Below are 57671 nucleotides of genomic sequence, written 5' to 3' on the forward strand. Positions count from 1 at the left end.
TTTTTAGCTCATTTTTGCACCCCATTTTTACGTTAGCAACAGGATTTAATAAGCTCTGGAAGATTAGATAATTTTATTTGTTTTTCTAATCTGGATGTGCTTATGTGGGGAATGCCCTATAACGGGAGTCTGTGTAAAAACTATATTTAACCTTTTGAGATTTCATTTCTTCCATTTTTTCATGTGTACCTACCCAAATACTCTATTAGTTTTTGCACAGTTCGACGGTTGGTACACGTTGCCGGATTTCGGAGAGCGTTCCTGTCCGAAGGACACGGAACTGCGAAACGAGAATCCGCAGTTGGCGAACCACCGAATCCCGCCCTGCAATATGTACTGTGTTATAAAAAGTTGTTTTCATTTATGTTAATCGAAGTATTTAGAAAGACTAACTTCCCAGTCCGACACATTAAATTTATCCTCAATCCGTCCTTCTTTATTTATCATATAACAAATTCTTGAACAATATGCATCTCTGTATTTCTGGTAAATATCTTCGTTATATTTTTCTTCTGTATCTATTTGAAACCCTTCAAGGTTTTTATCAATTCCAAAGTCCAATCGAATGACGTAAGTATCATTTGAGTATTTTTCTCTAATATCATAATAGGCTTGAGTTGAGAATCGGTCACCTCCACAACCACAAGAATTAAGTATGATTATTGATTTATCTTGCAGATTTGAACTTTCTATCGTGTCACCTGAAACTGTTTGACAAGTAAATTCTGGTGCTATCATACCAACTTGTGTTCCAGTCAGTTTTTCAAAGTTCTTTTCTTCAGTGAGAACTATTGTTCCACTTCCATTATAAAGCTTTTGAAACTTGTAATAAAATTGTCCTAATTTGATGTATTCACCTTGCGCTACTATATCTCGGAAAATTAAGGTATCTCGCGCAATTCCATTGTCTGAGACGAGGTACATTATAGGGTCGAGAAAACAAAAGGTTGAAGAATTGTCATCTGCAACATTAATTAGATAACTTTTATTGTCAATTTCAAAATGAGATTGAAGATGTTGAGATGTTGATTCGAGAAGGCTATTTCTAAATATTCCTATTTTTAACCATCCTGTATCTTTTACAATTGTATTTCCATAATCAATTTGATATTTAATATCAATTAGATTTTCGTCTGATTTCCAGTCCCATTCTTTTATTTGCCTAATAGAGTCATCTCGTAAATCTTTATTGTTGTTATCGTCAACAATAAGAATTTCTTTATTGTGTATATTTCCCTTAATCATTAATATTTGTCTATCTGCTAAAGAATAGTTTTGTTGATAAAACACTTCTTGTTTTGACTCATCGAAATATTTCAATGAATCAAACATTAAAAAGTAGAATCCTAATTTCAAATCAGTAACACTGTCAGGTAACACAAAATGGTAGTTGGGATAGTACTCAAACCAGTCCAAATTTTTCCATTCACTTGTATCTCGGAAAGATGCTCCAGATGCGCCAATTTTGAAGATTCCATCACCTTTTAGTTTTACCGATTCAAGATACAAAGTGTCAGAATCTGAGGAAAAGTTATTTCTTTCGTGCATACTTTGACTGCATCCAAAAAAGAATATTATACAGCTAATTATGACTATATTTTTCATAAAGAAATTTCGATTAGCAGTGTCTTTTACAATTTCTTATAACGGGAGTCTGTGTAAAAACTATATTTAACCTTTTGAGATTTCATTTCTTCCATTTTTTTATGTGTACGTATCCGAATACTCTATTAGTTTTTGCACAGTCTGACGGTTGGTACATGTTGCCGGATTTCGGAGAGCGTTCCTGTCCGGAGGACGACGAGATTCTACTTGTCGAATCCGCACAAACCCAGCCATGCCTTATACCACGTGTTGTAGTGCGTTTTTTATTCATTTTTCAATATTACTAATCTTTGACACAACGTATTGAAAATCCATATCCCTTTGGATGTGGATCCCATTTGCCAACCTGTGAATTATTATACATGAGATACCTCCTATGTATCCAAAAATCATTGTATTCCGTGGAAGAATGCCAATGTCCTTCTTCACCCTCCCCCTTAAAATTTCCTCCACTTGTTGGATTAATAGTACCCCCTCCAGTTCTAAGTCCACCGGGTAATCCGTGAAATCCAATGCTGTCAGTTGCCGCAGTATTTGGATTTAACCAGTATGCGTTACCAGCTGCTTTTAATTTTCCTCCTGCAACAAGTTCGCCACCCAAACTGCTTGTCAGTATTGTCCATTCTTCATCACTTGGTACATGCCATCCTTCCGGAGCGACTTTCCGGCTATCATCTACGGTATACCAGTTATACAATCTTCCGTAAGTATCTGCAAAATCCTCATCGTTATTGTAACTACAGTAAGCGCCTGTTTTTAAGATACTCCACGCTTCGCCATCCGTCACGTTTGGAATGGAGTCACCGTTTTTATATCTGATTGTTTTTAAGTTTTCTGCCATCCACCACTGTGAACCAATCTTTACAACCGGATATAAGTTTCCATCTGCATCTTTACATTCGTAAAATTCAACTTCATATGTTTTCGATTCAGTTGGTGAATCAGCAATTTTAGTAATATTGTCACCTGAGTAAACATAAAAGAAAATCAAATCGTTATTGTCGATTTTAGCTGATTTTTCTCTTTTTGCAATCGAAGAATATCCATTGTATTCAATTTTACTTAACGTTGAATTATTTTTTACAGAAATTATTTTTTGAGAGAATTTATTTTTATTGCCAGTAACATTTAAAATATATAGTCCTTCGTTTTTTACCGAAATCGTAAACCTGTGAAGACCTCTGGTTATATTTTGCCTTTTTTCGGAAATAGTTCGACCATCAATATCTGTTAATGATATTTTTATCTGAGTTGTTTGCCCGGAATAAAATCGAAGTTCGGTTTTGTTAACAAAAGGATTTGGATAAACATCTATTTGTTCAAGATATGTTGGCAATAAGTTAGTGCCTGTAGTAAACGAACTCATATTAATTGTATTTGAACCTTTAACAAATACAGTTTTTCTTGTTTCTGCATTTATTGCTCTAATACTATCAATATTATTTTCAGGAGTAACGGAACTAAATGTTAAGATAAAATCTTGAGCAGTAAGATTAAAAACTGCGAGACTTAAGCTTATCTGTAAAAAGACTATTTTTCTCATAAGATATGATCTATTATTTGTTGATTTTTTTAGTTTCTTCAAAATGCACTACAACTAGTGTACATATTCACCTGTATTATTACCTTCTCTCAAAAAAAATTCAGTATCAACATCCGTACTACATATGGTCATATCTGTAAACATTAACCAACGGATCAACATCTGTTTTAACTTTTCCGGGGGGCTCCCTCACATGTTAATTAGAAAATTCTCTGCGGCCCGGGTTGTTTTTTTTGATTTCCGATGTTAAATATATACAAGCCACTGAAGTTCAACAACAAATGAATAGTGTTATTGAGCAGGTTGTTTGGGAGAAATGAGAAGAGAGACAGTGGGCACTGAGAGGGTGAGCAACTGGAAAGAGGAGAAGAGAGGGTGAGTGGTGAATGGTAAGTGGTGAGAAATGAGTGAGATTGCTGCTGAGATTGCGGGCACTCGCTGGAAGTTTTGAAATTGACAAAACAGGGGCTTATTTCCCGCACATTATGTGGTTATGGAAGATCGGCGGATAAGCGAGTGTTTTTACTTTCAGGTTTCTGTTTAGCCCAACAAACAAATTATTTTATTTCCCAGCGGGTAAGCATTTCTTTGTTTTTAACATAAATTTCAGCGCCTGTCACCAGCGGAGTTGCATACACCTCGGTATCGGAAACGTTGTAAGCCGCCACTTCATTGTATTTTTCAGAATTGGCTTCAAAAATTAAAATTTTGCCGTTTGCCGACATTGAAAGGATATGGTCGCCCAGGTCGAGGGTTGCCATAAAACGATGGTTTGAATTGTCGTCGCTCCAGGCCGACTCACCGTTTTTTGTTTCGATACAGTATGCTTTTCCCATTCGCGCTTCATGTCCGAACAAAAACCCGTCGTTTAAAACCGGAGTATTGTAATTGCCGCCAAACTCGCTGTTGTGCCAGTTTTCTGAAGTTGACCACGTGTTCCCCGTCTTTTCAATTTTAAAGGATTTTGTTCCTATACCTTGTCCGCAAACGATTACATTCCGGCCATCGATTACCGGAGTTGCAGAATTATAAAAACGCTGTTCTCCGGGCGTTGAGATTTTCCACAGTAAGTCGCCTTTTTTTGACAGTCCGATTACATGGGTTTCGGTTTGAAAAACCATTATTGCCTCGTCGTCAACGGTCATCAAAACCGGAGAAGCATAGGTTGCCGGTTCTCCTTTTAATTCCCAGATGATAGTGCCATTATCGGCATTAAAAGCTACAATGGTACCGTTATCGTGTCCGTTTAAATGGGCAACACACATTCCGTCAACAATCAGCGGCGACATGGAAGGGTAAAATTTTGGAACCTCTTTATAAGCGAGATTTTTCCAAATAATTTTTCCGGTAGCTGCATCCAGGCAAAACAACTCTCCTCCTGTTCCCAGGGTATAAACTTTGTCATTTTGCACTTCGGGTGTTGTTCGCGGTCCCGGGTGAGAAGCTCCGCCGCCCTCAAGCGTAACGGAGGGATGCAGCATCGTTTTCCAGATTTCGTTCCCTGTATCCTGATTGATACACAACGCCACGTGCTGTCCATCCTGTTCGGTGAGTAAATATAACTTTCCGTCGCCGCTTGAAACAGAAGCATCGCCGAGGCCTACGTTTACTTCCCAAATTTTATTTAATCCGTCAGGCCATTTCCCGGGAGCTATAAAATTTCCCACTTTTGCATCTCTGTTTTTTCCGCGCCATCCCGGCCAATCCTGCGCCTGGCCCGCTAAAACAACAAAGAATAAAACACAAATGCCTGTAACGTTTTTTAATAGCGTTTTCATCGATTTTAAGGTTATGGTTTTCCGATAGTAATTTTGAAATAAAAATAAAGGTTTATCGGGCAGAAACCAATACGCATTGACAAATAACAATTTCACAACTTAGCGGGAGAAATATCAGCATTTTATGAAAAAAACGGTCAATTTGCTAACAACCCGGTGAAAATCTATTGACGTTTTTCTATCTTGCACCCGATAATAAATTGAAATTTAAAACAGAACAAATATGAATCCACAGGCCGAGGAACTTAATGTTATCATCAGAGAAAAAAGTACAACGGTTTATGAACTTCTCTCCGAAAGGGGAAAAAACATTTTCTTTCCGAAAAAGGGCATCCTTGGACAGACCGCCGAAGCCAAGGGCACCAAAATAAATGCGACGATTGGTGCTGCCATTGAAGACGACGGAACCCCGATGCGTCTGGATACCATCGCCTCAAAAATTAACATGGATCCTTCGCTGGTTTTTCCATATGCACCAAGTTTTGGGCGCCCCGATATCAGGGCAAAATGGAAAACTATGATTTATGAAAAAAACCCGTCGTTAAAAGATGTGGAATTAAGTTTGCCGGTGGTTGCCAATGCATTGACCCATGGTGTTAGTATGGCGGGATATATGTTTTTGGATGAAGGAGATGAAGTGATTGTTCCCGACCTTTTCTGGGGAAATTATAACCTGATGCTTAATCATGCCTATGGGGCCAATCTTATAAAATTTAACCTGTTTAAAGCGGGTGCATTTGACCTGGAAGCTTTTGAGGCCAAATTAAATGAAGGCGGAATTGGGAAAAAAGCTGTTATCCTGAATTTTCCAAACAATCCGTCGGGATATACGCCAACGGTTGACGAGTATAACTCCATTGTTGACATTATTAAGAAGGCAGCTGAAAAAGGAAACAAAATTGTAGTTTTCTCCGACGATGCCTATTTTGGTTTGGTTTATGAAGAAGGGATTGCAGAAGAAAGTATTTTTAGTTCACTTTGCCGGCTTCACGAAAATGTGCTTGCTGTAAAAATTGACGGAGCAACCAAAGAAGATTACGTTTGGGGTTTCCGTGTTGGTTTTGTTACCTACGGAATTAAAGGTGGTGATGCAGCGTTGTACGGAGCACTGGAATCAAAAACGGCCGGAGCAATTCGCGGAAGCATTTCCAATTCGGCAAATATTTCTCAGTCGTTGCTGCTGGCTGCTTTTAACAGCCCGGAGTATGGTGACCAAAAAGTGGCGAAATTCAACATCATGAAAAAAAGATATGATGCTGTTAAAGAAACGCTAAAAGACGAAAAATACAAAGAGTATTTTGAAGCCATTCCTTATAACTCCGGATATTTTATGTGTATCCAACTAACAGAAGGTCTGGTTGGTGAAACCATCCGGAAAATACTCATCGACAAATACAGCATTGGAACCATAAGCTTAGGTAACGTTCTTCGTATTGCCTACTCTGCTGTGGCTGCTAAAGATGTAAAAGAAATGTTTGAAGGAATTTACAGTGCCTGTAAAGACAGTATTGCCGTCGGGAGCTAAGTTGCTACAACCGATTGCTCCGGGCACAAAAAAGCCGTTCCATTAAATAAATGAAAAGGCTTTTTTTTATTTGTTCAATTTGTAAGCATTTGTTTTTGGCTGTAATAAACAGACCCAAAGCTATTCCTTATTCTTTTCCTGATGAAGATTCAGGTAATATACCAGGCTTATTTCACCTATTTGATTGAGGGAACCGCTAAAAGGTTCCGAATCACTTCTAAAGATATTTATCATACTTTGACTGACTCTTCCTTCAATCTGAAATATTCCAACCGATGAGCGTCTTGCAAGTCCAAAAGCCCCGCTGACACCATACTCCAGATGGTTATCTATATCTGTACCATAATATTCTTTTACTTCCTCTTCACTTATCAAATCCATTTTTTCACTTTCCGAAAGAAGATAAGATACATAGGGCCCGATATTAAAAAAAACTCTTGTTTTACCCCGCCCAATATTAAAATGAGAAAGAAACGGGAGTTGAACATAGTTTAACTGCCTGGAATAGTCATTGGGATTTGCCAGGGTTTCATTCCAGCCGCCCTGCATATAGTTTAACTCAATCTGAATTCCGAGATTTTTCTGCGATATGTGTCGAAATACCAGGCCGCCATGAAACCCGATATTGTAGGTTTGCTCCTGCACCGGGTCAAAAGACACGCGTGATACATTTCCTCCCAGTCGGATTCCCCAGTCGGTTTCTGTTACAAAATCATTTTGTGCCTGTAGCAACGATGCTAAAAACAGCAGAAGCGTAAAAACCAATATTTTTTTCATTCTATTATTTCAGGTTTTTCTGATTCCTTTTTTTAATCCAAAGCGGCTTTTTACAACAATACGTACAGTATTGCCCCATATACAAAACTACTCAAATAAGTTCTCATCTCTTATTATCATCAAAATAGCAGAGTGAGGCAAAATAATGTATTTTTCATTGTTAAACTCTATTTCATATCCGCTTTTGTTCAGGTAAATGGCCAGGTCACCAATATGGGTTTGTAAGGGAACATATTTTATGTCTTCCTTTTTCTCCTTCCAAGTCTCATCGTCTTCAGCAACTGCAGGAATGGGATATCCGGGGCCGACCTTTACAATGTATCCACTGTGAATTTTCTCATTTTCCTGAACCGTTGGAGGCAAATATAAACCCGTTTTTGTTTTACTGGTAGGATTTTTGGGTTTTACCAAAACCCGATCGCCTACCATGATAAATTTTTCCAGATCTTTTTCTTCAATTACCAATGACATCGTTTTGATTTTTTGTTCCGTGCGCAAAGATATAATTTTCTGCATTTTTGAAATAAGTAATTTATTTTGGTTCATCCGGTGCCTCCTCCCAAATATTGTATATTTTTATGCTGATCTAAATTACTAAACCATGACGGAAAAACTTATTTTACTATTCTCCATTTTCTACACATTTACACTTTCAGGCGTTTTTACCCTTACCGAAAAAAAAATACCCGGGCTGGAAAAATCGGAAATTTATGTTCCTGCACGTGCGATAACCAATGGTCCCAAACATCACTGGTTTGGCTATTACGACAAACTACAGTTTGACCCGGGCAACAGGTTTGTATTGTGTATGGAGGTTGATTTTGAAGGACGTTCTCCGGAAGCAGATGATAAAATCTCGATAGGAATGGTTGACCTGGAGAATAATGACGAGTGGATAAAACTGGGTACATCAAAAGCCTGGGGCTGGCAACAGGGTTGTATGTTACAGTTTGTTCCGGGAAGCGATTCACTGGTTATCTGGAATGACAGAGACGGAGACAAATTTATTTCGCACCTGTTTAATATTTATACCCGCAAGGAAAAAATACTTCCGTTTGCCATTTATGCATTAAGCCCTGACGGCGTGCACGCTGTCACCACCGATTTTGAACGAATCCAGGACACCCGTAAGGGGTATGGCTATGCCGGAATTGCTGATCCCAACCGGGATGATATTGCACCGGACAATGCGGGGATTTATGTATGCAATTTAAAAACAGGCAAAAAGAAACTGATTATTTCCTATGCGCAGATGGTAAAAATGCCCATGCTGGCCGATGACAATGCCAATAAAGACAGGGCTGAACAAAAAAACTGGTTTAATCACCTGCTTTTTAATACCGACGGAAGCCGTTTTATTTTTTTACACCGCTGGAAAGCTGTAAACAAAAAAGATGTAGGTGGTTTTGCGACGCTGATGTACACCTCTGATTTAAAAGGGAAAGACATTCGTCTGGTTGATCCATCAAACTATACTTCGCATTTTATCTGGCGCGACAAAAATCATATTGCAGCGTGGACACGTCAGCCGTCTCATGGCCCGGGTTTTTATGTTTTTACAGATGGGAAACCGGAAGAAACCTATGTTCTCAACCAGGAAAAAATGCCGGTAAACGGCCATAATACCTATCTACCCAACAAAAAAGACTGGATACTAAATGATTCCTATCCTGATGCAAACAGAAAACAACACGTCTATCTTTATAATGTAGTTACGGATCAAAAAATCCCGCTCGGCGATTTTTACCTCGCACCGGAATACAAAGGAGAATGGCGCTGCGATACACATCCCCGGTCAAGCAATAACGGCAAACTGGTTTGTATAGACTGCCCGACAGAAAATGGCGGCCGGCAACTGGTTTTAATGGACATTTCAGAAACAGTAAAGTGAAGTAAATATCTACGCCCAAAGAACGTGGCTTTGGGATAAGCCAAAGGGATAAAATACGAATTGTTATCGTTTCTGCTTCGTGGTATGTTATGCTTTTGAGTTTTAGTCATAATGTTTTTAGCCACGAAATCACCAAAACCCGAAATTAAACAAAAGAAAAGGGCAACCCCGTTCCGAAAAGGTGGGATTTTAAACCCAATGCATCTGCGACAAAACGCTAGTTTTTTTAAGCTCTCGCCAGACAATAAAATACTTTTCTGTCTGTTAACTTGGTTTTCAATTAATGATTTCATAACTTGTACCATATCAATTCATTACAAATCATTAAATCGTAAAATTATGCTATCGAATGAACAAGTAGTTTACATTGCTAACAAAATCAATGAAAAAGTCAATCTGCCTGTACTTGGCGAAAAAGCTGAATTTTTTATCATTAAAAAAGCAGTTACCAAAGTCCTCGACATTCTTGAAGATGAAATCCCGGAGGAATATCTCGATTTTCTGGAAGATACCGCCAAGGGATTTGACCCGGAGCAAGGTGCAAACATTCAACTGATAAAAGACAATGTTGTTGAATTTGTAAATCAAAAAGTAAATATCCCGTTGCTTAATGAAGAAACCGAAAAAGAAGTTTTTGGCGTTGCCATCGATGTACTGATTGATGCAATGACAAAAGATAAAAAGTTAGAGCAATAAATACGAATCAACTACAGATCAGAAAAACACATCACAGACTTTTACTGGTTGTATAATCCGGTATTCCCCTTCTCCCAGAGAGGGGTTAATTTTTTCACTATCTCCGGCTTTTCTGCAGCAATATTTTTTGTTTCATTTGGATCTGCAATATGGTCATACAATTCCACTGTTGGTTCAGCATTTCTGAAATATTTTGTAAGGCGGTATCTTTCTGTTCGTAAAGAAATCCCGTTGCGGAAATAGCCATATGAAGCTTCAGTCCAACTGGCTACACGATTATCAAGCAAAGGCACTATACTTTTGCCATCCGTTTCATGAGGCATTTCCACATCACACAAATCCAGCATTGTTGGATAAATATCAACTGTACTAACCACTTTGCTAATGGTTCTGCCTTCTGTCTTTCCCGGGGCCCGGATGATAAAAGCACTTCTCAGCGCCCGTTCAAAAATGGTATGTTTTCCCCACACCAACTGGTCGCCCAGATGCCAGCCATGATCGCCCCACAATACAACCACAGTATTTCCTGACAGACCCAATTTATCCAGTTCGTCGAGCAGTTTGCCAATTTGCGCATCGGTATAACTTACACAGGCAAAATAAGCATGTCTTAATTTTCGGGCATATTCGTCGGATACCGGACCTTCAAGAGTGGCTTCCTCATCTCCCAGTTTATACCCATTAAACTCACCACTGCTATGCAAACCGGCTTTGTTTGCATTTTCAGGAATAAAAGGATTGGGAGACAAAGGCAGTTTACTTTCGTCATACATATCCCAGTACTTTTTTGGGGCGTTAAAAGGAAGATGCGGTTTAAAAAAGCCCACTGCCAAAAAGAATGGTTCTTCTTTTTTCGCCAGTTCATCCAACTTACCCACTGCCAGTTCAGCGGTTAATCCATCGGGGTAGCCTGAATCACCTACATTGCCCATTTCATAAGGTTTTACCTGGCGGTTGAGGCTCTGCCGGTTACTGCCATCGGCATATCCGAAAAATGCGTTCCAGCCGGTAACCCATTTCCCAGGATTAAGCAACATTTCATCCCAACTGTGTGGCAATTCGTATTCTGTGCCTACCGGCTCGGTGTATCCATACAACAAACCATCCACATAATGACTGATTTTTCCTATTCCCACAGTATAATATCCGTTTCGTTTTAATTGATGGATAAATGTTTCAGGTTCTTCTGTTTCAGGTTTTCCTGAAATAAAATTGTGGCAGGCTTCATTGCTTAAATGGCCCCCTGTTTTTGGAAGCATCCCCGTTAACAAGCTGTAACGCGAAGCTCCACATGTAGGAACCTGCACATACTGGTGGGTAAAAACAGCCCCTGAAGCAGCCAGCTTATCAATATTTGGGGAATGAATGTATGTTTTGCCGTAGCATCCCAACTCGGGACGAAGATCATCTACACAAATAAAAAGGACGTTGGGCTTTTGCTGTTCCGGCTTTTTCGCGTCAGCAATGTCTTGTTTTGCACAACTAAAAAAAGAAGAGAGTATCGATAAGAATGCAATAAAAATCATAATCTTCATAATTTATAAAACCTCAGGATATGGGAAAAAGCCGCTTCTGTGAAGCGGCCTTTTATTTAACTAAATAACCAAACTAACTTAATCTTCCTCTGTAATTTCTGTTTTCGGAGGAATATTATTTTCAACACCAGGATAACCTGTATTCTGATTAATTGTCCCGCCCTGATTATCATCAATTACATCTTGAGGAACAGGCCAAAGAACGTGAAAGGCTCCAATTTTAAATTCGTTAGAACCCCATGTATAACCCACATTATAAAAATTATTTTTATCCTGAACTCGATCAAACCAATAATTATCCTGGTCAAAGCTGTCAATTGAATATCCATTCATATTGTTATCGGCCATGATAAAGGCAATACGAGTCAGTTCGCATTTCCTTGGTTCCTCTGTATACAATTCGCGAGCTCTTTCATCTAAAATGTACTCAATACTTACATCACTGGATTCCACTGGGGGAGCTAAAGCACGTTCCCGAATTTTATTTATGTCGGAGGCAGCACTGGCCATATCACCTTTCCACACATATGCTTCCGCGCGAAGGAGATAGGTTTCTGCCAATCGAAAAACATACCAGTCGCTATGGCCACCATAGGGTTGATCCGGACGTTCTTCATCTTCAATGTAAATTTTGTAGTAGGGCCATGGGAACCATGACTGAAATGTATCAATCGGATTTGTATAATCTTTTGTAACTGGCTGTCCATAATATGCCGACTCGGGATTATTATGAAGTAATTTTTCCATTGGCATCCAATTAACCACCGTGTCATGCCTTAAATCCGTCTGACAATTTTCCCACACCTCATAGTTTACATAATTACTAGGTCTGGCATAGCCAACTCCCCTGCCCCACTTTATAACCTGCTGATCTCCACGGGCATCAGTACAGGCAGCCTTACCATCTGCATCTTTTAAATAAATACGATGCCACCATAAGGGCGCATAGTTTCTCATAGAAGTTGTCCCCCCTCCTGCTTCTGCATCAGGATATCCATACTTATCCTGACAAACCAAAAGAGCTTCTTTGTTTTCTGCTAAACTTTTATTCTCTTTTTGATGCAAATCCCATATTATATTATACTTATCATCACCAGCATATTTTCCAAACCTGTTTGTCATAAGCGAATGAATTCCATCATCAATGGCGGCACTTGCTGCTGAAATTGCTCCATCAAAATCACTGTTTGCTAAATAAACTTTTGCCAGCAGGTGATTTCCAGCTGCCCTGTTTACCTTTCCTGGATCTACTGCTTCAGGTAACCATTGAACCGCGAACTCCATATCACTTTGAATCTTATTCAAGATTGTTTTTCTGGAATGTGTATAAAAATCAATCTTGGGTTCGGTATATTCCTTATTCAGAAAAGGCACGTCACCAAACTGATGAACCAAGCGGTAATACCAATAAGCCCTGTGAAAATAGGCTTCTGCCAAAATTTCATTTTTATCTTGTTCACTACTCCATTCAGGCGCATCGATTCGTGAAATTACTACGTTGGCATTTCTGATTTGATTGTAACCGACATCCCAATGGGTAAAAAAATTGTACTGCCCTGTTCCTGTTGGCATTACCTGAGTGAAAAAATTATGTGTCGCAGAAGTTTGTTTATTGCCAGCCACACACAGGTCAGAGGTTATCAATTCATTCGTTAGTTCGTTAGCGGCTCCATAAAAATCGTGACGAAGATTTTTACGCATTGTTAGTAAAACTGCATCCATCCCGGCTTTATCGATATATATACTTTCAGGCACAAAAATTGAAAGTGGTTTTGGTGTTAGCCACTCATCGTTACACGAAATAGCCAATAAAGCTAAAAAGGTGATCAAAGTATATTTAAATATTTTTTTCATTATTCTTCGTTTTTAAGTTTCAACTATAAACTTATATCAATACCTATACTGGTGTACATGGGCATCATATTAGTACCTGATTCAGGATCATAATGCTCCCACCCGGTTATTGTCAGCAAATTTCTAAAACTTGCAAAAATCTTTAGGTTCTGAATTTTATATTTTGAAATTTTTGATTTTGGTATGTTGTAAGAGACTAATAAATCCTGTAACCGAACAAAAGAACGATTTCCCCAGTAATTAAAACCTGGAGAATCGGTATCAGAATTCAATCGAGCATAATCGTTGATTGGATTATCATATGTCCAGTATGGTCTGTACATACGATTTCTGCGTTCAAAATCAGTATTCGCCCCTGAATTTAAGTGCAAATTATTGACACCGTAATATCCAAGATCTGCTCTAATAAAAGCCGAAATTTCAAAATTCTTAAAAATGGTAAAATCATTTCTAAAACCAATACGGTATTGAGGGGTTTTATATCCCTGAAAAACTTTATCATCAGTCGGATTTAAGATTCCGTCTTCATTCACATCTCTAAGTTTCATATCCCCCGGCTGTTTACCATAAACCGCAGCCTCTTCTTCTTCTCCAAGTTGCCAAACACCCAGAATTTCGTAGTCCCATATCCGATCGAGCGACTCACCGATAAACCATCCGTTACCAATATCATCTGCTTCTTGTTGTCCGATTACGTTTCCGTTCTCATCTAAAACGTCTATCATTTCACCATATAGATGTTTAATCTTGTTTCTATTAAAAGAGAAAACAAGATTTGAATTCCACCTTAGATTTGACTTGTTAATATTTGTGGAATTCAGAGTAAGCTCAAACCCTCTGTTACCTAACTCCCCTAGATTGGCTGCAACACTGCTGTACCCTATTATCCTTGGTAAAGATCTGTTGAGCAACAAATCTTTGGTTGTCATATCATAATACTCCATGGAGCCAAAAAGCACGTTGTTAAATATTCCAAAGTCAATACCAAAATTAAATGCCTCTGTTCTCTCCCAGCGAAGATCACTGTTTGCCATTGTACTACTATAAACACCGGTTGCTAGAGTGGTCCCATAAATGTACTTTGTGGTACCTAATCTGGCTAAAGCATCATACCTGCCAACTGCCCTATTTCCGTTTGCTCCCCACGATATTCTCATTTTTAAGTTATCAATCCAATTTACGTTAAAAAAATTCTCTTCAGAGATTCTCCAACCAACTGCAGCAGAAGGAAATTCAGCATATGGATGCTTCTGTCCAAAAGCAGAATATCCGTCACGACGCCAGGTACCTGTTAGGATGTATTTATCCATCAAGGAATAATTTAAACGAGCCATTAAAGCATTTCCTGTGCTGTACTGATCGTTATCATTTAAATTTGGACTTATCCCCGCTTGTAATGCGTGATATGAAAGAGCACCACTGGGAGCAAATTGAGAATTCTCCTGCGAACTCTGCCAATATTGGTATTTTTCTGCGTTGATAAGAAAAGTGGCATCAAATTCATGAATGCCTGCAAATGACTTTTTCCATTTAAATACATTGTCTACTTGCCATTCGTATGAAGAACTTTCAACGCGGCTTCCGTATCCCTGATTGGAAAAACCGTTTGGAGTAGTTATTGGGTCAAAATAATAATTTTTTCGCCATGTATATCGATTTACATAAGATACCTTGTATGAAATACCAAACGGAAATTTAATTTCACCGAAGATTGTTGCAAATAGTGTCTGTGTTTTATCGAGTTTATCCCGATATTCATAGTACAATAGTGGATTTAGAGAGGTATTATCACCGTGAGGATAGAAAGTAAGTGTCTTGCCATCCTCTTCATAAATATTCCCATAAGGACTTGCGGATATAGCATTTCCAAGACTGGTACTTTGAGAGCTTTGATCACGGTCGGCATATTGTACGTTCGCCCCGACCTTTAAAAAATCTGTCACATCTGCATCAATATTTACACGAGAACGTACATTCTTGTAATCATCTCCAAGAGTTACGCCCTCATTATCTGTATATCCAAACGACCAATAATATTTTAACAATGCAGTTCCGCCAGAAAGACTGAGATCATAATCCTGTCGCAAACCATTTCGATAAACTTGATCATACCAATCTACTGTTTTTCCTGCCTTATAATTATCTAGCTCTATTTGAGTCATGCCCATCCTGTCAAACCACATTTGAATAACATCGTCGCTCGGTGTAGCATCATAATTCTTCCATTCTTCGATAGCTAAACCATCAGGCAGATTATTGGGGTTGGTATAATAATAGTCTGGCTTATCCTGATTCACATCAGCCCAATAGTCACCGCGCGACTGCAAGTATTCTTCCGGTGACTGAGAGCGCATATGATGAGTTAAGCCTGTCACTCCAATTTTTGTACTAAAATTGACTGTTGGCTTTGAAGTCTGTCCACGTTTAGTTGTCACAATTAAAATACCTGAAGCTGAACGTGCACCAAAGATAGCGGCAGAACTTGCATCCTTAAGAATGTCAATACTTTCAATGTCATTAGGGTTTATATCGCCAATATTACCGTTGTATATAACTCCATCCAAAACGACCAAAGGATTTGTATCAGCGGCTAAAGAAGTTGGCCCCCTCACTTCCATAGAGCCTCCTCCTGCCGCAGAAGTTCCTTGCGTTGAGTTAAATCCAGCGACAGTACCATTCAGCATTTCAATCATACTTGTATTTTGTTGAGCAGCATATTGTTCTGCGTTAACTCTTTGCACAGAGCCAGTCAAATCACTTTTTTTCATTACGCCGTATCCTACTGCTATCACCTCATCCAAGCCAATAACATCCTCTTCCATCTGAACATCTATATTTGTCCTGTTATTTAATTCTACTTCTTGTGTCTTTAATCCGATAAACGAAAAAGTTAAGGACTCTGCTTTAGAAGGTATTTCAAGTTCAAATGTACCATCTGGATTTGTGACTGCACCAATAGTTGTACCCGGAACCAAAACGGTTACTCCCGGAAGCGGTACTCCGTTTGAATCGGTAACTTTTCCTGTTACTTTAATCTGCTGCTCCAGTTGATTTGTTAATACAATCATCCGGTCTTTGAGTACAAAATCAACGTCAGTACCGTCAAAAATCTGCTCCAGGACATTCTCTACTTTCCTGTCTTTACAATTCACAGTTACTAACCTGTTAACATCAACCAATTTATTGTTGTACAGAAAAAAATAATCTGTTTGTTCCTCAATGTCTCTCAATACTTCTCCCACAGAGCTGTTTTTTATATTGAGCGAGACCCGTGCATCCTGACTATATCCTGTTGTAGCAAACGTTTGGAATAATGACAAGAAAAACAGAAACAATGTAAATCTCATAATTAGTAGAGTTTTACGACTTGGAATGCAGGCGCACCGAAGCCGCTTGAATAAATTTTTTTTCATAAATTTGAATTGTTTTAAGTTAGACTTATGCTCTTCTGAGCGTATTTCTTAATAATTAACCGGGATGTGCTGGAACCACTTCCCGGTTTTATTTTTTATTTTCTTTTACTTTGTATGCTTACATTTAATGTTTCATATTCATTATTTTCGTTTATTTCTCTTTTTTCCATGTTATAATTAATTGGAGATGTTATAGTTATCAACTCCAGTATTTCATTCAATCCCTGATCTCCGAAAGTTCCGGTGATTGAAAAATCTTTTAATTCCTCATCTTCAATTTTAATATCGGCATTAAACCATCTCCCTAATTTTTGGCAAACGTCTTCCAGGGGATCATTACGAAAAACAAATTTTCCGGAACGCCAGGAGACATGTTTATCTATGTCGTCGTCTTTAAGGACAAAACGATTTGATGAAATTTCATATTTAAGTGTTTCCCCGGGTTTTAACATATATTTTCCCTGGGGAAAACCATCCTGGATCCGGCTTATTTTAACAGAACCTTCTGTTAAAGTGGTTTCTATCAGATTGTCATTTTTATATGCCAGGCAATTAAATTCGGTTCCAACAGCCTGAACATGTAATTCTCCTAAATCCACAATAAAAGGTTTTCGTTTATCGTGCGCTACTTTAAAATAGGCTTCACCTTCCAAAGTGATTTTGCGTTCATTTCCTCCGAAGGCCAGGGGATACCTTATTTTTGTATTCCCGTTTAACCAAACTTTCGTACCGTCGGGCAGTTCAAAAACAGAACGAAGCCCTGACGGTGTTTCTATGTCATTATAAACCAATTGAGCAGAGGTTTTAAACAGTTGTTGAGGGCTTTTTACAAAAAACTGGAGGACACTTAACAACAACAGCGGGAGCAAAAGTATTGTAGCCGTCTTTTGCCAGTAATAAAACCATCCTTTTTTCTGCTGAGCTCTTTTCAACCGATCCTTTACTTTTGCAAAAGCAGAATGGGTATTCACCAGTTTCATCATTTCCAGGTCTGCGATTTGCCGAAGCAACTTTTCTGAATTGTCAAAATCTTTTTTTAAAGGCTCTGAAGATTCTGTCAAAACCTTTAACTGTCGTAATTCATCATCCGAAGCCGTACCTGCCAAATACTTATTTAACAGGGTTTCTTCTTTTTTCTTATCCTTTTTTGAATCCTTCATTTTTTTGTTCGTTATTAGCTATGACGATGTTCGAACACTTTATACGCGCTCTATCCATAAAAAAAATTAAATATCCGGGAAAGATGGAGAGAGTCCTTTCTAAAAGTATATGATTTATTAAAGTCCTTTTGTCAGAATCAGCAGAAGAATTGAAGGGAGGTAAGCCTCTAATTCCGTTCGAAGGATACGTATGGCTTTGCCAATATGTCCTTCAACTGTTCGCACTGATATATTCTCATTTTTTGCTATCTCTGCGGGTTTCATTCCCTCAAACCGGTTCATTAAAAAAACCTTTTTACACTTTTCAGGCAATTTTTCTATTGCCATTTTGATTTGCTCTTCAAGTTCGGCTTGTACCAAAAAATTTTGCTCTTCGTTACCCGTTCCTGCCTGAACGTAAGTCAATTCTTTTTCAATCCTGATTCCGATCTTTTTTCTTTTCAAAAAATCCAGACTTCTGTTTTTTACCGCCGAAAAAAAATAGCTCTTGAGCGACTGCCGTATAACAAGCTCTTCACGGTAAAACCATAAACGGAAAAAGAAATCCTGAACGATATCTTCGGCCGTATCCATATCTTCGACCAAACGATAAGAAAAAATGACCAGGCCTGAATAATAATAATGAAAAAGGTAGTCATAGATTTTCGAATTACCTTCTTTCAATCCTTCAATCAAAATCTTCTCGTGCAAAAAACTTTCAGGCATTTATCTCAATTATAGTTTAAGTTTTTAAGTCTGCAAGAATAATTAAATAAAGCCCGGCAAATTATTCATAGATTTTTAAATCTAAAAATCATAAAGTAAATTTCTGCAAAATAAAATCAACAAAAGTTATGTTGGCTAAAAAAAGAGCAAGCTTAACATCCACCTAAACAACGGAATACAACAACAAAATCGACTCAAACAATACTCACAATAAATACATCAAAACACATTTTGCTTAATACGTGCATTACATACTACAATGCATAACAAGATACATTTTAAAAAAAAGTTCTATTAAAATGTAACGAAATAAAATTTCAGGCGTCTTAAGAGTGAAAACAAAAACAGAAAACATTTTATAGTAGGAGAATTTAGCCATGAAAACAAAAAACAATGTTCAGAAAGCAATTTTAAAATCACTGGCAGTAGCAATAAGTTTCTTTTTATTAAGCATAACAGTTAATGCACAGGTATTCTGGAAAGCTGTTTTGCACAATAACAGTCTGAATCAGATAGCAATGGCCATGATTGAAACAGAAACAGGAAAAGCTAACATTAAAGCAGAAAACTCATCACTGACACCGATGTTCGCAGAATTTGCCGCTAAAGAAACCGAAAATTCTTTGGAACTGGAAGACTGGATGACTAACGAAAATGCATTCAACTTAAAATTATGGAGTATGAACGCTGAAGCTGAAGCGGTACTGGAATTGGAAGATTGGATGCTGGAAGACAGATTCGTCGGAAATTCAAAAATAACGTCAGACAATTTTAAAGAAGATCATAAAACGGAAAAGGATTTCGAACTCAAACCGGAACTCTGGATGTTGGATGCAAGCTATTGGAATTAAAATTCAATATTCAAATAAAAAGCCGGAATTGACCGGCTTTCTTTATGTTATATTGAATTCGTTATGAACATCTGTTAAAACTTCAAAACCTGTGTCAGTTACCAGAATGGTATGCTCAAATTGTGCCGAGAGTTTATTGTCAACAGTTCGGGCTGTCCAACCATCGTTTTTATCGATATTTGTTGATGCCCTCCCCTGATTAATCATGGGTTCAATTGTAAAAATCATTCCCGGTTTCATTTTAGGCCCCGAGTTTCTGCGCGACGTATGGTCTACCTGGGGATCTTCGTGGAATTTCACTCCCACTCCGTGACCGCAAAATTCGTAAACCACACTAAACCCCTGTGCACGGGCATACCTGCTGATTACAAATCCTATATTTCCAAAATGATTTCCCGGTTTAACCTGCTGAATTCCCAAATCAAGGCAATGTTTTGTTACCTTAATTAATTTTTCAGCTGACGGAGAAATTTCTCCCACCGTAAACATTCGTGAAGTATCACCATAGAATCCATTCAAAATAGTTGTAATATCAATATTTAAGATATCACCACGCTTTAAAACGGTTTTTTCCGAAGGAATTCCGTGACAAACTACCTCATTTAATGAAATACAGGATGATTTTGGGTAACCGTTGTATCCTTTTGTCGCCGGAATTGCACCATGGCTTATTATAAACTCTTCAATCTTATTATCAATTTCTTCTGTGGAAACTCCTTCTTTTACAAATTTACCGGCATAATCAAGCGTTTCTGCTGCCAGCTTGCTGCTGTTCCTAATGCCTTCTATTTGTTCTTTGGTTTTAATAATTATTCCACTCATTTTGTATTAAATTTTGTGCAAAATTGGCTATTTCGAATTGTATTTCAAAACCGAACAATAAATTTGCATAAATGTTTAATAAAGTTCGGAACCCGAAATTGAACTTCTGTGTTATAAAACAGACGTTTTCAAATAAAAAAAACCGGTCTTCCAGCTTCTGACACTTTAAAGATGAGATACAAAATAGAACTAAATACGAAATCGTATTTTATTAATCGGTTTGGAAAGCTTTCAATTTCATATTTATTTTATCAAATGCAGGATATTGCCTGGGAGCATGCCAGTATTTTGGGATTTGGATACGATAATCTAAAAAAAGAACATCAGTTCTGGGTACTTTCAAAGTTATTGGTAAAAATTGACCGCCGTCCGGCCTGGGGAGAGGATTTTACTTTGGAAACATGGTCGCGTGGGACAGATGGATTTTTTGGATACCGCGATTATAATTTTACAGACAAATCGGGAAAGAATATTATTTGCGCAACCAGTGCGTGGTTGGTACTTGATTTACAAACAAAACGAATTGTCAGACTTTCGGAATTTAAGGATTTTCCAAAATACGAAGAAAGTGTTTTTGGTGAAAATCCGGCAAAAGTAAAACCACCAAAATCAGAAGAAGAACTTCAATTCACTCCTGTACTTTTTAATGAAATAGATATTAACCAACATTTTAACAGTGGCCGCTATCTGGAAAGGATAATCGACAGTTACGATTTTGATTTTCACGAACAAAATGAACTGGCCGAATTTGAAATTAATTTTTTGAAAGAAGGGATGCCCGCAGACAAACTGGCAATAAAGAAGCAGATTCAGGACAACCAAAATCATTTATGCAGCGTTGTTCGGGAAAGTGATGGAATAGATTTAATTCGTGCCCGACTGGTTTGGAGGAACAGAAACTGATACCAACCTTTTGTATTGTTTCAATTTTCTATGCTACTATAAGTCTTACAACAATTACCTGGCAATTTATTTTTTTATCAGGCCGTCAATTTTAAGTGGTACTTTAATTTGTTTTGCCGATTCACGCCGGGTTAAAAGCATCGGAGCTGAGACCCCTAAAGCAAGAGCCATCAAAACAAAAAAAGCTTTTAGTCCATTTGTAACTGTATCGTCGAGTAATTGGGTAAATGTTGCATGATCTACATCTCCTGTCAGCTTAATTATTCCCAGCATCGTTCGATAGGCAAAAGCGCCGGGCACCATTGGAATTACCGATGGAATAGCAAAAACAAACGGAGGGGCATGACGAAAATGCGCAGCAGAAATACTTAAAAACCCAACCAGCATGGCACCAAAAAAAGAGCCTAAAATAATTCCGCCTCCCATTTTCATGGTCACAAGTTTTAATGTTCCGCCCAGTGCACCAAGTAAAAATATTACCCAAAGGGTACGAAGGGGAACATTAAAAAGAATGGCAAACCCTAAAGAGGCAAAACCCAGCCAAATCCAACTTTCAAAAAACACAGACCATTCCATACTACATACTATATATTGTAGATTAGTATTGAGCACAACATTCCAAACGCAATCGCAAAAGCTATAATCAAACCATTTGTTCCCCGAACAATACCGTTCATAATGTTCCCGTCGAGTAAATCGGACAACGAATTAATTAACGGGATTCCGGGAATAAGGTATAAGACCGATGTAGCAAAAGCATACTCCGGTTCTGTGCCTACGTTCAACTTCACAGAAGCTCCGGAGATAAGACAGGAAGCCAAAGAGGCAAAAAATATACATAAATAGCCGTTAAAATTTCTTCTGGTCACTTCCTGCCGGACAAAAAGTCCTATAAAAGTTGCCACAAAAGCCACCAACATTTCAACAGGCCCGCCGCCAAACAGCCGGCAAAAAGAAGCTCCCGCCAAAGCAACTGTAGAAAGCACAATTAAACGCGGATAATGAGGTAACGACTTCAAACGATTAATTTCTCCCCAAATCTGTTCAAAGTTCCAGTCTTCATCAACAATACGCCAACTCATGCGACTTATCCCGCTCACCATCCTGAAATTGGCTCCATGAGGAGAAGTTCTTTTTAAACTACTTTGAAAAAGATCATGCTCATCATCGGAAACCGACACCATTAAAGCACGATGGGTAATTAATAATTCAGCATTAAAACCGTATGCTTTGGCAATACGCATAATCGTTATTCGTATGCGGGAAGAATTGGCCCCAGAGGCCATTAACAATGCCCCCACTTCCAATAAAATCTCACTTAACTCTTTACTCAGGTTTAAGCCTAACTTTTCCATAAACCATCCATTTTAGCCGCGCGAAATAAATACATTTTACCGGTTAAAAAATAATCCGTAAAAGATTTTCTTCTGAATTTAATTTTAACTTATTGATGAATAAAAAATGCTTCTTCTAATTTATTACAATAAATAAAAGCAGCCAAATCTCATCCGAATTTCAACGAAAAGAAGCCGGTGTTTAAATTGTATTGGGAATTTATTTTGAAAATAGCTGCTGAATTTTCTCCAGTTTCTCTTCCAGCGGCATGTAACCGTCGAGCCAGCAAATTTTTGTACCGCGTTTTTCCATGCCGCGAAACCATGTCATTTGACGTTTGGCAAACTGGTGGATGGCAATTTCCAACTGGCGGAACATTTCATCATACGACAAGGTACCGATAATGTGAAGTGTTAAATATTTATATTCCAGACCATAATAAATTAGTTGCTCAGGGGTTACACCTGAATCCAACAATTTTTTTACTTCATCGAGCATTCCATCTTCCAAACGCTGTTTTAAACGCTCGGTAATTCGTCTGCGACGCGAGTCACGATCGAACTTAATCCCAATATTCAAACTGTTAATCTCCGGCATCGAAGTATCAATCTCCGGATGCTCCTTATAATACATTTCTATTTCGATGGCGCGCACTGCCCGGCGGTCGGTTTCCACATCGGTTATGTTATGCAAACCGGGCTTTAAAGATTTCAAAACTTCTGTCAGTTCCTCCAATGATTTCCCCTCCAGTTTTTCCCTGAGTTTTTTGTTTGGCGGCACCTGTATCAATTTATAATCTTTGAGAACAGCTTCAAGATAAAGTCCGCTTCCACCACACAAAACCGGAAACTTATTGCGTGACTGAATGGCCTCAAATACCTCAATGAAATCGGTTTGAAAACGGTAGACGTTATAATGGGCACCGGCATCTTCAATATCAACCAAATGCGACGGAATTTCCACACCGTTTACAAAATAATCCTCGTAATCTTTTCCGGTTCCCAAATCCATTCCTCGATACACCTGACGTGAGTCGGCAGAAATAACTTCGCCGTTTATTTTTGCTGCCAAATGTGCTGCCAGTGTTGTTTTTCCGGTGGCTGTAGGTCCGAGTATGGTAATAAGATTGTTGTTCATAATGTTAACCTTCGCCGACAAAATAAAGAATTATTCTTCAAAACGAAGATATTTTTACGAAATTGCAGGCGTTTCATTTATTTCCTTTTTTGAAAATGATAAAAGAAGCGTGCGTTGAAACTTTTGAAGAAGCAGTCGTGGCGGAAAAACGTGGCGCCAACCGGATTGAACTCTGTTCTGATTTGGCAAATGATGGCTTAACACCGTCAGTTGAATTATTGCAAAAAGCCTGTGCAATATTAAAAATTCCGGTAATGGTTATGATTCGCCCGCGTGCCGGTAATTTTGTTTATTCTGAACAAGAAATTGCTCAAATGAAGCTGGAAATTGATGAGGCTAAAAAAGCGGGGGCCGCAGGTGTGGTTTTGGGCTTGCTGAACCAGGAAAACCAAATTGACATGCACAGTACAACAATTTTGGCAGAATATGCCCAACCACTTCCGGTTACCTTTCATAAAGCCATTGATGTTATGGAGAATCCGGTTGAAGGCGCAAAACGACTAAATATAATTCCGGGAATAACGCGAATTCTTACGTCCGGGGGAAAACCAACGGCGCTGGAAGGACAGGAAATCCTTCAAAAGATGATAGAAGTAACCCGGGGAAAAATAACTATTCTGGTTGCCGGGAAAGTACTGGATTCCAATATCAAAGAAATTCAAAAATTAACCGGAGCCAATGAGTTTCACGGACGAAGGATTGTGGGTGAACTTGACAGTCGTAATGAACAGTAAAAAATATAAATTAACGGTAGCAAATGAAAAAGCTGATTTTTATTATTCCTTTCCTCTTTACATTTATCGTAAAAGCACAATTGGAACATGAAGTAACTGAATATGTTTGGCCAAGCGATGAGAAAGTTTTGCAAAAACTGGAAGAATGGCAGGATTTGAAATTTGGGATCCTAATGCATTGGGGGGCTTACAGCCAGTGGGGAATCGTAGAATCGTGGTCGATTTGCCCGGAGGATTATGGCTGGTGTAAACGCGAAAAAGGCTCTAATCCCAACGACTATTTCACCTACAAAAAGGAATACGAAAATCTGAAACTTTCTTTTAATCCGGTAAATTTTGAACCCGAAAAATGGGCGGCGGCAGCAAAAAATGCAGGAATGAAATATGTTGTTTTTACAACCAAACATCATGATGGTTTTTGTATGTTCGACTCGAAATACACCGATTACAAAATTACCGACAAAGAGTGTCCGTTTAGCGTAAATCCCCGCGCCAATGTCACCAAAGAAATTTTTGATGCTTTTCGCTCCGAAGGTTTGTGGGCCGGTGCTTATTTTTCAAAACCCGACTGGCATAACGAGAATTACTGGGATCCCAAATTTCCGCCAATGGATAGAAATGTAAACTATGATCCGGAAGAATATCCTGAAAAATGGGAAGAGTTTGTTGAGTTTACCCAAAATCAACTTCTGGAACTGTGTACCGACTACGGGAAACTCGATATTCTTTGGCTCGATGGAGGCTGGGTTTCAAAAAAATCGCCCGAACAAATTAAAAATTACTACACCAGAGTTGCTGAGAACACCACTTCAGGCTTCCCAAAATCACGTTCGGTAAACCAGGATATCCGGATGGATGAGTTGGCAGCCAAAGCACGGGAAAAACAACCCGGGTTAATTGTAGTTGATCGTGCAGTGCGCGGGCCCAATCAAAATTATCTTACTCCTGAAAACCGTGTTCCCGAAACCCAACTCCCCTACCCCTGGGAATCTTGTATAATCGCCGGCGGTGGCTGGGCATGGGTTCCCAATCCACAGTTTATGACACCTAAACAAGCCATTCACATGCTTATTGATATTGTGGCCAAAGGAGGAAATTTGTTGTACAATATTGGCCCTGCACCCGACGGAACATGGCCGGAAGAAGCTTACAAACTGCTGGAAGCGATGGGTGACTGGATTACGATAAACGGTGAGGCCATTTATTCCACGCGGGCCATTTCACCTTACAAAACTGAAAATGTTTGTCTCACCCAAAAAAAGGATACCAAAGAAGTGTATGCCATTTATCTGGAACAGGAAGATGGCTCAGGAATGCCTGCCTCGTTTGATATAAAAGGAATTTTTGCGGCTAAAAATGCCAAATTGAGCTTGCTTGGAGCAAAAGGAAACCTAAAATGGGAAAATACATCGGAAGGTGTCAAGATTTTTATTCCACAAAAAGTCAGAACAAATCTGCCGTGCGATTTGGCATGGGCAGTTAAAATTTCTGCGATTCAGTAACAAATTCTAAAAGAGATAACGATTCGGTATAAAAAACTGCTTTTATGCCATAAAAGAATAGGAAACAAACGAACCAAAACAACCTGAAAAACTGTCTATAAACGGCATATTTTTAACAATTAATTTTAATCGAATGAAATATCTTTTAGTTGCTTTTATAAGTTTGTACCTATTGGCTTCCTGTTCTCAACAAAAAACTCCGGGTGAAATAATAATAATTCCTCAACCCAAAAAAACAGAGCAGAATAACGGCAGCTACAAATTAACAAATCAATTAAGCATTGCGACTAATACCCCACAATTAGATGCAGCAGCCAGCTATTTAAAAAATATGCTGAGCAGAGCCACAGGATTTGAGATAAAATCAGAGCATTCCGATGCCGATATTTTACTGGAATTGACCGACCTTCCGGGAAAAGAAGGCGCATATCAGTTAACAGTAAGCAAATCAGGAATCAAAATAAAAGCCAGCTCTTATGCCGGAATTATTTCAGGAATTTCGACTTTACGACAGCTTTTACCTCCTGAAATTGAGTTATCAGCCCGGGAGAACCACACTGTAGAATGGAACGTTCCTGTAGTAAACATCAGCGATGAGCCTCGTTTCTCTTATCGTGGTCTTCACCTCGATGTATCTCGTCATTTTTTCACAAAAGAAGAAGTAAAAAACCTGCTTGATTTAATGGCGATGTACAAACTCAACAAGTTCCACTGGCATCTTACTGACGACCAGGGATGGCGTATTGAAATAAAACAGTACCCGTTGTTAACCGAAAAGGGTGCCTGGAGAAAATTCAACAACCAGGATCTGGAATGTCTCAAAATGGCGCAAGAACAGGACAATGCAGACTTTTTGTTGCCATCCGATAAAATGAAAGTAGTTAACAGAGATACACTTTATGGTGGCTATTATACACAGGAGGACATACGCGAAGTTGTTGCATTTGCAAAAGACCGGGGAATCGATATCGTTCCGGAGATTGATATGCCGGGGCATTTTCTTGCCGCCATAGAAAATTACGATGGAATTTCCTGTTTTAAACAAACAGGATGGGGAAAATTGTTTTCTTCGCCAATTTGCCCGGGGAAAGAGAGCGCTCTGGAATTTTGTAAAAATGTATACAGTGAAGTTTTCAAACTTTTCCCATACGAATATGTGCATTTAGGTGCGGATGAAGTGGATAAAGCCAACTGGAAAAAATGTCCCGATTGCCAAAAACGCATGCATGAAAATAGTTTAAAAACAGAAGAAGAACTACAAGCCTGGTTTGTAAAATATATGGAGAAATTTTTCAATGAAAACAAAAAAAAACTAATCGGCTGGGACGAAATAATCGAAGGAGGATTGTCACCATCAGCAACCATTATGTGGTGGCGCGGTTGGGTTCCCGATGCTGTACCACGGGCAACAGCAACAGGAAATCAGGCGATTGTTACGACCAGCGATCGTTTTTATTTCGACTACAAACCCGCAAAAAATACGCTGAAAGACTTGTATGAATACGAACCGGTAAAAAGCAGTTTGAGCGACGAGCAAAAAAAACTGGTTATAGGGGTACAGGCCAATATCTGGACCGAATGGATTCCTACGGTTGCGCGTTTACATTACCAGATTTTACCACGCATGCTGGCGCTTTCTGAAGTATGTTGGCACGACACCTCCTCAAACGACTGGGCACGTTTTCAACATAAAATAGATGTAAATCTGCAGCGTTTTAATCTAATGGGAATAAAATACTACATCCCGCCCATGGAAGGCATGTACAAAACAAATATGTTTATTGGCGAAACCAACGTCGATTTGAAAAGCGGGTACAACAAAGCCACCATTCATTATACTACCGATGGTAGTTTCCCCACAAAGGAATCTGAATTATACGCCGGCCCGATTAAAATAGAAAAAACCACCAACTTTAGTTTCCGGTATTTCTACCCCGATGGAAGCAAAGGCGATATTTTCGAGACCAAATTTATAAAAGGCGAATACACGCCGGGCAAAGACACAACGCTTACCCACAGCGGACTAAAAGCATTGTGGCATGAATACCGCGGAAGCTCATGCAGAGAAATTGAAAAGGCTCCTTTAAATGGAGAATACACGGCTCCGGGCGTTGCCATTCCCGAAGACGTACAAGGCAACATCGGACTGGTGCTTACCGGGTTTATTAATGTTTCTGAAAAAGATATTTATACATTCAAATTGCTTTCCGACGACGGTTCTGTGATGTACATCGATAACGAAGAAGTAGTTAACAACGATGGCGCGCACAGTCCGAGGGAAGTTGCAGGAATGAAAGCACTGGATAAAGGACTGCACCCCATAAAAGTTCTTTATTTCGATTCGAACGGCGGAAAACTGCAACTTACCGTTTTGAATAGCAAGGGAGAAAATATATCAGAAACCGAGAATTTATATCGATTTTAAAAGTGTTCGATTCCTTTCCGGGCTGGAAGAAAAAAATTACAAGACGACTCCATACGCCGGCAGTACAACCCTCAATATCAACAGGAAATTGATAAAAAATGAACAGGACGATCAAAATGTCAGCAGAAGCTTATAAAAATACAACAGGACAGCTCATTACAAACGCTGTATAGGAAAACGAATTGATTGATTATTGTTTAATTGAGGCTCCAGTAAACTCGAAGCTCGCGACTCGGAGCTCTCAATAATAAACCCAACCGCTTTCAGGCAATAAAAAATATTTCCCGATATTGGCTAAAAATAAAATGACCATGGGAAACAAACAAGATGAGCGTATTGCAAAAATGACTTTTGCATCAGTGTATCCACTCTATCTCGCAAAAGTGGAAAAGAAGGGACGGACAAAAGAAGAATTACATGAAATAATTAAATGGTTAACAGGCTTTGACGATAAACAGCTGCAAAAACTTATCGATGCCGGGGTGACCTTTGAGCAATTTTTTCAGCAGGCGACAATAAATAAAAATGCCCCGCTCATTACCGGTGTAATCTGTGGTTATCGTGTGGAAAACATCGAAAATCCATTAACGCAGCAAGTACGGTATTTAGATAAATTGGTGGATGAACTGGCCAAAGGACGAAAAATGGAAAAAATTCTCAGAGCAGGTTAAATCCATTTGTAAGCACCAAAATTCAAAAACCAAATAGCAAATAACAAGAATATAATTCTGCAAACTTTCGCCAATGATACTCTTAGAATATTCACTTGCATAGGTTAACGACACATTAAATATTTTGCTGGTTCTTTAGTTTTAAAATCCGCGGATTACAAACAATAGGGCGGATAGACTTGAATCTTTAACTTTATTTTTAATGTGGAATACAAAGCCTGCCGGGGCGTAAACAAAGCTCGCAGATTTGGGTTTCATCAAATGTAAACAGACAGTATTGAATACCTCTTCAAAACTTTTCAAAGGTTAAAAGACAAAAATAATATCTTAAAAATGGACAGATATGAAAAAAGTAACAATTAAAAATACCGATTTAGAGATTGCTCCAATCAATTTTGGAGGAAATGTATTTGGATGGACTTTAGACGAAAAACAATCGTTTGATATACTGGATAAATTTGTTGGCGGAGGTTTTAATTTTATTGATACGGCCAACACGTATTCATGGTGGGTGAACGGCACCGGCGGACAATCGGAAACCATTATCGGAAACTGGATGAAAGCCAAAGGCAACCGTAAAGATTTGGTAATTGCTACCAAAGTTGGTTCTCAAACCAAAGAACATGGCGTTGACAGCAGTAAAAAACATATTTTACAATCGGTTGATGAATCGCTGACGCGTTTACAAACCGATTATATCGATTTATACTACACGCATTTTGATGATGAAAAAACACCGGTGGAAGAAACCATGGAAGCGTATAACGAAATTGTAAAAGCAGGGAAAGTGCGTTATATCGCAGCTTCGAATGTTTCGCCGGAACGATTGCTGGCATCGATGGAAGTGGCAGAAAAAAACAACTTCCCGAAATATGTTGCACTTCAGCCGCACTACAATTTATTGATTCGCGACAAATTTGAACAACAATATGCGCCGTTGGCAGAAGAATTCAACTGGAGCGTTTTCACCTACTGGTCGCTGGAAGCCGGATTTTTAACCGGAAAATATAAAACAGAAGCCGATTTTGACAAAAGTCCGCGTGGCGCCGGAATAAAACAACATTTCGACGACAGAGGAAAAGCCATTTTAAAGGCCTTGGATGACGTAGCTAAAAAACACGGCAGTCACCCGGCTACCATTTCTTTGGCATGGTTGCTGGCCAATCCCCTGGTAACGGCCCCGATTGTAAGTGCCACAAGCGAAAATCAGTTAAAAACATTGTTTTCAGCTCCGGAATTAGAGTTGGATGCTGAAGATTTATTCTTATTGGAAAAGGTAAGTAAAAGCTAAAAACATAAAAAAGAGTTGAACCCTTTTGGGGGTTCTTCTCTTAGTTATCCGATTACCATGAGTGCCCCCGTGGTATTATTGTTTTCTACGCACCGGCTTATGTTTTTACCCCTCCCCCTCAAAAAAAGGAAAAATTTTTACCTCCATGGTTAATTGGAATCAATTATCGGGAAAGGGATTTTGCGCTTAAAGAATTTTAACAGGAACGAGTTGCTAGCGTACTCCACAGAAGACGGGAGATTCTCAAAAGCAGCCTGCTTCGATTGGTTTGAATTCATCAAAAATCAACGAACAAAACGGGAATTACAAATCAAAAATATCAGACTCAATTTGATAAGCATTTAGTTACTTTACTGATACTTTATATATTCAAAAGAAAAACCCGCCGGAAACTCCAGCGGGTTTTATTTTAACTTTTCTCTACCACTATCTTTTATGCAATCTTTATATCAACCGGATCTTTTTCGAGCGCTTCTTCTTTTTTGGGAAGAACGATGTGCAAAATGCCGTTATCGAATTTTGCGTTTATATTTTCCGCGTCTACTGAATTCGGAACTTTAAAGTTCTTCTCGAAGTTAAAAGCACCAAACTCACGGTGTGCATACTTGTATTCTTCCGATTTTGTTTCTTTTTCTTCTTCCTTTTTAACTTTAATAGTCAATACGTTTTTGTGATAATTTATCTGCACGTCTTCTTTCGGGAATCCGGGAAGCAACAACTCAATCCGGAAATCTTTTTCAGTTTCAAAAACATTGGTTGCCGGTTGATTTCCACAATTTTCCAAATAATTTTCGTGATAATCGTTTCTCAAAAAATTGCCAAACAGTTCATCAACTAAATTTCTGTTTACAGCGTAACGTGGGTTTTGAAATCTTACTAAATTCATGACTTTTTCTCCTTTTATTGATTAATTAATAATTTCAATTTTAAACTCTGCTCCCCATAAATCAATTCATGTTCCAATCACAAAAAATAGTCATTTTTTTCAAAATAATTCTATTTTCAATGACACATAGTCACAAACTAAGCAAATACACATGACAAAAAATCATCTTATGCAACTTCATAGATATATAACAGAGCTCAAATTGAATTGGATTTTAATACTTACCTTTGCAAAAAATTGAAATAAATGCGCATTGATATCATCACGGTACTTCCGGAAATTTTGGAAAGTCCGTTTAGCCATTCCATAATAAAACGAGCCCAGGAAAAAGGATTGGCAGAAATACATATTCATAATTTACGTGATTTTTCGGACGACAAACACCGACGCGTTGATGATTATTCCTTTGGAAAAGGTGCCGGAATGGTGATGGCCATTCAGCCTATCGAAAAAGCCATTGAATCGTTAAAAGCAAAAAGAAACTACAACGAAATTATTTTCACAACTCCCGATGGTGGTGTTTTTAATCAAAAAGAGGCCAACAACCTTTCGATGATGGGAAACATTATTATTCTTTGCGGACACTATAAAGGAATCGACCAGCGCATTCGCGACTTTTATATTACCAAAGAAATCTCGGTTGGTGATTATGTTTTAACCGGAGGCGAACTGGCTGCAGCAATTATAACCGATGCTGTGGTCCGTTTGATTCCCGGCGTTCTTTCCGACGAAACCTCTGCCCTCACCGATTCGTTTCAGGATAATCTGCTAAGTCCGCCGGTTTACACACGCCCGGCAGAATATAAAGGAATGAAAGTTCCTGAAATTTTGCTCAGCGGAAACGACAAACTGGTTGACGACTGGAAGCAGGAGCAAGCCATTGAACGCACAAAAGAATTACGTCCCGATTTATACAAAAAATATCTGGAAGATTAAGAATGGAGACATCAATCCTTTCCCAAATAGAACTTATTGAAAAAAAATCTGCTAACGAAAACGCCAAAAAAATTCTTATCATCGGAATTTTTCATGGCGATGAACCCGAAGGTGAATATATTATCAATCGGTTTTTAAAGGAGACTAATTTTAGCACCATAAAAAACCACCTTTATTTTATTCCCTGCCTGAACCCGAGCGGGAAAAAGGTCAACACTTGCCAAAACAAAAACGGCGTGGATTTAAACCGGAATTACCCAACAAAAAACTGGGTAAAAACAGAAAAAAACGATTATTATTCAGGTGATGCTCCGGCCAGCGAGGAAGAAACAAAGTTTATGGTAAAAACACTCGAAACAATAAAACCTGATGTTATTTTAACCATCCATGCTCCGTTTAAAGTGGTGAACTTTGATGGTCCGGCAAAAAAAATTGCAGAGAAAGTAGCAGAACTATGCGGACATCCGGTACTGGAAGATATCGGTTATCCAACTCCTGGTTCGTTTGGAACATACTGCGGTGTAGAAAGAAATATCCCGACTATTACACTCGAACTCGACGAAGAAGAAACCGAAGAGCAAGTATATAAAAGAACAAAACCGGTTATTGAATATCTTGGAAAATTGAGCTAATCAATAACGTTGGCAAATCTTGTTGTAAGGGCAATATTGGCATTTTTCTACGTATGGAGTTTGCGAAAATACATTTTTCGGTGAAAGAATTTCCTGCACTAAAACTTGTAAATGTTCCAAAAATTCAGGTTCTATTTCCTGAAACGAAAAGCCCTGTTTTCCCCAGCTGATTTCCGGAGAATAAGTTTCGTCGAAAAACTTGCGCAAGCTGTAAATTACAGGTTGGAAATCACGTTCACTCGTTTTATTTCTACGAAGAACATGTGTGTAAATCAAAGCCTGCAAAATTTCTTTTTTATGTTTTTTCTGATCTTTTTCAAAAAGCTCGTCTAAATTTTTAAATGAGAGTGAATCAACATTTCCGGTTTTGTAATCCAGAATGCGAAGTTTGCCATTCACTCTATCAACACGGTCTATTTTTCCACCTATCCATATTTTCTGCGGCGCACCGTTTAAAACAAGCGGCAATTCCGTTTTATAATCATCTTCCAGCGACTCCACGGAAAATGGGGCAATCTCAGCATCAATTTTCAGGAGTTGTTTAAGAAAGGTTTTTATATTTTCAAAAATCAACAGTGTTTTGCCTTCCAGTTTTACTGGCTTTCTGGCTGAGTCTCTTTCTTTAAAATAATGTTTGGCAATTGCTTTCCTGATTTCATTTTCAAGCAGAATTCGATCTTTCTGCATATTCTCCAAATCGCCTTTTTCCAACACTTTTCCAACAAAAGGTTTGTACAAAGCCTCAATCGTTTCGTGAAAAATATTCCCAAAAATCGGACTATCAATTTCGTCTTTTACCTCATCGGGCTCGGGTAAATGCATAAAATAGCGGAAATAAAACCGAAGACTGCACATAAAATATACATTTATAGCACTTGGCGAAAGCGGATGATCTTTTGAAATTCGTGACAAATATTCCTGCACACTTTTCTCCGAACTTTGAATTTGAATTTCAGGCACAGGATCGTTGGCAAAAGAAAAATCGAGATTCACCAGTTTTGGCGACTGATTAGAATCGTACAACAACTGGAATCCGTAACGACTCAATTCGCCCGTATTAATTCCTTCTTTCACTACGCTGTAGGTTGCGGTCACATTTTTTGCGCGCTGAATCAAACGATAAAAATAATAGGAATACATCGCATCCTGCTCGTCAATTCCGGGCAGGCCGAAACCTTTTCGAATATTGTGCGGAATAAACGACGGCGAAGTAAAAGTTCGCGGCCATTTGTTTTCATTCAGCCCCAAAATAATAAGGTTTTCAAAATCGAGACAGCGGGTTTCCAAAATTCCCATTACTTGCGTTCCGCTCAACGGTTCACCTTCAAAAGCGACCGAAACCTGCCCCAAATATTGATTAAACAAACGAAAATAAACTGCCGGACTGATTTCTCGACTTTGTTCTTTGGCAACATCCTGAACAACCACCTTCAATTTTTCAATTGCATTGTAAATTGAAAAAATTAGCTCGAGTAACATTTTGTTCCCGGCATCTTCCTGTTTTACCCAGGCGTAAATACTTCCCAAAACATCCAAAAAATAAGTGCTGTAATCCACTACCTTTTCGGGCGGCGAAAATATTTGATGATGAATGGTTGAGAAATTTATCTCTTTCAGAACAACCGTAATTTTATTATTGAATTTCAAACTCGCTACAAATTCCTTCGATTTTTCCGAGGCAATTCCATTCAACAGCTGATGGTTCAAAATATCGGTTACAAAACGGTGATAAACAACCGTATTATTATCAGCATCCTTTCTCCGGTTTTTCAAAAGATTTACCATCAACATCAAAAAACCATAAACCACCGAATTTTTCACCGGGTAGCCCATTGTAATATTTACAGTTCCGGTTTCTTCAGGAATTGCACCAAGGGCGGAAAACAACAATGATTCGTCGGCCAGAACAATGGCTGTATTATCAAATTGCGGCTGAAAATCGGGCTGAGTTTCTTTTAAAAAATGAGGAATTTCCTGTGCCTGTCCGTAAACCGACGACACAGCGACCAGTTTTATATTTTTCTTTCTTGAGAAGAAATGGTCATCAAAAAGAAAATCATCGGGAGAAGGAAAACGTGTAAGATTTTCACGCATAAAACCGCCGGCCTCGTTCTTCTCATCTTCCAGATAAAAACGGTCGAAGTCCCACAAAAAATCAGCTTTCCCTAGGCCTTGCAAACTCTTGAAAAATTTCTTTTCGCAGGCATTTAGCGCATTTAAACCAACGATGTAATATTTTTCTGCATCAAATTCAGAATCGCCCTTTTCCAGATGCTCTACTACCCACCGGTCGCTCATTCCTCCGTAGGCCAATTTCTTTTCAGCCAAAATAGCTTTGAATTCAGCATAAACCGGAAAAAGTTTATCCCAAACATTGATGTACTTTTTCTGATATTCCTTGTTATTTGAAACCGCCACACTTCCCCAAAAATGCTCAAGCGCCATTTTCTGCTCAGGCGTGAGATAATCAAACAAAGAATCGATTTCTTTGATGTCCGCGATATTTCGAAACATATCTTCAGCATTTACCAAATACCGGTCAACATCGTTAAAATCAGCGAGCAAAATCTCTCCCCAAAAATAAAACTCGTCGAAAGTTTCGGTAGTTTTTGTGTGCCTTTTAAAAACTTCATACAAAATAGAAATGAGCTGCAATTTATCGACTGAATGAAAAGGTGAAAAATCGGAAAACAATTCATTTACCGTTATCGTTTTTGATCCGATAACAGCACCGGAAATCTGCTTCTGTAAATAAGAAGTAAAAAATACTCCCGAACGACGGTTGGGAAAAACAATACAAAGATTCTGCAAATTCTTTTGATGTTTTTGATAAATATATTCCGCACATTTCGAGAGAAACCGTTCCATTTTTTGAAATTTTACCGAAGATAACGATTCAATATTATTTAAATTCTGAATGCCGTTTGAAAAATTGTTATTTTTAAAATTCATTGAAAAAAGGGGGAAATCATATTATGAAAAAAACAGCTTTTACGTCAGTATTAATTTTACTCACATTTATTGCTTTTGCACAAGACCGAATTACCGGGTATAATTTTGCCACGCGCAGCGAAGTAATTGCTCAAAATGGAATGGCTTGTACCAGTCAGCCATTGGCAACACAGGCCGCACTCGACATTTTAAAAGCGGGTGGAAATGCGATTGACGCAGCGATTGCAGCCAACGCCGTGTTGGGCTTGACTGAACCGACAGGAAACGGAATGGGAGGTGATTTGTTTGCGATTGTTTGGGATGCCAAAACAAAAAAGTTATACGGGTTAAATGCCAGTGGACGCTCGCCCTACGATTTAACACTCGACTATTTTAAACAAAACGGTTATGAAAAAATTCCGGCACTGGGTCCGTTACCGGTTTCTGTTCCGGGCTGTGTTGATGGCTGGTTTGAATTGCATAAAAAGTTTGGAACCAAACCAATGAGGGAAATTCTGGATCCGGCAATTCAATATGCCAGAAATGGTTTTCCATTATCAGAACTAATCGCTTATTATTGGCAAAGAAGCACCCGTTCGCTAAAACAATTTCCGGGTTTTGAGGAAATTTTCATGCCTGGAGGAAAAGCACCGAAAAAAGGTGAAATATTCAAAAATCCATATCTTGCAAATACATTCGAGTTAATCGCAAAAGAAGGTCGTGATGTTTTTTACAAAGGAGAGATTGCTGAAAAAATAGTAAAATATGTACGCGAGCAAGGCGGATTTTTAAGCATGAAAGACTTCGAAGATCATCATTCAGATTGGGTTGAACCGATTTCGGTAAATTACCGTGGTTACGATGTTTGGGAGCTTCCACCCAACGGGCAGGGAACAGCAGCTTTGGAAATGTTGAATATCATGAAACACTCTGATATCGCTTCCATGGGATTTGGTTCACCGGAATACATTCATCTTTTTATAGAAGCTAAAAAATTGGCTTTTGAAGACCGCGCAAAATACTATTCAGACCCCGATTTTAATGATCTGCCCATAAAAGAGCTAATCTCTGATGAATATGGCAAACAACAAGCCAAAATGATTAATCCCGACCGGGCGGCACGCAGTTATCCGGCGTGGGGTATGGAACACGGAAATACCATTTACATGACAGTTGCCGATAAAGAAGGAAATATGGTTTCACTGATTCAAAGTAACTTCCGGGGAATGGGCTCGGGAATGACCCCGGGAAAACTGGGTTTTATTTTGCAGGACCGCGGAGAACTTTTTTCGTTGGAAGAAGGGCACATGAATATTTACGAACCACACAAACGTCCGTTCCATACCATCATTCCGGCTTTTGTAACAAAAGATGGCGAACCGTTTCTCAGTTTTGGCGTAATGGGTGGCGACATGCAACCGCAAGGACACGTTCAGATTATTTGCAACATTATCGATTTTGGAATGAATATTCAGGAAGCCGGCGATGCTCCAAGAATTCAGCACACAGGCTCGAGTGATCCAACCGGCGGCACGATGACTGACGGTGGCGAAGTTACTTTGGAATCAGGTTTTGAATATGAAACCATCCGTGCGCTGATGCAAAAAGGCCACAAAATTGGCTATGCTTACGGACCGTACGGCGGTTACCAGGCGATAAAATGGGACAGTAAAAACAAAGTATATTACGGAGCGTCGGAATCACGTAAAGACGGACAGGCTGCCGGGTATTAATTTGAAAGTTCACATAAAATAGTACAAAGTCTTCTTTGCAAAAAGAGGACTTTTTATTTTTCCAGAAACATCAAAAGTTCATAAATAGAACCAAATGTTTCTTTTACATCTTCTTTTTGATAGGTCCATAAATCTTCATTCACAGAAACTAAAAAATCAGGACTGGCCTTCATTACAATTTGATATCCCAAACGGTTAAAAGCGCGCAGTGTCCAGATTAGCGAAAGCCCCTCTCCTTCTACTTTAACTTTAGCTTTAAAATCTTTTTTGAAGAAATATTCTCCTTCCTGCAAGTCAAAACCCACATTTTCGTTGTTAAATAACTGATTCAGCCAACCATTTAAAACAGCATCCTCCGGCGCTCCCTGGAAATTTCCGGTTTCGGTAACAATCCACAATTTATCCACTTCACGCAATGCAATATTCAAATCGTGTGTTGAAAGAATAATGGTTTTTCCTTTCTCTTTAGCCAAAATCTGCAAAAGGTGAAATATTTCGTATTTGTTGCTTACATCAAGGAATGCAGTGGGTTCATCCAAAATAATTACCGGAGTATCCTGCGCCAAAGCCCGGGCAATCATCGCCCGCTGACGTTCACCATCGCTTAACTGGATAGTTTGCCGGCTTTCAAAACCGGACAGTCCGACCTTTTTTATCGCCTCACTTACTTTCTGTTTGTCTTCGGCAGTTAAACGACCAATCCAATTTGTATAAGGAAAACGGCCAAATGCAACCAAATCGAAAACCGTCATATTTGCCACGCGGATATTTTCAGTAGAAACAAAACTAATAATCTGAGCAACTTCCCGTGAGTCAACCGTTTTTAGTTCATCGCCGTTCAATTTTATGTTTCCCGAGAAATAATCCTGAAAACCGACAAGCGAACGGAGTAACGTACTTTTACCAATTCCGTTACATCCAATCAACGCCACCATTTCGCCCGGACAAGCAGAAAAATTAATCCCGGAAAGAATCTCCAAAGGCTTTGCTCCCGACTGCTCGTAACCAACCGATAAATTATCCAACTCAATATTGAATCCTTGCTCGCTCATGAAACAGAAGCAAATTTTTTGTTTTTGATTATCATCCACATAATTATCGGAATTCCAATAATTGCCGTTACCGAGTTGATGGGCAAGGTGGTTTGCATTCCCGGAAGTTGCGAAACAATATCGCTAAAAAGCATTACAATGCTTCCGGTCAGAATAACCGCCGGTACCAAAACCAGGTGGTTTGATGTTTTAAAAATCACGCGGCAAATGTGAGGAACTGCGATTCCTATAAAACCAATGGGACCACAAAATGCAGTAATTGTTCCGGCAAGTAAACTGGTACTCAGAAAAATAATTATTCGGCTTGAAATAATATTCACCCCCAGCGAACGGGCATAATTTTCACCCAAAAGAAATGCGTTTAAATCTTTTATTTTGAAAAAAGCGAGAAAAACTCCGAGAATAAATGCAGGTGCCATCACCGAAAGTTGGGCATTGGTAACACTCCCCAAGCTTCCCATCGTCCAGATGATAAAAGCTTTTAACATCGATTCATTACTGAAATACTGAAGAATGCTCACAATAGCTGAAACGGCGCTGGTAAATAAAATCCCAAGAATCAGAATTGTCATTATATCGTTAACACGGGTAGAAACGTACAAAACAAGCAACATCACAAGGAAAGAACCAATCCATGCAACAATGGCAAGTGGCCAGGCTCCGGTTAATGTTACAACACCAAACGCAAAAACAGAAGAAAAGCCAAGAACAAAAAGTGCGACTCCTAAACTTGCTCCGGCACTAATCCCCAAAACAAACGGCCCTGCCAGCGGATTTCGAAAAACGGTTTGCATCTGCAGTCCGCTAACCGACAGCGCGGCACCGGTTAAAATTGCAGTTATTGCTTTGGGCAAACGGAATTCAAGAACAATCGTTCTGAATGTAGCATTACTTTCTTCCGACGAAAAAACAGATAGAAATATTTGTTTTAAAGGAACAATTACAGAGCCTAACAAAAGATCGGCAAGCAGCAGCAATAAAAAAAGCACGCCAAGTATAAAAAACACTGCGCGTACTGAAGACTTTTTATGTTCCTGTGGCGGATTCATTCTACTTCTTTGTAATACACCAATTCGTCATGATTTGTTCCCGAATAAAAAACAGAAATCAAATCGCGGAGAATTAAATTTGGATAAACGGTGCCACTTTCCCAAAAATCATTACCGCCGTTTTCACTCATTCTGTTGTTATTATTAAACAAACGACCTTCTTTTAAAACGTTAAAATTCTCAAAACGCTGGTCGGTTGCGATAATATCTTTTCTGGATGATAAAAGTCCCATATTTATCCATACATCCGCCTCATTTCCATAGGTAAGTGCATTTTCAAAAGAAATCACATAACTTTCATGCGAATCGTTATCCTTTCCGATGTAATCGCCACCGGCATCTTTTATCATATTTGCCAAATATGAGTTCCCACCTGGTATCCACCATGAATCTTTGTACGGTGATCCAACTAGAACTCTAGGTTTGTTTTGTTTGTCTTTTACTTTCTCTTTTAGTGAAAGGTAATCTTCTTTTATTTCGTTAAAAAACTGTTGAGCTTCGCTTTCTTTTTGATACAATGCTCCTACAAATTTTATCCATTCTGCTTTTCCAAGCGGAGTTTCTTCCAGATATTCCGCATTCATGACCACCGGGATTCCCAATTCTTCCAGTTTTTTCACATGTGTTGTGACCTCACTTCCAACCCCGTAAAGCATCACCACATCGGGATGTTGATTTAAAATCACTTCATAATTCAGGTTCTGTCCATAACCAACATCAACCACCTTCCCTGTTTCCACATTTTGTAAAAGTTCAAGATTGGAAACATAACTTGCTCCGGAAATTCCAACAACTGATTGACTTTCATTTAACGCCTCAATAAAACCGAGGTGCGATGTTGACATACAAATTATTCGCTGAATCGGGGTGCGAATAATGTTTTTATTTTGCAACGAATCGGGAACAGATATTTCCTTAGGTACCAGAAAATACTCCACCTTTACATTTTGTGCCTTTTCCCAGGGATTAAAAACCTTGAGTTTTACAATTTCGCTATTTTCTTCGATACTAAAACCACTTGCAAATTCATTGGAGCTCACTTCATTGTTTTGCAGCGTTCTATCGTTCATACATGAACTAAAAAAAAGAATATAAAGGATAAATATTAAAATTCGTTGCATTTTGTTGTACTACCATGGGAGATATGAAACCTTTTTCGACACCATTTTCTTCCCGTTATTAAAACGTACAAAATAAATACCTGGAACGTTTCCCAACAAATCAATCTGAATCTTTTTTTCCCGTTGATTGGTATAGATTACATCAACCTGTTGTCCGAGCATATTAAAAACTGATATTTCTTTTAAGCTAATTTCAGTCCCCGTTTCCAACGTAAAATAGGAATTTGTAGGGTTAGGATATACAGCGATCTCCATTGGGTCGTCAACCACATAAGGTTCATCTGATTCGCTATAAATATTACAGGCAACGACTTCAAAAACATTTGAAGCGGAATAACCATCGGGATTTATATTTGCAAAATTATACCACATACTTCCACTTTTGAAATAGAAGAAATTTACGGAATCGGCCTCCCAAACCGACTGGTATACAGCAAATGTATCTCTGGGGCTCATATTTTCCATCTCAAAACCTATATAGAAATCTCCAATCGGCTTCACATCGTTTTCAAACCCAATGTAATTCATGGCCCCCTCTACAAAAAAGTCAAGATCAACCGATTGAGAATACAACAGCTGTCCCGGTAAATTTGTTCCATTGTACACTTTTACAACTACTGTTCCACCGGAACCAGTATCATAAACTCTGCCCACACCAAGTGACACTCCGCGGAGTGTTTCAGCTCCGTCAATCGAAAATTTTTCCACAACCTCAGTAATTCCTGCATCGTTTGTTCCTCCCCAATAGCCTGAAAAATCGCCGTCAACTGTTATTGTCAGTAGCTGGTGTTGATCTTCATCGGTCAAATTGCTAAAAGCGCCACAAAGTTCCTCGTCCTGATAAAACCGCTTTCCATCTACATAACTTGCACCTGTTCCTACGGGATCAAGCCAGTGTTTGAGCTGTTTGGTTATGTCCGATTTGTAATCCCATGCCATATCAAAACGTGCAAAATAATCATCAATCGGTTCTTCACAATCCGCCGAACCACCGGTTAAAGTTCCAATCAGACTTTTATTACGATTAAACAACCCTCCTCCTGACGACCCGCTTTCAGTCACACCTTCGTCCCATCGGCTAACCCTAATAAATGCATTATCAACATAATGCGAATTAAAACTACTAAATCCGGGTTTGTCATAATCAAAAGATATCTTTTTTATATCCCCCCAGGGATGATGAATCGTAACCACCGTGCCACTCATTGTTCCTGAATTATCCCAACCAACATAATATGGTCTGTACTCGGGTGGCGGAACAAGACTCATTTCGGCCAATGCAAAATCCAGACTGTCAAACCGGGCTTTCATGATCGCTCCGGAGACAGAATTTGAAGGGTCGCCGTCTAAAGGCGAACAATAAGGACTTTCATAATTAAAAGCATAAACTGTTGTTTCCGCATATTCCCATCTGTCATAGCAATGTGCTGCCGAAATAACATATGGCGTTTCATCCTCGGCTGTATTATTTATTAATGTTCCCGAGCAAACCTCCGTACCATTTACAATTAACCGACAAGACGCATCTCTCATATCCGACCAGTCCTCTCCAATTTCACAATTCACATCAACATTGCAGGAACCGGCAACGGTAGGATAAAAAGGCCGTCTATCGTCACTTTTTATAATGCCTGCAAAATCGTGATTTACTTGTGAAATAGCAAAAGTTTCATCCGGCTGATAACCGGCAGGAATTTCATATTGAACCGTAATCTCATCACCTGCAACAGGCATAACTGCAAATTTTCCGGTGGACTTATTGTTAAAGGAAGTAAATGCCCCAAGCACGTGTTTGGTGTTTTCATTAAACAAAAACAAGCGCGCACCCGCCGGAAGATTAAAATTGCTAAAAATCAGATTTAAAGATTTTGCCCCTTCTGATACTATATTTAGCCTCCAGATTTGAGTTCCGTCATTTGCAGTCGTCCATACACCGGAATTGGCAACAGTATAATTTACTTCAAAAGGAGTAGCAAATCTAAAAGGTTTTAGCTGAACTGAGTTATTATATTCACCAATAGCCTGTTTCAGCAAAATATCATTATCCAAATCCGGCATTCTTTCAACCGGTATTTTTGCGCTTTTAAGCCCTAAAAATTCAAGAGGTTTTCCACCTTGCGAAATCTGTCCTACAGATGAATATTCAAACAGAAAGATTCCGGCAAGAATCATCAAAATTGTCCGCATAAAAAGCATTTTCGCCAAAATTATTAAAATACTCAGGAATCAATATACTTTTTCAATCAATTTGCTGAATTTTATCGAATTATGTTCAAACAATAAATTCAAAACTATGTTTATTTATTTAATTACGCTAAATTGTATGTTATTATTGTATCATCTTCTTAAATGATTAAACCATGAAAAAATTAGGAATTTTAGCAGGAATCTGTCTTGCCTTTTTATTCATTTCGTCAACACTTGATGCCTCAGACAAAACTCCTGTAAAAGGTGAATTAAACATGCCGGAAAACATTAAGGCGATAATAGATAAGTCTTGCTTTGGTTGTCACAACACCGATTCAAAAAATGAAGATGCAAAAGAAGATCTTGATTTTAAAACCTTTGACAGCCTTTCAAAAGTAAAAAAAATTGGAGCATTGCGGCATATTGCCGAAGTTGTTGAAGAAGGAGAAATGCCACCGAAAAGATTTCTTGAAAGATTCCCGGAGAGAAAACTTACGGAAGAAGAAGCAAAAACCTTGACAGAATGGGTAAAAAAAGAAGCATCCGCTTTAATTAAACAGTAAATAATTACATCTAAATAAAAACGCCGGAATTCGTTATCATACGAATATCCGGTTTTTTTAATCATAAACGAATATGAAAAAACTATTACGAATTTTATTTATCGTCGTTATCATTGGTGCCATAGTTATTCAATTTTTCAGACCAGAAAAGAACTTAGGCACCTCGACTCCCGACCATATTTTTGAAAAAGAACAAGTTCCCGAGAACGTAAAAACAATTCTGAAAAATGCTTGTATGGATTGCCATTCCGACCAGACTAACTATTTATGGTACCACAATATTGTTCCGGTTGCCTGGATGATAAACGACCATATTGTTGAAGGAAAAGAAGAACTAAATTTTTCAGAATGGGGACAAATGGATACTTTTGATAAAATTGGCGCTCTTGAAGAAATTTGCAGAGAAGTTGAGCGTAAAAAGATGCCAATAAAAGCATACGTTCAGATGCATAAAGAAGCCAAGCTTACTGAAGAGCAAGTTGCGGCACTTTGTACATGGACAGAAAAACTAAGTGAAGAATTGATTGGCGCAGAATAATTCTATGAAGGTATTGGTAATGTATATTGATGAGTTTGGTTACACACCGGCTCAAAAAAATCTGGAATCAGCCGAAGAAATAACAGAAGGTGCAGTGTTCACCGATTCTATCTTGGCTTTTATTCAGGTGGAAGAAAGTGACGAAGAGAACGACGTAAAAAGTCGTGAAAAAAAATTGGTGAACCACCTGAAATGGACAGCCAGGAAAAACAATTGTAAAAAAGTAATTCTGCATTCCTTTGCACATCTTTCAGAATCAAAAGCTTCCATTGAGTTTACAAAACAAATTTTTGATGAAGCTGAAAAGAGATTACAAAATGCCGAATTTGAAACGGCACAAACGCCGTTTGGTTACTTTTTAGATCTTTCAATAAAAGCCCCCGGATATTCGTTAGCCCGAATTTGGACTTCGCTTTGATTTTCAGTTCTATTTAAAACCCTCAAGTTCTCAGCATTAAAATTATCTTTGCTGCCAGAAAAAAACAAAAAATGAAATTTGAGGATTATTCCATTTTGCCGATTATAAAAGAGAACCTTGAGAATCAGGGTTTCAGGCGGCCAACAGACATTCAGTTTAAAGCCATTTCTCCTATCTTAAAAGGCGAAGATGTTCTCGCAATTGCACAAACCGGAACAGGAAAAACGGCTGCGTTTGCCATTCCCATCATTCATAAAATTTTAGAAAAAAAATACGGAAAAAATTCAGCGCAGGTAAAATGTTTGGTTATGGTTCCCACCCACGAACTGGCGCAGCAAATAACTGATGTTTTTAAAAATATTGGAAAAAATACAAGACTGAAATTTCTGGGAATCATAGGAGGTGTTGACCAGGAACCTCAAATTCAGAAGCTAAAAAAAGGAGTTGATGTTTTGGTGGCTACTCCCGGTCGCTTATTTGATTTAAGCAGCCAGGGGCATTTAAAACTCGATAAACTGGAAATACTGGTTTTGGATGAAGCCGACCACATGTTGGATTTGGGTTTTATAAAAGACATCAACGATTTAATAAAATTGCTGCCCCGAAAAAGGCAAACACTTTTTTTCTCGGCTACCATCAACAACAAAATAAAGAAGCTGGCCTACTCGCTGGTAAAAAATCCGATTCGTATTCAGATTTCGCCTAAAAATCCGGTGGCTAAAAACATTGAACACTCGGTTGCTTTTATTGAAATGGATGACAAAAGGGCTTTTCTGGAACGTCTTGTTGATGAAAACCAGGATAGAAAAATCCTTGTTTTTGTTCGAACCAAAGTACGTGCAGAGCGGGTAAAAAAAGCCATGGAACGCGTTGAGATTATCGGAGAAACCATCCATAGCGACAAAACACAGGATGAACGAACAAAAACACTGGACAATTTCAAAAAAGGAAATCTAAAACTTCTGATTGCTACCGATGTCAGTGCCCGGGGGATTGATATTCCAAATGTTGATTTTGTGGTGAATTATGATTTACCTGAAGTTTCTGCAAACTACGTTCACCGTGTTGGCCGAACCGGTCGGGGCAAACAAAAAGGACAAGCAGTTTCGTTTTGCAGTACCGAGGAAAAATCAATTCTGGAAGAGATTGAAACTTATCTTGATAAGGAAATTACAGTCCTCGAAATTGACAAGCAAGCTTACCAGGAAACATTGGATTTTACCAAAGACACAAATTACAACTGGAAAAAATTGCTAAAAGAAGATGAACGTGAGCAACGGGAATTTCAGCAAACAAAAAAACGGAAAAAGAAAAAGTAGGAGTAGTAGCTGGATTACATGTAAACGAAAATAGAACGTCGGGAATTATTAAAGTTTCTTCATTCTGATATTTCGTAAAACGCCGGTTGTATTCCATGTTGCAATTCCCAAAGGACAAGAAAGGCTAACTTCCGGACGGATGGAAATTTTGTGGTCAGCAGTTTCAAAATCGAGTACATTCTTCTCGTCAATCCAAGCCATTATTTTTTTGTCGCTTACCTGTAGCCTGATTTTGTACCACTTGTCCTTTTCAAAACTCATCATTATTTGTGTTTCATTTTCAGAAGCGTCTTTACCATCAATCGTACTCAGGCCAACAACCGGTCCACCCCAGCCGCCAACAATAAACGAACAAAATGTTGTGTCAACAGGAAAAGTTATGCCGCAAAAAAAATCGTTGCCTGAAACCCGTTTTGCTTCCAAAGAAAGCTGGTAATTAACTGTGGGAAAATCATTCGTATAGGTCACGCCTGTGCATCCATCGCCGTAATTGAGGATTATAGTTCCTGCAGAAACTTTCACAGGTCCCTGTGTTCCAAAATTGGTAACCTCCCAACCACCTAATGTTTCTCCATCAAAAAGCGCAACTCCTTCGGCAGTCTCCTTTTCCACCAAATACGTTTTTACCTCTTCTGTCTGATTTTTTTTATTTGGTGAATTTTTGCATGAAACGACTAGCAAAACAAACAGGATAAAAATGAAAGGTTTCATTGGCTTATTATTTTGTTTTGTAAAATTAAACGAATTTCCACCAAAATATGTTGAATGTGAATTATTTCACATTTTTATTTCCTCGCGTAAAGATCTTCTGGAAGTGCGGTCAACAAGTGTAAAAATACGATCAATCGTATTCTTTTCCCGCGAAGGCTTGTGTCCTTTAACTTTTATAAATCGAATTTTGAGCCGGTCAACTGCAGCAAAAAATGCCCGATACAAAACGGCATTCTTCAATATTTTTCCGGTTTTTGAGTGAAAATCATTTTTCTCCAAACGCTGCCGCCGTTCCATTAATTCTGCCAAATTTTGGGAATCGGAGTAAACAAACAATTCGTCAACATCTTCTTTAATTGTGTTGAGGGCAAAAAGAAAAATCTGAAGTTCCAGCTTTGTCGAAGAAGTCTCCTCAAAACGTTTCACCTGAACTTTTTCTTTTAACTTATCAATTGACTGCTCTTCTTCTGAAACAAAAAGAAAAGCGCCATATCCAATCCCTGACTGGATATGAACGCTTCCATCCGTAAACAACAGTAATTTTGCCAAAATTTTAATTTTATTGGCTTATCAACTTAAAAACTTCTTTCTCAATTCTTCTACCTGATCCGGATTTATCGGAACCAGTTTTCCAAGTGAAGCTCCCATGGTTAGCGATTTTGCACTAAACTCAGCCACTTCAAGGCGGTCAAAAGTTCCAAGCAATTTATCACCGGTAACCAAAACTGAGTCATTCTCAATTATTACAGCCGGTGTATTTTCCGACAACAAATTCAAGATCGTTTCCTCCCCTGCAAAATGAGAACCAAAAGGAACATTCGGAACATCCTGCAAAAAAATCCAACTTTCAGGAATGGTACGCACATCCAGCTTCTCTGCAGATACACTGTACGCCATCAAATATGGTGTTTGTGTTAGTATGACGGAGTTTACATGCGGATTACGTTTATAAATTTCCTGATGCAACCAGGTTGAACGACTCGGTATTTTTCCGGGCTCACGTTTTCCGTCTTTAATTTGAACAATATCTTCATTCTGAATATCCCAACGGGCCACATTGGTTGGAGTGATTAAAAAATCATTGTCGCGCCAACGCACAGAAACCGTTCCGTAAGAACTAATCATCAATCCCTGTTCGCAGGCACGGTGCACAATCTTTTTAATTTCTTCACGAATTGCTCTTTCATCAGAAGGATGTTCAACCTCTTTCATTTCAGGCAACAAACGCGGAATTTGTTCCTCAAATTCTGCAATCTGATCGTCGCTCAAATATTTTGGAGAACCGATTGTACTTCCGTAAATAATTGTTCTTCCGCAAAATTCAAGTGTTTCAAAACGTTGAAAAGCATCGCCTAAATCTGATCCGCCAACCACTGTCCCATGGTTTTCCATAATTACGGCATTGAATCCTTTTTCAAATTCCTTGGCAATTACATCGCCTAAAATCTCACTCCCCGGCAATTCGTATGTTGCATAGCCAATTGGCCCGCAAATATTCTTTGCCTGGGGGATAATATTGGTATCTGGGATTTGACGAACAATACTAAAAGAAACCAGTGCCGGCGGATGAGCATGAACCACTGCTTTTATATCGGGACGGGCTTCATAAATAGCCTTATGGAAAGGATATTCGGAAGAGGGTTTATGACGACCTTCGATGGTTCCATCTTTCCGAACACAAATAATATCCGACGCTCTCAACGAGCCCTTGTCAATTGCTGATGGCGTTACCCAAATATCTCCATTTTCATCGATTACTGAAATATTTCCTCCCGAGGTCGTCGTTAGACCACTCCTGTAAACTTTGTCGATAATCATTGTTATCTGGTCGCGCGGATGCATCAGCCTGGTATCCAGTTTTTTCATTGGTTAAATTTTTTCTAATCCAGTTTCTACGATAACTTGCTCTGTATTCTAAAAATAAAAGTACAAAAAAAGGACACTACTTGTGATTCGTCATCCTGTAGTATCCTTTAAACTTTGATAAAAAAACTTCTATCTCTTCACTAAAAACATTTTTTCATATTGTTGTATTTCAGCAATATAATCTTCTCCAACAGCAACACCTTCCTGTAAACAATAATAATCCCATACTGCACCAAAAGGTTTGGTTTTCAGCTCCTCCAACAACGCCAAACGTTCAAAATTCTGACCTGCTTCTTCAAATTCAATTAATTTTGAAGTTGGCTCCAACAAGGCAATCATAAATGCCTTTTGTGCAGCACGCGTTCCCACAACGTAGGCTCCAATGCGGTTTATAGATGCATCAAAAAAGTCAAGTCCAATATTTACACGACTCAGAAAATCATTTCGAACAATCTCAGATGCAATTAACTGAACATCTTCATTTAATGTTACCACATGGTCCGAATCCCAGCGAACAGGGCGGGTTACATGAAGTAAAATCTCATCTAAAAACTGAAGACATGCAGATATTTTATCTCCTACTTGTTCGGTTGGATGAAAATGTCCGTTATCTAAACAAATAAGTTTATTGTTTTTCAGTGCATATCCCAAATAAAAGTCATGTGAGCCAACCGTCATTGATTCTACGCCAATTCCAAACAATTTACTTTCAACCGCATCTTTCATATGTTCCTTTGGATAGTCAATTGCCATTGCTTCATCCAATGATTTTTTCAATAGAACACGATGTCCGTTTCGGTCGACAGGAACATCTTTAGAACCATCTGGTATCCAGGTATTGTGCACACACGGAGTTCCCAATTGTTTTCCAACCTCGGCAGAAATGGCACGGCAACGTTTTACATGTTCTACCCAGAACCGGCGGTTTTCTTCATTTTTACTTGAAAGCGTAAAACCATCCGCTGCACGGTCGTGTGAAAAACAGGTCGCATTGAAATCCATTCCAATGCCTTGCGCTTTACACCAATCAATCCAACTCTGAAAATGTTTTACTTCTATTTCATCGCGATCAACTTTTTCGCCTTCAAAATCTCCGTAAATGGCATGAAGGTTTAAACGCTGTTTGCCCGGCAGAAGGGATAAAACTTTCTCCAAATCAGCCCGCATTTGTTCTATTGTTGTGGCTTTCCCCGGGTAATTTCCAGTGGTTTGAATTCCTCCGGAAAGTTCACCATCAGCTTTTTCAAAACCAACAACATCATCGGTTTGCCAACAATGGAGAGAAATATTTACGTCTTTCATTTTTTGCAAAACCTCATCGGTGTTTACACCAAGTTCTGCGTATATTTCTTTGGCCAGCAAATAGGCCTTTTCAACATTTTCTTTCTTCATAATTTCTATCCTGTTACTATTTTATTCTTTCTACACTTCAATTAAAGTGCATAACTAAATTGATATGTTCCGGAGCCCAGTGTAAGCGAAACTCCTTTTTCAACTTGTTCTGCTTTTTTATCTGTTGCTTTAAGCGGCTGAGTATTCAGCGTCACATTATCCAGCGAAGCTCCCGGAAGAACTACTGTAGCGCTTGTATTTGCCGGAATAACTACTTTATAAACCAATGTATTTCCTTCAACTTCCCAACCTGATTCTATGTTACCATATAACGACTTATACTGAACCTGAGCATTTGTTAATCCGCCACCGGGATGTGGAGCCAGGGTAAAATGCTTATAGCCGGGTGATTGAGTATCGATATTTAACCCGGAAACATAAGTATACAACCACTCACCGATAGCTCCGTATGCATAGTGGTTAAAACTATTCATCCCAACATCCTGAAATGTTCCATCCGGTTTCTGTCCGTCCCAGCGCTCCCATATGGTTGTTGCTCCCTGTGTAACCGGATACAACCACGACGGATAATCTTTACGGTTCAGCAACATAAAAGCCAAATCAGCATAGCCGTTATCCGACAATGTTTTACATAACAGAGGTGTTCCCACAAATCCTGTGGTTAAATGCCCCATCTTCTTTACATCATCGGCTAAAAATTTGGCAGCTTTCGGAACTAAGTCTTCACGTAACAAGTCAAAAGAAAGCGCCAGACAATATGCTGTCTGAGTATGCGAAACCAACCTCCCTGCGGGGGTTACAAACTCCTGAACAAATGCCTTTTTGATGTTTTCAGAAAGCTTTTGGTATTTTTTCGCTTCATCGTTTTTCCCAATAATCGCTGCTATTTCAGCCAGCAATCCGCTGGAATATGAATAATAAGCCGTTGCAATTAAGTCTTTTTCGGTTGTTGCTCCGGGGTAATCCGACCTTGTTGTGGCAAAAGCCAGCCAGTCGCCGTAATGCGTATCGCCGGTCCAAAGATAATCCTCTCCGGCTCTGGTTCTCATGTATTCTACCCAAGCTTTCATACTTGGATACTGAACTTTCAGAACTCGTGTATCTCCATAAGCCAAATAAGTCGTCCACGGTACAATTATCGCAGCATCTGCCCATGCAGTTGAACCGCCGCCACCATTCAATACATCCGGAATTACGTGAGGAACCACACCATTTTCTACCTGATCGGCAGCTAAGTCTCCCAGCCATTTAGTATAAAAAGGTGCAACATCGAAATTAAATGCTGCGGTGGGGCTAAACACCTGTGCATCGCCTGTCCAACCAAGTCGTTCATTGCGTTGCGGACAGTCGGTTGGTACATCCAAAAAATTCCCCTTTTGTCCCCATTGTATATTATGCTGTAATTGATTGATTAGCGGATCGGAACAGGAAAAAGTTCCTGTTGGCGCCATATCTGAATAAATCACAACTCCGGTGATTTGATCCATTTCCGGCATTTTATCTACACCTTCTATTTGTACAAACCGAAATCCATGAAATGTAAATTTTGGTTCATAAATTTCCTCTCCGTCACCTTTCAAAATATAAGTATCGGTTGCTTTTGCCGACCTTAAATTTGCGGTGTAAAAATTTCCTTCTTTATCTAAAACTTCAGCAAATTTCAGCGTAATTGCATCACCTTTCTTTCCCTTGATTTTTAATCTTACCCAGCCAACCATATTCTGGCCCATATCAAAAACCATTTCACCTTTTGGTGTGGTCAGGCTTTTAATTGGCTTTAATTCCTCAATTGCTTTAACAGGCTCTCCCTGAGGCGCAATTAAGATATCTTTTGAATGATCAAGAATGGTAACATTTTGCCAACTTCCGTCATTAAAACCGCTGCTTGTCCATCCATTCATTTCCAAATTGGCGTCATAAGTCTCTCCATTATAAATATCCGATTCACGTATTGGTCCATCCGAAACCTTCCAGTTTTTATCAGTGTTAATGGTTTCGCTCGTTCCATCAGTATAATTTATTTTTAACTGAACCAACAAAGCAATCTGTTCGCCATAATAATTATGTTGCGTACTAAAACCAATATTTCCCCGATACCAACCGTCACCAACAACTGCACCAATTGCATTTTTTTGCTGAATCATGTCGGTTACATCGTAGGTTTGGTATTGCAAACGTTTATTATAACTGGTCCATCCCGGAGTAAAAAGTTCATCACCTACTTTTTCTCCGTTTATAAAAAGTTCGTAAATTCCCAATGATGTAGCGTAAATCCTGGCTGAACTCACTTTTTTACCTGAAGAAAATTCACTTCTGTAGTAATGGGCAGGTTTTGATCCCTCTTTTTGGGGCTCATTTTTCATAGTAATCCATGAAGCAGACCATAATTCCGGGCTAAGAATTCCCATTTCCCAAAATGCCGGTTCGCTCCATTTTGTTGCTTTGTTATTATTATCCCAAACGCGTACCTGCCAGTAAACACGCTGCATTGATTCCAACTCCGGCCCTTCATATAGTACATTTACTGACTGGTCGCTGTTTACTTTGCCGGCACTCCAAATCAACTTACTTTTTTTATTTAAATCTGAAGGCGTTTCGGCAACACGGATTTCATAGGCAGTCTGCATCAGATTTTCCTGGTCCGTTACGATCTGCCAACTTAATCTTGGTACTTTAACATCAATCCCTATTGGATTGGTATGGTATTCACAAACTAATTTTTCAACTTGCGTTTTTGCACTTATTGACAAAGAAAATCCCCAAAAAACTGCCAGTAAAAAAAAGACTTTCCCGTATTGTTTTATTTGATCCATCTTATTTTGATTTAGTTGTTGTTCTATTCCATAAAAAACACTTCCTCCAATTTAACCGAAACCGGTGAGTTATCGGGATTGGTTTTCATTATGTCGGCCATAAAAGCCCACCATTTTTTTACAATTTCCGTCTCTCCCAAATTTTGAGAACCTTCCTCTCCGCTTACTTTTTGAAAGGCAAACAAAGTGTTGGTATCCTCATCCAAAAAAATTGAATATTCGCTTATACCAGCTTCTTTTAACAGCTGTTTCAGTTCAGGCCATATCTCATCGTGGCGTCTTTTGTATTCCACTTTCTGACCTTCATCCAAAATCATTTTAAAAGCTACACGTTTCATTACCCAAGTGCATTTAATTCAGGATATAACCATTTAGCAATACCGATAACGACTACCGAGAGCAAAATTGCGCCAATGCCAAGCAATATCGTGTTGTAGGTCTTTTTTGAGACACCTTTCCACTCTTTACGATAAAACCCCCACATGTTCGCAGTCAAAATAATGGTAGCCATGTGAAGCGTCCATGAACTGGCACCGTTACCGATTTTAGTTTCGCCCATTCCGTAGAAAAAGAATTGTAAAAACCACGTAGTACCAGCCAATGCGCAAAACAGATAGTTTCTCAATAAAGGAGTTTTTTTGTCGGTAAAATCGCTGCCGGTTTTATTTCGGAGAATGAGAGCAGTTGTCCATATAAAATTGGTAGTCAGTCCTCCCCAAAGAATAACAAAAAAGATAATATTATTTTCGAAGAGATATTTAAAACTTCCTCCTTCCTGTGTCAAAAACGGATAGCTCTGTTCCACTGCCAACGATCTTGCTACAACAGACATTTCCTTTCCTGCATCAATTCCAAAACTAAAAAAGGCGCTTAAAACCCCCGAAACAACCGCAATCATCAATCCCTTTGATAGACTAAATTCACTGTTAACACCTTCCTTAACGTTTCCAATATCTTTGTCTTTTTGAATTCCGGCCCGGCCACTTAAAATAATTCCGGCCAACAATATCAGAATCCCAAGAATAACAATTCGCCCTCCTGTACTGCCAAACAGCTCTGAAAAGGCTAGTCCCTCGGGAATAACTTCCGCTACACCAGGGATATTACGCAAAACAGGCAAGCCCAGAGAACCTACAACAGAAGTAATCCCCAGCAACACTGAATTACCCAGAGACATGCCAAGATATCGGATTGCAAGCCCGTAGGTCAGACCTCCAATTCCCCACAGCAAACCCATAATGTAGGTATTACGAATAACGCTGCTGCTGGTAGCTTGTAAAATTCCCTGCCAATCAGGAATCGTCAAAATAACAGCCAAGAATGGCATAATTAACCATGAAAAAATTCCGCCGGTAATCCAATAAATTTCCCAACGCCACTTTTTCACCCAATTATATGGCATATACCAGCTTCCGGAAGCGCCGCCACCCAATGAGTGGAATAAAATTCCAAGAATAACATTCATAAAAGTTTGAATTTATCAGTTTATATTAAGTTTTACTTTTTTGATATTCGGTTGAAAAATATCAATAATCAAAAATAGTTTTATAAACACTCCAAAACAATATTTAATTTGGCATATAATTTATACTTTTTGACACACTTTTTTACAAACTTTATTGTTTTGTTTTCTTTGAATATCGATTTTTGCAAAAATGAAAAATAACTTTAAATATTTAACCACCGGCAGCGAAGATATTAACTGGGGAGTTTACATCAATGTTGCCGGGACTTCCTCTGTTAAACCAAATGAAGTCTATCCCTCGCTCAACCATCCATCTGGTTATTATTTTAATTGGGATGAAGGAAGAATTTTGAATGAATATCAAATCAATTACATTACAGATGGAGAAGGAATTCTTGAAAACCGATATGGGACCTATACCGTAAAGCAGGGAAACCTTTTTATCATCTTTCCAAACGAGTGGCACCGCTACCGTCCGTTACAAAAAACCGGATGGGAAGAAAATTTTATCGGATTTGGTGGAGAAATAGCAGAAAAATTCATGTCGCACCCACTGTTTTCTCCAAAACAACCGGTAATTCGCACCGGCATAAGAGAAGAAATAATTGACAGCTATTTAAAAATCTTTGATTTTACTGAGAAAGAACAGCCGGGATATCAACTTATTGCTTCCGGAATGATTATAAAATTGTTGGGATACATTATTTCTTTTGAAAAACAAAAAGGATTTTCAGGAAAACGAATCGCGAAAGTTATTGAAGAAGTCCGCTTTTTAATGCGTCAAAATGTTTCAGGAGAATATAATCTTGAAGAACTTGCTCAACAACACAATGTTGGTTATTCCTATTTTCGAAAAATGTTTAAAAAATTCACAAGTATGTCTCCCGGGCAATACCATCTGCAACTTAAGCTAATGCGAGCAAAAGAGATGCTTATTTCAACCGATAAAAGCATAAAGGAAATAAGCAACGAACTGGGGTTTCAATCCATTTATTACTTTAGTAATTTGTTTAAGAAAAAAGAAGGACTTAATCCTACACAATACCGAAAGAAAAATATTCTTGAAAATAAAACTGAACTCCCCCTTCCATAAAATCAAAGAAAGGGGGCAACTCTCTTCAAAGCTGCCCGTAATTGTATTAAGAAAGATAAAAAATAAGGGTTTGTCCGGTAAAATTAGAAAATTCTATTTTAAAAACAAATTTTTTAGAAGAAATAAAGACTACATTTGTATTGAAAATATGAGGCTATACAAGTGGAATTTGCTCCCTTTCCCTGTTATTTACATATTCAAGTTTAAACACCCCATTTAGAACAAAAGTTAGCTATTACAATAAAAAAGTAGAAACAAAATCACTTTTTTATCATAATAACAATTAAAATACATGCAGATAATATTATTGATTTTTAAAATATTACGAGTGTTTACTCAAACAAAAAACTGATTCATTCAAAATAATAGGGGCTGCTCAACTGCAACCCATACAATAACCAACTTTTCTTTTAACCTGCCTTCTCTGGTTAATATTTTAAAGTTATATTTTTAAAAATTTATCACCCTTTACTCCTCCCTTCATTAAATAAATAAATTATTAAACCCTAAAAATCAGCACTTTACACTAATAAAACCAGAGTTATAAACCCCAAAATCATCACTTTAAACAAGGCCAAAAACACAAAACAAATAAAAAGACAATTGTAGTTTTTAAATTATACTATACGAATATTAAAAATATTTACTAAATTCGTATAATTATACAAAATTCAAAATAATGATTAACGAGAATCCAAAATACCTAGACATTGTTAGCACAGCCCGAACACTTTTCTGGAAACATGGAATAAGCAGAGTAAGCGTAGAAGAAATATGCAGAGAATCGAGTGTTAGCAAGATGACTTTTTACCGTTTTTTCTCCAACAAAGTTGAATTAGGGAAAACCATCATCGATAATATCATTGATGAGTCCGTCCTAAAATACAGGAGCCTTATGAAACAGGATATTCCCTTTGAAGAAAAGATAAGGAAACAATTGCTTTTAAAATTTGAAGGGACCAAAGAAATCAATCCGGAATTTGTTAAAGATATTTATTCAAATAAAAAACTTGGCCTTCATCTTCACTGGCAAAAGCGTGCTGATGAATTTGCAAAAGAAGTACACAACGACTACATAAAAGCTCAAAATGAGGGTTTTATAAGAAAAGACCTGAACCTTGACTTTATGTTTTATTTCAGCTCCAAGTCTACTGATCTGTTGACAGATCCGCAGTTATTGAAAATGTATAGCAACATGCAGGATTTGATTATGGAATATGCCAACCTGTTTTTTTACGGAATATTTCCGCGGCACAATGAAAAAAGTATGCCTTAAATTTTCATCCGGGACTTTCATGCTGCTTTTTTGTGTTTTGAACATTTCAGCACAGGAACATAAAGCAGAAATAAATGATTCGCTTTTATTCAAAGGCCAGTTTTCAGTATGGACACATTTTAATGGTAATAATACATTCCCTCTTTGGAGCGGTGCAAGATATATTCCGCAAGTAAATTATGAAATCAAAAATACCAAAGCGCAACTAGTCGATTTTGAAGCCTCTGTAAATGTATACGGAAATATGGGATTAAATCCTTTTGATTCCATTAACACCTCGGGAAAAATAAAACCATACCGACTCTGGGCACGATACTCAACCCACCAACTGGAAATTCGGGCAGGCCTGCAAAAAATCAATTTTGGCTCGGCTTCGCTGCTTCGTCCGTTAATGTGGTTCGACCAGGTTGATCCACGTGATCCTCTTCGCTTAACCGATGGGGTTTGGGGAATTTTAGGTCGCTACTATTTTTTGAACAACGCCAATATTTGGCTGTGGGGTTTGTACGGAAATAATAAAACGAAAGGCTGGGAAATAATACCAACAGCAGAAAACAAACCTGAATTTGGCGGAAGATTTCAGGTTCCTGTTTCAAAAGGAGAGGCGGCATTTACTTATCATCACCGGTCAGCCGATAATTTTGGAATAGAAAGTTTTGACAACTATTACGAAAGTATTCCCGAAAACCGATTTGCTTTGGACACCAAACTGGATGTAACCATCGGACTTTGGTTGGAAACCACCTGGATAAACAAAAACAAAAATTTGGGAATGTTCACCAACCAGGAAATTGTAAACATGGGAATGGATTACACCTTTGGAATAGGAAACGGGTTGTATGTTGTTTATGAACAACTTGTAGCAGCCTACGATAAAAAGCCTTTCAATTTTGAAAATACGGTTACGTTCTCATTGTTAAACATGACCTACCCTATCGGATTGTTCGATAATTTAAGTGCTATTGTTTATTACGACTGGACCAACAAATCGGCCTACAATTTTGTAAACTGGCAAAAACAGTTCAACAAAATCTCGCTCTATTTTATGGGTTATATCAATCCTAAAAAGTACAATATACCTACTCAGGGCTTAGGAGAAATGCTGTATGCCGGAAGTGGCATTCAGGTGATGCTGGTTTTTAATTATTAGATGTCAGACAAATAAGTTAAAAGTGAAATAAAACACAATAATCAACAAAATGGAAAACACATCGATTATAAAAATTGAACATCTCACCAAATCCTTCCCCATGGGAAAATCAAAGTTCACCGCTTTGAAAGGTATTAATCTTACCTTTGGTGAAGGAGAATTTGCAGGACTGGTCGGGCCAAGTGGATCCGGAAAAACCACACTACTGAATATTGTTGGTTCGCTCGATGTACCTTCTTCAGGCGAGGCAAAAGTTTTAGGGGAGTCGATTGGCTCACTAACTGCCAAAGGAGCAGCACGACTGCGTAAAGAAAAGCTGGGCTTTATCTTTCAGAGCTACAATTTACTTGCAGTTCACAATGTTTTTGAAAATGTTGAATTCCCGCTGCTTCTGTTAAAATATACAGCAGCCGAACGAAAAAAGAT

At 38.5% G+C, this 57671-nt stretch carries 48 protein-coding genes (1 of these 48 running past the window's edge); 21 read left to right on the forward strand and 27 right to left on the reverse strand.

Annotated features, from left to right (window positions below):
* Positions 1–366: 366 nt before the first annotated feature.
* The 3 genes from K5G00_RS23995 to K5G00_RS24005 form a co-directional block, all read right to left on the reverse strand.
* Complete coding sequence (locus tag K5G00_RS23995; protein WP_238769049.1) at positions 367–1548, reverse strand: hypothetical protein; 1182 nt, start codon at positions 1546–1548, stop codon at positions 367–369.
* A gap of 340 nt (positions 1549–1888) precedes the next feature.
* Positions 1889–3148 (reverse strand): FISUMP domain-containing protein, encoded by a 1260-nt coding sequence (locus K5G00_RS24000; RefSeq protein WP_238769050.1) that lies wholly within the window; start codon positions 3146–3148, stop codon positions 1889–1891.
* A 557-nt stretch (positions 3149–3705) separates the two neighbouring features.
* Positions 3706–4926, reverse strand: coding sequence for a PQQ-binding-like beta-propeller repeat protein (locus K5G00_RS24005; RefSeq protein WP_238769051.1), 1221 nt, complete (start codon positions 4924–4926; stop codon positions 3706–3708).
* A gap of 223 nt (positions 4927–5149) precedes the next feature.
* On the opposite strand from K5G00_RS24005, the gene K5G00_RS24010 reads away from it, so the two are divergent.
* Positions 5150–6451 carry an aminotransferase class I/II-fold pyridoxal phosphate-dependent enzyme gene (locus tag K5G00_RS24010; protein ID WP_238769052.1) on the forward strand — a complete coding sequence of 434 codons (1302 nt, stop codon included), beginning with the start codon at positions 5150–5152 and terminating at the stop codon, positions 6449–6451.
* A 120-nt stretch (positions 6452–6571) separates the two neighbouring features.
* On the opposite strand, the gene K5G00_RS24015 is transcribed toward K5G00_RS24010, so the two are convergent.
* Complete coding sequence (locus tag K5G00_RS24015; protein WP_238769053.1) at positions 6572–7228, reverse strand: porin family protein; 657 nt, start codon at positions 7226–7228, stop codon at positions 6572–6574.
* An 87-nt stretch (positions 7229–7315) separates the two neighbouring features.
* Positions 7316–7744, reverse strand: a complete 429-nt coding sequence (locus K5G00_RS24020; RefSeq protein WP_238769054.1) for a co-chaperone GroES — start codon at positions 7742–7744, stop codon at positions 7316–7318.
* 85 nt (positions 7745–7829) lie between these two features.
* Here K5G00_RS24020 and K5G00_RS24025 point away from each other — a divergent pair, with 85 nt between their 5' ends.
* Entirely contained in the window at positions 7830–9119 is a 1290-nt protein-coding gene (locus tag K5G00_RS24025) for a hypothetical protein (protein ID WP_238769055.1), read from the forward strand.
* Between the two features lie 339 nt (positions 9120–9458).
* The gene (locus K5G00_RS24030; RefSeq protein ID WP_238769056.1) at positions 9459–9815 is read left to right on the forward strand and encodes a hypothetical protein; all 357 of its coding nucleotides are present in this window, start codon (positions 9459–9461) and stop codon (positions 9813–9815) included.
* Positions 9816–9856: 41 nt separating this feature from the next.
* Here K5G00_RS24030 and K5G00_RS24035 read toward each other — a convergent pair whose 3' ends face one another.
* The 5 genes from K5G00_RS24035 to K5G00_RS24055 form a co-directional block, all read right to left on the reverse strand.
* Positions 9857–11350, reverse strand: a complete 1494-nt coding sequence (locus K5G00_RS24035) for a sulfatase (RefSeq protein ID WP_238769057.1) — start codon at positions 11348–11350, stop codon at positions 9857–9859.
* A 78-nt stretch (positions 11351–11428) separates the two neighbouring features.
* A complete protein-coding gene (locus K5G00_RS24040) occupies positions 11429–13204 on the reverse strand; it encodes a RagB/SusD family nutrient uptake outer membrane protein (RefSeq protein WP_238769058.1) in 1776 nt (591 codons plus the stop codon).
* 23 nt (positions 13205–13227) lie between these two features.
* The gene (locus K5G00_RS24045; RefSeq protein ID WP_238769059.1) at positions 13228–16551 is read right to left on the reverse strand and encodes a TonB-dependent receptor; all 3324 of its coding nucleotides are present in this window, start codon (positions 16549–16551) and stop codon (positions 13228–13230) included.
* A gap of 161 nt (positions 16552–16712) precedes the next feature.
* Positions 16713–17777 (reverse strand): FecR family protein, encoded by a 1065-nt coding sequence (locus tag K5G00_RS24050; protein WP_238769060.1) that lies wholly within the window; start codon positions 17775–17777, stop codon positions 16713–16715.
* Positions 17778–17894: 117 nt separating this feature from the next.
* Positions 17895–18482: an RNA polymerase sigma-70 factor gene (locus K5G00_RS24055; RefSeq protein ID WP_238769061.1), complete on the reverse strand. Its 588-nt coding sequence runs from the start codon at positions 18480–18482 to the stop codon at positions 17895–17897.
* A 377-nt stretch (positions 18483–18859) separates the two neighbouring features.
* On the opposite strand from K5G00_RS24055, the gene K5G00_RS24060 reads away from it, so the two are divergent.
* Positions 18860–19333: a hypothetical protein gene (locus K5G00_RS24060; RefSeq protein ID WP_238769062.1), complete on the forward strand. Its 474-nt coding sequence runs from the start codon at positions 18860–18862 to the stop codon at positions 19331–19333.
* 42 nt (positions 19334–19375) lie between these two features.
* On the opposite strand, the gene map is transcribed toward K5G00_RS24060, so the two are convergent.
* On the reverse strand, positions 19376–20155 hold the full coding sequence (map, locus tag K5G00_RS24065) for a type I methionyl aminopeptidase (protein ID WP_238769063.1): 780 nt from the start codon (positions 20153–20155) through the stop codon (positions 19376–19378).
* Between the two features lie 171 nt (positions 20156–20326).
* Here map and K5G00_RS24070 point away from each other — a divergent pair, with 171 nt between their 5' ends.
* On the forward strand, positions 20327–21058 hold the full coding sequence (locus K5G00_RS24070; protein WP_238769064.1) for an acyl-[acyl-carrier-protein] thioesterase: 732 nt from the start codon (positions 20327–20329) through the stop codon (positions 21056–21058).
* 66 nt (positions 21059–21124) lie between these two features.
* On the opposite strand, the gene K5G00_RS24075 is transcribed toward K5G00_RS24070, so the two are convergent.
* The 3 genes from K5G00_RS24075 to miaA all read right to left on the reverse strand — a co-directional run bounded on the left by K5G00_RS24075 (position 21125) and on the right by miaA (position 23530).
* Positions 21125–21634 (reverse strand): threonine/serine exporter family protein, encoded by a 510-nt coding sequence (locus K5G00_RS24075; RefSeq protein WP_238769065.1) that lies wholly within the window; start codon positions 21632–21634, stop codon positions 21125–21127.
* A gap of 8 nt (positions 21635–21642) precedes the next feature.
* Positions 21643–22413: a threonine/serine exporter family protein gene (locus K5G00_RS24080; RefSeq protein WP_238769066.1), complete on the reverse strand. Its 771-nt coding sequence runs from the start codon at positions 22411–22413 to the stop codon at positions 21643–21645.
* A gap of 199 nt (positions 22414–22612) precedes the next feature.
* A complete protein-coding gene (gene miaA / locus K5G00_RS24085; RefSeq protein WP_238769067.1) occupies positions 22613–23530 on the reverse strand; it encodes a tRNA (adenosine(37)-N6)-dimethylallyltransferase MiaA in 918 nt (305 codons plus the stop codon).
* 95 nt (positions 23531–23625) lie between these two features.
* Between miaA and K5G00_RS24090 the strand changes: the two genes are divergently transcribed.
* From K5G00_RS24090 to K5G00_RS24110, 5 genes are all read left to right on the forward strand, one after another.
* Positions 23626–24264 (forward strand): copper homeostasis protein CutC, encoded by a 639-nt coding sequence (locus tag K5G00_RS24090; RefSeq protein WP_238769068.1) that lies wholly within the window; start codon positions 23626–23628, stop codon positions 24262–24264.
* A gap of 23 nt (positions 24265–24287) precedes the next feature.
* Positions 24288–25766 (forward strand): alpha-L-fucosidase, encoded by a 1479-nt coding sequence (locus tag K5G00_RS24095; RefSeq protein ID WP_238769069.1) that lies wholly within the window; start codon positions 24288–24290, stop codon positions 25764–25766.
* Positions 25767–25899: 133 nt separating this feature from the next.
* Positions 25900–28191, forward strand: a complete 2292-nt coding sequence (locus K5G00_RS24100; protein ID WP_238769070.1) for a family 20 glycosylhydrolase — start codon at positions 25900–25902, stop codon at positions 28189–28191.
* A gap of 311 nt (positions 28192–28502) precedes the next feature.
* A complete protein-coding gene (locus K5G00_RS24105; RefSeq protein WP_238769071.1) occupies positions 28503–28862 on the forward strand; it encodes a DUF2200 domain-containing protein in 360 nt (119 codons plus the stop codon).
* 343 nt (positions 28863–29205) lie between these two features.
* Entirely contained in the window at positions 29206–30153 is a 948-nt protein-coding gene (locus K5G00_RS24110; protein WP_238769072.1) for an aldo/keto reductase, read from the forward strand.
* 433 nt (positions 30154–30586) lie between these two features.
* On the opposite strand, the gene K5G00_RS24115 is transcribed toward K5G00_RS24110, so the two are convergent.
* Positions 30587–31039, reverse strand: coding sequence for an Hsp20/alpha crystallin family protein (locus tag K5G00_RS24115; protein ID WP_238769073.1), 453 nt, complete (start codon positions 31037–31039; stop codon positions 30587–30589).
* Between the two features lie 246 nt (positions 31040–31285).
* On the opposite strand from K5G00_RS24115, the gene trmD reads away from it, so the two are divergent.
* Both trmD and K5G00_RS24125 read left to right on the forward strand, forming a co-directional pair.
* Positions 31286–31975, forward strand: coding sequence for a tRNA (guanosine(37)-N1)-methyltransferase TrmD (gene trmD / locus K5G00_RS24120; protein WP_238769074.1), 690 nt, complete (start codon positions 31286–31288; stop codon positions 31973–31975).
* Between the two features lie 2 nt (positions 31976–31977).
* Positions 31978–32607 (forward strand): M14 family zinc carboxypeptidase, encoded by a 630-nt coding sequence (locus K5G00_RS24125; protein ID WP_238769075.1) that lies wholly within the window; start codon positions 31978–31980, stop codon positions 32605–32607.
* On the opposite strand, the gene K5G00_RS24130 is transcribed toward K5G00_RS24125, so the two are convergent.
* A complete protein-coding gene (locus tag K5G00_RS24130) occupies positions 32608–35475 on the reverse strand; it encodes a PD-(D/E)XK nuclease family protein (RefSeq protein ID WP_238769076.1) in 2868 nt (955 codons plus the stop codon).
* Between the two features lie 107 nt (positions 35476–35582).
* Here K5G00_RS24130 and ggt point away from each other — a divergent pair, with 107 nt between their 5' ends.
* The gene (gene ggt, locus K5G00_RS24135) at positions 35583–37271 is read left to right on the forward strand and encodes a gamma-glutamyltransferase (RefSeq protein WP_238769077.1); all 1689 of its coding nucleotides are present in this window, start codon (positions 35583–35585) and stop codon (positions 37269–37271) included.
* Positions 37272–37324: 53 nt separating this feature from the next.
* Here ggt and K5G00_RS24140 read toward each other — a convergent pair whose 3' ends face one another.
* From K5G00_RS24140 to K5G00_RS24155, 4 genes are read right to left on the reverse strand one after another with little or no spacing between them, the layout of a single operon-like run.
* Positions 37325–38323 carry an ABC transporter ATP-binding protein gene (locus tag K5G00_RS24140; RefSeq protein ID WP_238769078.1) on the reverse strand — a complete coding sequence of 333 codons (999 nt, stop codon included), beginning with the start codon at positions 38321–38323 and terminating at the stop codon, positions 37325–37327.
* Complete coding sequence (locus K5G00_RS24145) at positions 38320–39372, reverse strand: iron ABC transporter permease (RefSeq protein WP_238769079.1); 1053 nt, start codon at positions 39370–39372, stop codon at positions 38320–38322. The genes K5G00_RS24140 and K5G00_RS24145 overlap by 4 nt, the downstream gene beginning before the upstream one ends.
* The gene (locus K5G00_RS24150) at positions 39369–40493 is read right to left on the reverse strand and encodes an ABC transporter substrate-binding protein (RefSeq protein ID WP_238769080.1); all 1125 of its coding nucleotides are present in this window, start codon (positions 40491–40493) and stop codon (positions 39369–39371) included. The genes K5G00_RS24145 and K5G00_RS24150 overlap by 4 nt, the downstream gene beginning before the upstream one ends.
* Positions 40494–40502: 9 nt before the next feature.
* Positions 40503–42680, reverse strand: coding sequence for a T9SS type A sorting domain-containing protein (locus K5G00_RS24155; protein WP_238769081.1), 2178 nt, complete (start codon positions 42678–42680; stop codon positions 40503–40505).
* Positions 42681–42853: 173 nt separating this feature from the next.
* On the opposite strand from K5G00_RS24155, the gene K5G00_RS24160 reads away from it, so the two are divergent.
* From K5G00_RS24160 to K5G00_RS24175, 4 genes are all read left to right on the forward strand, one after another.
* The gene (locus tag K5G00_RS24160) at positions 42854–43243 is read left to right on the forward strand and encodes a heme-binding domain-containing protein (protein WP_238769082.1); all 390 of its coding nucleotides are present in this window, start codon (positions 42854–42856) and stop codon (positions 43241–43243) included.
* A 73-nt stretch (positions 43244–43316) separates the two neighbouring features.
* On the forward strand, positions 43317–43781 hold the full coding sequence (locus tag K5G00_RS24165) for a heme-binding domain-containing protein (RefSeq protein ID WP_238769083.1): 465 nt from the start codon (positions 43317–43319) through the stop codon (positions 43779–43781).
* A gap of 4 nt (positions 43782–43785) precedes the next feature.
* On the forward strand, positions 43786–44199 hold the full coding sequence (locus K5G00_RS24170) for a threonyl-tRNA synthetase editing domain-containing protein (protein WP_238769084.1): 414 nt from the start codon (positions 43786–43788) through the stop codon (positions 44197–44199).
* 71 nt (positions 44200–44270) lie between these two features.
* Positions 44271–45518 (forward strand): DEAD/DEAH box helicase, encoded by a 1248-nt coding sequence (locus K5G00_RS24175; RefSeq protein ID WP_238769085.1) that lies wholly within the window; start codon positions 44271–44273, stop codon positions 45516–45518.
* A gap of 48 nt (positions 45519–45566) precedes the next feature.
* On the opposite strand, the gene K5G00_RS24180 is transcribed toward K5G00_RS24175, so the two are convergent.
* The 7 genes from K5G00_RS24180 to K5G00_RS24210 form a co-directional block, all read right to left on the reverse strand.
* On the reverse strand, positions 45567–46229 hold the full coding sequence (locus K5G00_RS24180; protein ID WP_238769086.1) for a 3-keto-disaccharide hydrolase: 663 nt from the start codon (positions 46227–46229) through the stop codon (positions 45567–45569).
* Between the two features lie 66 nt (positions 46230–46295).
* Positions 46296–46778 (reverse strand): ribonuclease HI, encoded by a 483-nt coding sequence (locus K5G00_RS24185; RefSeq protein WP_238769087.1) that lies wholly within the window; start codon positions 46776–46778, stop codon positions 46296–46298.
* Between the two features lie 21 nt (positions 46779–46799).
* On the reverse strand, positions 46800–48095 hold the full coding sequence (locus tag K5G00_RS24190) for a class II aldolase/adducin family protein (RefSeq protein WP_238769088.1): 1296 nt from the start codon (positions 48093–48095) through the stop codon (positions 46800–46802).
* A 129-nt stretch (positions 48096–48224) separates the two neighbouring features.
* Positions 48225–49487, reverse strand: coding sequence for an L-rhamnose isomerase (locus K5G00_RS24195; RefSeq protein ID WP_238769089.1), 1263 nt, complete (start codon positions 49485–49487; stop codon positions 48225–48227).
* Positions 49488–49528: 41 nt separating this feature from the next.
* Positions 49529–52261, reverse strand: a complete 2733-nt coding sequence (locus tag K5G00_RS24200; protein WP_238769090.1) for a glycoside hydrolase family 78 protein — start codon at positions 52259–52261, stop codon at positions 49529–49531.
* Between the two features lie 23 nt (positions 52262–52284).
* Complete coding sequence (gene rhaM / locus K5G00_RS24205; protein WP_238769091.1) at positions 52285–52599, reverse strand: L-rhamnose mutarotase; 315 nt, start codon at positions 52597–52599, stop codon at positions 52285–52287.
* Positions 52599–53726, reverse strand: a complete 1128-nt coding sequence (locus tag K5G00_RS24210; RefSeq protein WP_238769092.1) for an L-rhamnose/proton symporter RhaT — start codon at positions 53724–53726, stop codon at positions 52599–52601. The genes rhaM and K5G00_RS24210 overlap by 1 nt, the downstream gene beginning before the upstream one ends.
* 190 nt (positions 53727–53916) lie before the next feature.
* Here K5G00_RS24210 and K5G00_RS24215 point away from each other — a divergent pair, with 190 nt between their 5' ends.
* The 4 genes from K5G00_RS24215 to K5G00_RS24230 form a co-directional block, all read left to right on the forward strand.
* The gene (locus K5G00_RS24215) at positions 53917–54819 is read left to right on the forward strand and encodes an AraC family transcriptional regulator (RefSeq protein ID WP_238769093.1); all 903 of its coding nucleotides are present in this window, start codon (positions 53917–53919) and stop codon (positions 54817–54819) included.
* A gap of 679 nt (positions 54820–55498) precedes the next feature.
* Positions 55499–56095 (forward strand): TetR/AcrR family transcriptional regulator, encoded by a 597-nt coding sequence (locus K5G00_RS24220; RefSeq protein ID WP_238769094.1) that lies wholly within the window; start codon positions 55499–55501, stop codon positions 56093–56095.
* Positions 56076–57245, forward strand: a complete 1170-nt coding sequence (locus K5G00_RS24225; protein WP_238769095.1) for a hypothetical protein — start codon at positions 56076–56078, stop codon at positions 57243–57245. Before K5G00_RS24220 ends, K5G00_RS24225 begins: the two co-directional genes overlap by 20 nt.
* 100 nt (positions 57246–57345) lie before the next feature.
* Positions 57346–57671 carry the 5' portion of an ABC transporter ATP-binding protein gene (locus tag K5G00_RS24230; RefSeq protein WP_238769096.1) on the forward strand. Its footprint extends 322 nt past the window's final position, so the window shows 326 of its 648 coding nt (coding positions 1–326); it begins with the start codon at positions 57346–57348; its stop codon lies off the right edge, out of view.

Origin of the sequence: Maribellus maritimus, from assembly GCF_022267315.1 — a bacterium.
GTDB lineage: Bacteria > Bacteroidota > Bacteroidia > Bacteroidales > Prolixibacteraceae > Draconibacterium > Draconibacterium maritimum.

Coding starts and splice junctions, on each gene's coding strand:
- K5G00_RS24220 (WP_238769094.1), top strand. CDS start 55,499: ATGATTAACGAGAATCCAAAATACCTAGACATTGTTAGCACAGCCCGA.
- K5G00_RS24140 (WP_238769078.1), bottom strand. CDS start 38,323: ATGAGCGAGCAAGGATTCAATATTGAGTTGGATAATTTATCGGTTGGT.
- K5G00_RS24055 (WP_238769061.1), bottom strand. CDS start 18,482: ATGCCTGAAAGTTTTTTGCACGAGAAGATTTTGATTGAAGGATTGAAA.
- K5G00_RS24090 (WP_238769068.1), top strand. CDS start 23,626: ATGATAAAAGAAGCGTGCGTTGAAACTTTTGAAGAAGCAGTCGTGGCG.
- K5G00_RS24050 (WP_238769060.1), bottom strand. CDS start 17,777: ATGAAGGATTCAAAAAAGGATAAGAAAAAAGAAGAAACCCTGTTAAAT.
- K5G00_RS24015 (WP_238769053.1), bottom strand. CDS start 7,228: ATGAAAAAAATATTGGTTTTTACGCTTCTGCTGTTTTTAGCATCGTTG.
- K5G00_RS24035 (WP_238769057.1), bottom strand. CDS start 11,350: ATGAAGATTATGATTTTTATTGCATTCTTATCGATACTCTCTTCTTTT.
- K5G00_RS24080 (WP_238769066.1), bottom strand. CDS start 22,413: ATGGAAAAGTTAGGCTTAAACCTGAGTAAAGAGTTAAGTGAGATTTTA.
- K5G00_RS24150 (WP_238769080.1), bottom strand. CDS start 40,493: ATGCAACGAATTTTAATATTTATCCTTTATATTCTTTTTTTTAGTTCA.
- K5G00_RS24215 (WP_238769093.1), top strand. CDS start 53,917: ATGAAAAATAACTTTAAATATTTAACCACCGGCAGCGAAGATATTAAC.
- K5G00_RS24005 (WP_238769051.1), bottom strand. CDS start 4,926: ATGAAAACGCTATTAAAAAACGTTACAGGCATTTGTGTTTTATTCTTT.
- K5G00_RS24110 (WP_238769072.1), top strand. CDS start 29,206: ATGAAAAAAGTAACAATTAAAAATACCGATTTAGAGATTGCTCCAATC.
- K5G00_RS24200 (WP_238769090.1), bottom strand. CDS start 52,261: ATGGATCAAATAAAACAATACGGGAAAGTCTTTTTTTTACTGGCAGTT.
- K5G00_RS24115 (WP_238769073.1), bottom strand. CDS start 31,039: ATGAATTTAGTAAGATTTCAAAACCCACGTTACGCTGTAAACAGAAAT.
- K5G00_RS24125 (WP_238769075.1), top strand. CDS start 31,978: ATGGAGACATCAATCCTTTCCCAAATAGAACTTATTGAAAAAAAATCT.
- K5G00_RS24010 (WP_238769052.1), top strand. CDS start 5,150: ATGAATCCACAGGCCGAGGAACTTAATGTTATCATCAGAGAAAAAAGT.
- K5G00_RS24040 (WP_238769058.1), bottom strand. CDS start 13,204: ATGAAAAAAATATTTAAATATACTTTGATCACCTTTTTAGCTTTATTG.
- K5G00_RS24045 (WP_238769059.1), bottom strand. CDS start 16,551: ATGAGATTTACATTGTTTCTGTTTTTCTTGTCATTATTCCAAACGTTT.
- K5G00_RS24020 (WP_238769054.1), bottom strand. CDS start 7,744: ATGCAGAAAATTATATCTTTGCGCACGGAACAAAAAATCAAAACGATG.
- K5G00_RS24130 (WP_238769076.1), bottom strand. CDS start 35,475: ATGGAACGGTTTCTCTCGAAATGTGCGGAATATATTTATCAAAAACAT.
- K5G00_RS24175 (WP_238769085.1), top strand. CDS start 44,271: ATGAAATTTGAGGATTATTCCATTTTGCCGATTATAAAAGAGAACCTT.
- K5G00_RS24105 (WP_238769071.1), top strand. CDS start 28,503: ATGGGAAACAAACAAGATGAGCGTATTGCAAAAATGACTTTTGCATCA.
- ggt (WP_238769077.1), top strand. CDS start 35,583: ATGAAAAAAACAGCTTTTACGTCAGTATTAATTTTACTCACATTTATT.
- K5G00_RS24070 (WP_238769064.1), top strand. CDS start 20,327: ATGAGATACAAAATAGAACTAAATACGAAATCGTATTTTATTAATCGG.
- K5G00_RS24030 (WP_238769056.1), top strand. CDS start 9,459: ATGCTATCGAATGAACAAGTAGTTTACATTGCTAACAAAATCAATGAA.
- K5G00_RS24195 (WP_238769089.1), bottom strand. CDS start 49,487: ATGAAGAAAGAAAATGTTGAAAAGGCCTATTTGCTGGCCAAAGAAATA.
- K5G00_RS24170 (WP_238769084.1), top strand. CDS start 43,786: ATGAAGGTATTGGTAATGTATATTGATGAGTTTGGTTACACACCGGCT.
- K5G00_RS24165 (WP_238769083.1), top strand. CDS start 43,317: ATGAAAAAACTATTACGAATTTTATTTATCGTCGTTATCATTGGTGCC.
- K5G00_RS24095 (WP_238769069.1), top strand. CDS start 24,288: ATGAAAAAGCTGATTTTTATTATTCCTTTCCTCTTTACATTTATCGTA.
- K5G00_RS24060 (WP_238769062.1), top strand. CDS start 18,860: ATGAAAACAAAAAACAATGTTCAGAAAGCAATTTTAAAATCACTGGCA.
- K5G00_RS24190 (WP_238769088.1), bottom strand. CDS start 48,095: ATGAAAAAACTGGATACCAGGCTGATGCATCCGCGCGACCAGATAACA.
- K5G00_RS24145 (WP_238769079.1), bottom strand. CDS start 39,372: ATGAATCCGCCACAGGAACATAAAAAGTCTTCAGTACGCGCAGTGTTT.
- map (WP_238769063.1), bottom strand. CDS start 20,155: ATGAGTGGAATAATTATTAAAACCAAAGAACAAATAGAAGGCATTAGG.
- K5G00_RS24025 (WP_238769055.1), top strand. CDS start 7,830: ATGACGGAAAAACTTATTTTACTATTCTCCATTTTCTACACATTTACA.
- K5G00_RS24180 (WP_238769086.1), bottom strand. CDS start 46,229: ATGAAACCTTTCATTTTTATCCTGTTTGTTTTGCTAGTCGTTTCATGC.
- rhaM (WP_238769091.1), bottom strand. CDS start 52,599: ATGAAACGTGTAGCTTTTAAAATGATTTTGGATGAAGGTCAGAAAGTG.
- K5G00_RS24210 (WP_238769092.1), bottom strand. CDS start 53,726: ATGAATGTTATTCTTGGAATTTTATTCCACTCATTGGGTGGCGGCGCT.
- K5G00_RS24100 (WP_238769070.1), top strand. CDS start 25,900: ATGAAATATCTTTTAGTTGCTTTTATAAGTTTGTACCTATTGGCTTCC.
- K5G00_RS24000 (WP_238769050.1), bottom strand. CDS start 3,148: ATGAGAAAAATAGTCTTTTTACAGATAAGCTTAAGTCTCGCAGTTTTT.
- trmD (WP_238769074.1), top strand. CDS start 31,286: ATGCGCATTGATATCATCACGGTACTTCCGGAAATTTTGGAAAGTCCG.
- miaA (WP_238769067.1), bottom strand. CDS start 23,530: ATGAACAACAATCTTATTACCATACTCGGACCTACAGCCACCGGAAAA.
- K5G00_RS23995 (WP_238769049.1), bottom strand. CDS start 1,548: ATGCACGAAAGAAATAACTTTTCCTCAGATTCTGACACTTTGTATCTT.
- K5G00_RS24075 (WP_238769065.1), bottom strand. CDS start 21,634: ATGGAATGGTCTGTGTTTTTTGAAAGTTGGATTTGGCTGGGTTTTGCC.
- K5G00_RS24160 (WP_238769082.1), top strand. CDS start 42,854: ATGAAAAAATTAGGAATTTTAGCAGGAATCTGTCTTGCCTTTTTATTC.
- K5G00_RS24225 (WP_238769095.1), top strand. CDS start 56,076: ATGAAAAAAGTATGCCTTAAATTTTCATCCGGGACTTTCATGCTGCTT.
- K5G00_RS24155 (WP_238769081.1), bottom strand. CDS start 42,680: ATGCGGACAATTTTGATGATTCTTGCCGGAATCTTTCTGTTTGAATAT.